We start from the raw sequence: 57,671 nt of genomic DNA on the forward strand, positions 1-57,671 counted from the left end.
AGGTGGGGCTAATATTAGCCCTACCTTTTTATATCTTTATATTATGGTAAACCCGACTGAAATCATTCCTGGTGTGATCTTTTATTCTTATTTTTCACATAAGAGAAAAGAAAAGGTTGCGTTTATGGCTCATAATACCTTAGTGCTCCAGGTTTCAGGTCGCTTTGAAATTGAAACGGCAAGTGAAAAATTTGCCATGGAAAAAGAGCAAATGTTACTGATTCGCAAGAATCAACTGGCCGAACTGACTAAAACACCGCTAAACGGAGAAGATTATCAAACGATCATTATCTGCCTGAAAGATGATTTACTCAGACAGATTGCATTAGAAGAGCAGATCGAAATAGATAAAAAATATGTTGGTGCAAATAATATCTTAATCCCTACAAATGATTTTTTGCGGGGCTTTTTTCAATCCATCATCCCCTATGTGCATCATCCTGACGAAAATATAACCAATGCTTTAGGCATGCTGAAGGTAAAGGAGGCAGTGCAATTACTATTGCATACCATGCCCGAGCTAAAGACTTTCTTATTTGATTTCTCGGAGCCTTATAAAATGGACCTGGAAAAATTTATGCTCAGCAATTTCCACTTTAATATTCCAGTTGAAAAATTCGCACAACTCACCGGCAGAAGCCTAGCAGGCTTTAAACGCGATTTTCAAAAAGTTTTCGATATGCCACCAAGGCATTGGCTACAAGATAAAAGACTTTTGGAGGCAAAACACCTGATAGAAAAGAAGAATAGAAAGCCATCTTCAATCTATCTTGAGTTAGGGTTTGAAAGCTTGTCACATTTTTCAAGATCGTTTAAAAAGAAATTTGGGAAGGCTCCCACCTGGCAACTCTGATAGAAAAAAGAAAAGCGATAACTTTCTTTGATGAAGTTTTAGTTATTGTACCAGCACAACAGGATTGATGATATGAAGATACTTACGTTATGCCCAATATTCTTCTTAACTGCGCTAAATGTGTTTGGTCAGCAACATTTTAAAGCCAATGCGCTAAAAAATGATCTGGACAGTATGGTTTATAATATAGAGGCTGCCCATCCCAATCCTTATTATCGTTATGCCCGGTTAAATTTCCACAATGATGTTGAAAATGCGAAGCAGCAGCTTACAGATGGCATGGATTACACCTCTTTTTACCTTGTTGCTCAAAAACTGATTGCCAAACTTTAGGATGGCCGTATTGACCTGGAAATGCCACTTAAACAATTTGAGAAAGATAAAGCCCAGGCCTTCCCTTTTAAAGTAACGTTGAGCATCAATAAGCCCTATATCTGTTTGCAGGAAAATGTAAAACTTAAATATGGTACCATTAAAAAAATGCGGAGATTATATCAATCAACGGCATAAACGGCAAAAAAATAGTTGATGATATTGTTGCTCTTGTTACAGGTGAAACCGTTGATTTTAGGGCAAGTTATGGCGCAAAATCTTTCAATTTCTATTTTGATGTACTTTATCCTAAAAAAGGCTTTTATGAAATAAACTATAATGATAAGGGCAAAAGGAAAATGTTAAGGTTTTTCCAAAGGATATAGTCCAAACTGATAAACAACAAACATCAACAGCAAAACTCCAAAAAACAATAGCCTCGTTTACATTGACATTTCCAGCTGTAAAAACTGCATTGCTGAAGCTAGATGATTTTCAGGATCTGGAAAAAATCAAGCTTTTTGCAGACAGCGCTTTCTCCGATCTCAAAAATAAAAAAACTTCAAACCTGATTATTGACCTTCGAAATAACCTTGGTGGCGATTCTGATGTTGGAGACTACCTACTGCAATATTTGCTCGATAGGCCTTTCCGCCAGGACGATCGCGTGTTGGAAAAGAGCAGCCAACTGCTTAAAAACCGATTGCTTACCCACAGGAAAGGTAAAATATTATCCGCAGAAGATTCTACACTGCTTTCAAGAGCTGATGGTGTTATTGATACAGTAAAAAATCAGGATGAAGAAATCCTGCAACTCCCTAACCGTTTCGGCGGAAAAGTATTTTTATTGGTAAGTAACCAAACTTTTTCTTCGACTGCAGATTTTGCCCAGGCATTTTCGCATTATAAACGGGGGAAAGTAATTTGCGAAGAAACCGGTGGATTGATTTTGAGCTTTGGCGACATTGTTCCTGCCACCTTGCCCGAAACCAAGCTTCCGCTGGTGGTATCGAGCAAATTATACCTAAATATTGGTGCCAACGAACATGATTGGCATGGCGTATTACCCGATTGCCTGTAACCGCGATGAGGCCTTGCAAAAAGCTTTAGCTTTAATCGGGCACTTTACCAAAAGCAAGCGCTAATTGTAAAGGGCTTTCACTTTTTCTAATCTTCCTCTTCCGTTTAAAATTTTACGCCTGGTAGCTTATTTTAGGCTAAAACTACAGCATTTGTATGCGCTTAAAGCACTTTTAGGCCAAAATCCCAGAAAATAACCAGTTCATCCCATAATTCTACCTATTCAAACCACACTTTTTTCAGTGGTGCTCAGCCTGTGTAAATTTATTTTCAACATGTAACACCTGTGCATGTAATAACAGGTAAAACATTAAAAGGAAGAGTATATGCTGCCAAAAATCATTCATCAGATTGGAAATAATCAGCCCTCGGCATTCATCTCAAGATGCCTCCAATCATGGAGCGCAGTAGATGAAATCGGTTTTGAAAGGGTATTCTGGACTGATGATGATATCCTTTCTTTTCTGGCTTCAGAATATCCTCATGTACTTGCAATGTTTAAAGAGGCAAGAACCATGCAGAGGCTGCAGATATTGCCAGGTATATTATTGTTTACCATTTTGGCGGCCACTATATAGATTGGGATGTAGAACTGCTTGATCTTGATGAATTTGAGACCCTGGCTTCAGAGGTATTTTCTGCTTCGAGGAAAGAACAGTACCTGATGGATATCATTTTGAACATGGTCAACATTTATGAGAACAATTTCCGCGACTGTTTGAGCACGCCTGAATTCTCTGGTCCATACAGGATGCGCGAAGCTTATTATTTCAGGCCCAGCCCAAGTAAACAACAATTGCTGGATGTGAAGGATGTGTTTTTATACGATTATGCCGAAATAAGGGAAATGGCACCCAAAAAAATAAGGAGAGCAATGGTTCACTATTGGATGCACTCCTGGTTTTAATTTTTTTAACGAATAGGCTGATGAGAATTACGGGTTTCAATATTATACTGACGATTTTGTTGCTACTGCTAATAAGTAGTGCGGGTTTTGCCCAACGCATGCTTAATGGCATGGTGGCATCAAAAAAAGATGGTCAGGCGATTCCCGGAGCTGCAGCATTTTTGACGAAAACGGGTGATTCTGCAATCTTAAGAACAGCTATCACCGATAATGATGGTAAATTCAGCGTTTTTATTTACACCACCAATAAGATTTCAGGAAACGCTTCTAAACTCAGCTTGGGTATTGGCCTGGAAAACCTTTCAGAAAGATTACAAAAAGCTTATGGGGAACGTGCCAAACTTAGCTGGACCAAAACAGACCTATCCAGTTTAAAACTTGACATTGATAATGCTGAACAGAGATATGGTTTAGGATGATCAACCGAAATTTTAAAGATCAGTAAACAAAAATGGCTTCTCTGTAATAGAAAAGCCATTTAGTGTGGAGATTTACCTCTCTAAGTGGTCCCGACGATAAAAAAATCACCCCTATAGCATGTTTAAAATGAATTATAGCTAATCATAAAAGGTCATTTTAAGTCAAATTAGTTTCCCTTTTATTTACCCTATTTAGTGAGCGCTTTGTCTCTTCAGGTTCCAGGATCTATTGCAATCGAGCATCCAAAACTTAGTGATAAGATAACAATATCTACTCCCGCTGTTAAGACCTGGGCAAAAATTGCCTCTCTTTACTTCACAGAAAAGAGAAAAACTATTCCGTTAGAAACCGTATTAAATTATTTCGTCGGCTAATGTAGTTGAAATAAAATCATAATTAAGTATTTGATAGACAGTCACTAGATTATAAATCTACAGGAAAGTAATAAATATAATTATTAAAAGATTCTAATTTCCATTATAAATTCTACTTTAGCGAACAAATAAATCTTTACTTAAACTTATGAAAAAAAAATCGACAATTAACCTCATCGTTCTAATTATAGGAGTTCTCTGCATTTTTTATGCCTGCAGAAAAGATGAATCACCAAACGTTATAAATTTCGACGTGAAAAAACGATCTGCGGAATATACGGAAGCAGATAAGAAGATGTATCTGGAAGCAAGGAGCAGAATGGATAAAAATATTGTCCTGAAAGATGGTCAATACTCCCTAAAAACAAATAATGCTATCGAAGTTGGGGTTTCAAATGAAGTTTTTGAATACTTTAAGGAAATAATGATCGGTACAAATAGCACCTTGAAAAATATAATAAAATCTTCTTCGGTAGTATTGGTACAAAAAGACAATTCATTGATTTTTCTTAAAAAAAGTGATAAACCTATACGCCCTACAAATCTTTTAATGATTACACCAGACCAACGCGATCCTAATCTTGTCGGTGGTGAAAATGAATTGAAAACATATTGGTGGGGATGGGATGTTTATTTATCAAATAGATCTCTTGCCAATATTTCAAATGGGGGATATGCGGCAGCTGGTATAGCAACTATAGTACCAGAGCCAATTTTTACTAAAGCAGAGGCAGGAATTGCATGTCTTGTCGGAGCTGGTTTTGGCTTTTTAGCAACTAATTATCCGAATGGAGTAATTATAACTGTCACTAACACCTACGTCGCTGGATGCATCCCAACAAATATTAAATCTCAATAAATAATGAAAAAAATCGACATCTATGATGGCTTAGCGATTTTAGTTATTGCCTCTTCAATTGGGTTAGCATTTTACACAAGAGATCTTAAAATAGTATTAACATCTTCTTTTGGATGTGGCATTGGAATAATTTTACTATTAAGAGGAAGAATTCCAAATCGAATTTTTACTCCTATAGCGATAATTTATACTGCAGTATTTTTTATAATATACATGTACTTAGTTTATTGGATGAAGTAATTGATTTTTAGAAAAAGAGTAGTTGGAAGCCTATAATTATGCCAATCACGATAGAATGAAAAAAATTAGTTTTGTAGATTGTCTGGCGATATTTTTATGTGCTTTTTGGGTAGTGATATTTTTTCATTACCCAAACCCTCTAGCAAGATTTGCAGCATGTGTCAATGTTGGTGCAATGATACTCTTGATGCTAAATAGAAGGATATCAAAAAACATTTTACTAGGTATAACCATAATTTATACTATAGCTGTTGTTTTCATTTACAGTTACTTTATTTATTAGTATGATTTAAACTAGGGTAATTATTTTTTGTGGCTATTCCAGTTTATATATTATACAGATGATAATAAATGAAAAGACATTTTGTTGATGCCGCAATAGTTATTGTAATTGCAGTTTGTGGGTTCATGGCCTTTTATTTATCCGATCAAAAGCCTAAACTATCACTTTGCATTACCAGTGGCGCTTTACTGATTGTATTTCTGAGAGGAAGAATTGCAAACCGTATTTTGACTCCTGTAGCCTCAATCTACTTTTTTACCTCAGTTTTGCTATATGGATATTTTTTCATTTGGAAATAAAAAAAATATCGCGTGGATCGGATACCTAACTTTTTTTTGTTTAATATATTGTTGTTCTGTTTTCTTTACTTCAAATTTATTTATTCAGCCACAAGAGCAGAAATGGAACTTTACTAAAATATTATTTTGCATTTTTTTAATCTTTTACTTCTCTAGGTTTTTGTTTATTAAACCAGTGAAAAAAGATATCCCGAATAATACTGCGATTTTTATTATTATCGCAGTATTTTCTTTTATTCTCGCACTTAAAGGTCTATTCCAGTTCTTTTATTTTGAGCCACGGTTTAGTGGCATAAATATGGTTGGCTGGTATGATAACTCCGCAGGCCTTGCCGCTACGCTATGTGCGGGTATCCCATTTTCTCTTTTTTTTCTTAAAGCAAAAGGAGAGCCGAAATATATTTCAATTTTGTTCATTACGGTAAGCTCGTTGGCCATCATTTTTTCATTTTCGAGGTCAGGCATTCTCAGTCTTAGTGTAGTATTTTTGTTTTACCTTTTTCATTATCACCTTCAAAAAAGAAAAAAAATGTTCTTTTTAACTGGTGTTGTTATCTCAGTAATTTTGATAGCAGGACTATATTTTATAAAAATCAAATCTGCTAACGGTCGAATTTTAATTTGGAAATGCAGCTTTTCGATGATCGCCGATAGACCTGTATTCGGATTTGGTACTGGTGGATTTAATTCTAAATATATGACCTATCAGTCAGAATATTTTAAAAACCATATAGGCAGTAAATATGAGATGTTAGCTGATAGTATTGATCATCCATATAATGAATATATTTTATTTATTGTTAACTATGGTATTGTTGGTTTTTTAGTTCTAATAGGACTTGTTTATTTTATTTGGAAATCCTATTCTAGATATCCTCAACACGAGAGCTTTATTGCTGGCCTATGCTTAATTTCTGTTGCAGTGTTTTCCCTTTTTTCTTACCCATTCGCATATCCTTTTATATGGGTCTTATGTGGTCTAAGTATCTATATCATAGTAGCAAACGCAAAATATTCCATTGTTGTTCCTTTGAAGTATCTTCGTATAGCGTCACTGTTTATTATGATATCTACCATTTTTATTGGATCGGGCATCATATCAAGAACGATTGCAGAAATGGAATGGTCAAAAATTGCACGTAATAGAGCACAGAACAATTACGGTAATATTATTCACCACTATTCCGAATTGTATCCTGTTTTGAAGAACAACCCTCAATTTCTCTATAATTACGCTGCAGTACTAAATCATAATAAAGACTATAAGAGAAGTCTTTTTATTGCAAATAAGTGCAACGAGTTGTTTTCAAATTACGACCTCGAAATGCTGATAGGAGACAATCTCTTTGGATTGAACAAATATCTTATGGCAGAGCATTATTATTTGATAGCCTCCCGTATGTGTCCGTCAAGATTTTTCCCACTTTATCAGCTAAACAAGGTTTATGAAGCAACAGAAAATAAGCCCAAATTATTAAACATTTGTAAGGAAATCATCAATAAACCCGTTAAGGTTGAGTCTGTAACGATATTAATGATGAAAAATGAAATGAAATCAAAATATGAAAGCATACGGCGGTTATAATAACGATAAAGGATAGGAATAAGGTTTTCCTGTCATTTAAAGTCTTTTCTGAATGCGCGCAAGATTTGTATTAAGGAAATTAAAGCAAAACACAGAATTAGTACCAAATTTGCTTTTGATTCTTATGCAAGAATGTTCGACTTAAGTGTTTATTGCTCATTTTATCTTCAAGCATGTAAAATGCATTAATTGGCACATTACTAAAGCTCAAGCTAGAATCCTTTTGACAAAGCTTGCTCCCCAAATCTTTCCAGTGATTATTTTTATCTAGATACTTTAATGTATAGGCTCTATTTTTTTTTACCCATGAATCTGCTCCGATATTAGTTTTTTCCAAAACAATACTTATTTTCTTTTGTAAGTTAGGTTCTGAATAAACTACGTGATCTAAAGAATCTATAATAAAAGGTTTGCCGATCAATTTATAACTACTGCCGTTTGGAACTGCAATATGATATGCCATATCTTTTGCCATTCCATTAAATTTAACGTATTTGCCCTTTGAATAAACCTTGCCATAAAAGATAGGCTTCCACTGGCCATAACTATAGACGCAGATGTAAGCTATAGGAATGGCTTGATGTTTTTCGAATTGATAAACAAAATTTAATGTTGATGTATATTCTGCTGTGACATCCAATAGACGGTCCGATTTTAGAAAGGCTGGTATGAAATAATTCCGATTCTTTATAATGGGTTTTATGGAGTCTGACCATAAATTTGTTCTCTTAAAGCTCATTCTGAAAACCTTAGGGGGAAATTTAAAAGGATCCCATGGCCTCAGTCCGTATTTTACAATGGTGTTGTTTTTTTTAATCGGTCCATAAAAAACCTCTGCGGCATGACTACCACTAGTTTTTCCCCACAACGGAACAAGATCAATTGTAGCAGGTATACCTGCTGACCTTGCTATAAATACAAATAGATGTGAAAGTTCATAGCATTGTCCCTTTCTGACAGCTACCAGTTCCTTATATGAAGGCGACCGTGTAAGCCTCGTAAAGTCACCAGTGTATTTTAGCCAAGACCAAGCTTCTGTTCTTAAACCTGAATATAACTTTTCACTGTCATTATCTCCGTTTGTTTCATGTCTTGTAATGCTGTCTTTATATTTTTGAAAGAAATTTGCCCTCCAATTATCCGGGTTTTCATTTAACACCTTATACGGAAGAAGATAATTTAAAAAAACATCTTTGGGCACATTCTTATTCCAGGGATATTTCTTCCAGTCAGATATCGCTTTGTCTATATTTTCTTCCAATAATTTTGAAGATAAACAGTCAGCATCCTTTGTAATAGAGAAAGAAAAGTTTATTTTTTTATTTTTCAAAATGGATCTTAGAGAACTGTCAGAGGTAATCGTGTCCAATTTAAAATCTTCATTTCCTCCCTTATCATTATAAAAATATGGTTCTTCCGAAGTCACACCCTCAATGTTATTTTTTAGAAAAATTAAACATTGCAATTTTAAACTGTCCTTTTCATTAGCCGAATACTGTTTTATCAATTGATCAAAATCAACATTATCTTTCCTAATATTATCTTTCCTTTTGCAGCATTGAAGAAAAATAATAGTGATTAAAGTCAACCATCTCAATTGACTAGTTTTAAAGATAATTTTCATTTTTAAAAATACTTTAATGTCTGTTTTTAAAGGTGCATGCATTAAATCGAATTCCGAAATCTTCATTAAGTAAATTATCTCTTTGGCATTATAGTAAACAAAATAATCGATTATAGGTGCCAACTATCAATCGTCTTTAAATAAAAAGTTTTTTCTTCACTGCGGATCTGAACCTACAGTAACCGTCCATTGCTTTTCCAACGAGCTGAGTTATATCCGCCTGGGCACTACTCTGACGTTCGTTGAAAGCATTCCAATCATTATCGCTTGGTCAGTCAGGGAACCGATAGCACTGGTCCTGATCAATATCAAACTGAATTGTTTCAGTAATCGTGATTCCTTATGCTTCATAATCGCTAGCATACATTTGTCCTGGTGTTTTCTCGGCGAACAGGTATTTTGCTGCAAATGTCCTTATATCCCCCATTAGGTCAGAGAACTTGATTATCGCATTCTGAATATTTTCATCTAAAAATTCATTCTCTAGAGCATCTGTAAAGATGCGCACTTTATCCCATATTTTATAGTAGTATTAATTCGTTCTCAAACTTGTAGCCAAGAACTCCATGCTTTCAAATAATTGTATCTGGCTTGCCATCCGGTTAAATTTATCAACAACTTTTTGTCATGACTCAGATTCTTATCCTTAAGAAAGCGATCAACTATATTTTCATAATCATCTAAGATGGCACTTATACTCCTTTCTAAAATAGCTACTAGAGCTGGGTATTTCATCGAAAATGCGAGAGGTTGTCCCACATGCTGGGGTGAATTCGTTTGCCGCTCGAGTAAACTAGCTTTTGACCATTGTATCTAATGATCACATTAATTGGTGTTTCTTTTTCTGTGTTAGGCTCTCTCAGGTTTAATTTAATCTCTGCCATATCAATGAGTTAAGCAACCATGACAACGGAAAATCGGTTGTCGTTTTGGTTGTCGGAAACACACTATATAAGAAGATCAGTAAAAACAAAAACGGCCTTCCTGTTGCAGAAAAGCCGTTTAGTGCGGAGATTTACCTCTCCAAGTGGTACCGACGAAGCCAGAACAAGTTTTATTTAAACAACCTCCTGACTAACAATTACTTGTAAAATACAATTACGACTCACTAACGATCCAAAATGACTGTTATTGGGCTCAAATGTTATCACTCAAATTTACGAAATGAATTCGTTTAACACAAGAAAAATCATCTAAACACAACCAGCTACAAAATATCAATAAATTAATAAATGATTTTCGCGAACATTTCAGTAAAAACAACACATACATTTACCCTAACCATCGAATAAGATAAATGGCCTAGAATATCAAAAAGCACAAGTAATCAATTTGAGTTGTATAATGCCACCTTCCATCGAAGAAGTGGCCAAATAGGAATAATCCCCACGCTATTAACCTGTGACAGAATTTTATTCTAAATCAATCAAATAGTATATATTAGAGCTTTAGATAAGAAGTTTTTGTATTGCTAAGAACATTTTCAACCTAAATAGATTCCGATGGAACCCTTATTATCAGGAAAGCCTTGTTAAACCTTGGTATTGCCTTTGGAAAAACTTAGGTTACTTAGAAAAACGTAGTTTTTTAATATGTTTTCACGAGAGTGAAGAAGAACGATTTTAGTTAAGACACAGATAGCTAAAGAATTAAATATATTAATTATATTTATTCCAAAGACCTGACAATCTAAAAAACAGGTTAACAAATCTAAACTCGCCCTCCATATGATTACCAAAACGCTCTCTGCCCATCGGATGGTGCAGCTTATACAATGTCAGTTTCCGACCAGACGATGGAACAACTGTGCCATAATAAAATCCAAAAATCTAAATTTTCAATCTCAAAATATGCTACTACGCAAACCCATTATCCTCGTATTTTTATTTTTTCTCTTTACAACAAGCGTTTTCGCTCAAAAAGATGCACCTGTTGTCGGCTATGCAGCAAAGTTGGTTGAACTTTTAAAGAAAGATTATAATGCTGTAGATCCGGATTTAAAAGACCAGGAACTGGCTGAGAATAGAACTGAGGCGATTGGTATTTTTAAATCTTTTTTAAGGGAGCAGGATAGAGAAAAGCTAATAATCAAAGGGTATGATAGCAGCCTCAGTATAGTTAATACGAGTTTTCAAACCTATACATCTTTAAAGAAGCAATTTACAGCTTATAGCTCGTCTCCACCTGTTTCAAGTAAAGAGACTGACCTGGACGATTATGCATACAACCTTAACATTCTGTCAGGTCAAGTAGAAAGCCAGAAGAACACCTATTATGAAGACAAATCCAGTTTGGACTTAAGCGAGATTGCTGCTTTACGAGATTTGTACAAAGCATTTGGAAACCATTATCTCGGGGACATCATAGATAAATTTCACAGAAAATATAATGCAATTGGATCGAAAAATGTAGATGGATTTTCATCAACTGGAAATAGCCTTTCGGTTCAGAAAAGTGTATTTAGTGTCCCGGGAGAACTCAGCGCCCAAATGTTCCTGACTGCACTTGCAGATATCTTAGCAAAACGGATTCAGGAGGAGCTTAGTTTATACGCAACGCAGCGTGTTCAGAAATGGTTATCAAATCCGGGGCCTTCAGACCCGATAGCTGAGTTTAAGGTTCTGCTTCCACAGACTACAAATTATTTTTTAAACCTTAGTTCAGATGGTTTAATCAACGCTAAACAGCTTAGAGAAAATATTGAAGCAGACCTGAATGACCTATTGAAAAATTCTGAAAACCTGCGGAATACGCCAAGAATGAGGCGGTTTTTAACAAAATACCCCGAAATGGATTTTGCCTTAGAGGGGGTAAAAATTATCTCAAGTATATCCGGAATTAAATCACCGATCGATTATTTCACCATTTTGGAGAATAGCAGTATTCTTCAAAAGTTACCAACATCAAATGAGTTTGCAAAATTTAACCTGGTTAATGCAGTAAACTTAAGCGCCATGCTGGCTAGAAGCCTGATTATCATTCAAGACGGGGAGGCCAGACTTGCAGGAATGGATTTTATTGCTAACTATTCCGCTGATATTGATTTTTATGTGCTTTATGTAGGCTTTTTAAACCAACAAAATCTAAAATATTATAATATTGCTTTTAAAACCACTTCAAGCTCGTTTGTTCTCGAAAATTATCTTAAACAAGTCAGTGGCACAGTCTTGACAGCTATTTCAACAATCGATTCTCATAAAGCGGTGTTTCAGAATGTCCTGAATACTGCTGCAAAGAGTACGGAAAAAGTATACAAGCTTTCTTCAGAAATTAGAAAAATCAATAAATCAGAAAAACCATTAAAGCCGGACACGCTCCATGCTTTTGTTGAGTCGATCATCAGTATGGCGGAAGACTTTCAAAGTTCGGGTGAAATATTAATTGCACAATGGAAAAACTCAGAGAACAAGCCGGTGATTACGAAGGGAGCTGCGCCATTAATTAAGTATTTTCAGATTGCACGTAGTGCGAATGATATTGCCAGGGACCTACAGAAAAAGAAATTCTCGGTTGCTGTTTTAAAGGCCCTGGAGTTTTCCCTATTCCTACAATCAGATCAAAATGCTGAGTACATAACAAATGTAAATAATTTTCTTTTAGACTTAAAAATAACCCCGAACATTTTGGCCTGGAATAAAGTGCTTAAAATCATTAGTGAAAAAGATAACATAAATGGACTATCAAGAGAAAATAAAGAAGCATTCCAAAACATATATACAGATCTGATCCGTCTTGATATATATGCAAAAAATGAGAACGAAAAACAGACCACATTGGACTTTATCGAGGAAATGAAAATGTTATGTGGCAAGGCAATCAGCTCGACGGATTACACAATCAGCTCCACCATTAAAGATTTTAGCAGTAATGAGGCTTTTGCCAGCTTAACCTTGAGCTACTATACCAACAACCGTATTTCCGAAGGCATAGAAAAAGTTAGAAATGCCCTAAAAGATTACACTGTTAAAAGTGGCTCAACTGAAGTTCCTATTTTCTCTGAAGCAGATATTAATGGATTCATAGATGCATTGAAAGCTTATCAAAAAGCCTATTTTGAAAATTATTTCGTTTCAGGAAAAGAAAGTGAGTCTAGAGCGTTGAGCGAAAAACGAGATCTGCTCCTTCAAAGAGTTGGAATTTTAGGTATAGCATTCAGTGATAATATATTAGCGCTAAATAATCCGGAGCTCGTAAAAATTATGCGTTTTATCATTGAGATCAGCACTGCCGAGAACGAGGAGGGCGTCGAATTGGCTTTAAATAATGTGATCAATAAAACAGGCAGTTATGTTGAAAAACGAAAATCAAGTTTTAATGTATCAATAAATGCTTATCCTGGAATACTTCCAGCTTACGAGCTATCCTGGAAGGAGTTTACTACGGCTAAGGCATTCAGTGTAGGGTTTACCGCTCCGGTAGGGCTGAGTTTCAGCTGGGGAAGCAAGAGTGGAAATACAGATGGATTTTTTATTCCGCTAATAGATATCGGTGCTTTAACCAGAGTGCGCTTAGATGGCTCAAAGAAAGATAAAGCATTGCCCGAGCTAAGTTTTAAAAATGTTTTTGCTCCAGGTTTATATTATAGCCATGGATTTAAAAATAGCCCTTTTGCTGTAAATATCGGAGTTCAATATGGACCTGACCTGAAAGAAATTTCTTATGACGCAGCAGGTGTTGCAGTTACCAAGTCATACGAATCTATGAGAGTTGGACTTGGCCTGGTCTTAGATATACCTTTGTATGGACTCTCTAATAAGCCCCGGAAATGAGGTGCGTTATAATATTTTTTTATCTCATCTTATTTTTAGCGCTTCACAACCTGGCTTATGCTCAGGATAAAAAAGTATTGGAAGATAAAAGGAGTTTGACTGAAAAACAATTAAAAACAAATCTTGAATATTATATTGACAAAAAAAGTAAAGTTGAAGCAAAAATAATAGACAATTATTTATATAAGCCGCTTTCACCTCAACCTTTGCAGGAAGCGGCGGCACTAATTCTACAAGAAAATGCACAAAAGGAGCAGCTAGCAGCCGAGGCTAAGGCTCTTGGGGTCGGGATTTCAGAGACGGAAAGCAAAAAAAATCGCCTATATGGCCCAAGCCCCTTTGACAGCCGAATAGAACTGCGTCAACTTAACCCGTTGATTCCTCAGCAGAATAATATACTCACCAATTCTGCATCGGTCGGACTCTTAGTCCGAAAAGAGGCTCTGCAAAGTATTAGTGATTCTATATTCGAAATTTCAACGATCACATTAAAAAAGAAATACAATCTCTGTTCATCAGAACCCTTTGGTGATCAACCCGTGGCGGGAGAGGCAACGGTATTCATCCTCAATGACTCGACAGTGATGACAGCCGCCCATGTGCTAACAGAGGCTATAGATAAATATGCCATCATTTTCGGATTCGAGATAAAGAACAAGCAGGGTGTTTTCAGTAGTTTTATCAACGCGTCAAATGTGTATTTTCCCGGTGAGCGTCAAACTATTGACAGAGAATTAGATGTTACCCTGCTCTCTCTTCAGCGAAAAACAGATCGAAAACCATTGGTACTTGCAACATCTGAGAAATATAATAATGCAGCCGAGGTTTATATGATTGGATACCCTTCGGGCCTCCCGGCAAAAGTGGCACTAAATGCGGAAATCCAGAAAGATTCAGGCATCTATTTTTACACCTCGTTAGATGCCTTCCAGGGAAATAGTGGGGCACCGGTCTTTAGTCAGCAAACAAACGAGGTGATTGGTATTCTAGTTTCAGGAAATATTGATTTTAGGGCAAAAGGCAATTGTTATATTAGTACACTGTGTAAATACCCATACTGTCTTGGGGAGAAGGTCTTAAAGTCCAACGTGATTTATCAGAACTTCAAGGATAAAATTCAGCGATGATTATGGCTGATCTTGACATCATTGGATTGTATCAACATCAGTTTATTACGCTAACAGTTGTAGCAAAAGAGATCAATATCAACACGTAGGAATATGCAAAGAACTCTGTATTTTTGAGAAAAAACGCTATGGTACCAAAACCGATTAAACAAAGCTTAAAGTATAATACTTTATTACTTCCAAAAGAGCATAGACTTGCGACACAGAATTTAAATTTCGAACTATGGAATGATCTGGGTATCATCAACAGGAACTTTCCAAATGTACAGATCAATGTTGACCACATCATAAAGGATTTTGGAAACTATTATGGTATTGATCTTAAGTTAACCTGTATGAACAAGGATGTCCAAAAAATGCTTGACATGACGTATGAAAGGAACATGCAAATGCCAAGATTTGAAAAACACGAGCACTTCGATGCAATGATATCCATCTCCTAAGATCATGCTGAGTTATGAAGAGGTTTGCACAGAACTTATCAGCAAAAGGGTGGTGCCATATGCCGATATATTTGATTTTAAGGACACTCCTTTGGAAGACCTTTTTGAGATGTTCTTCACTTTTTGTCAAACGAACCTCAGTGAACATTGCGCAGAGTTTGACATACAGCCGGCAAGGTTTGTCTATACCAATGATTTTGATGTGAATGCACGTGCGGGGTACGTAGATGGATATTATATTATCAAGGTCAATATGGGCACTATTATTGAAACCTTTAAAAGCTTTTTTGCCAATAAGAATATATTCAAGCAGCACAAACAGACGAATGAAAAATATGGCAGCCTTGAAAAACTGATAGAATTTCCCTTAGGAGTAGTGATGTATCAGGCAGCTATTCAGTTTACTTACTACCATGAACGCGCTCATTTAATACAAAAGCCTTTTCAGGAGTTCACTTCCTTAGAAGAACACAACCAGACTGGGCCAAGCAGCCATTATTCTGCCTTCAAGCATGCACTTGAATTCGATGCAGATGTACATGCTGCTAATCTAGTTCCAGTACATATCATAGATTTTTGGAAGAAATTGGCGAAACAAGATCAAACATCAGAAAACTTGAGCAAACTCCTGTCTATTGGTGTTTCGGGAATCCTAAACTATTTTATGTTTATGGAGAAAAATAATCAGAACCTCTATTACCGAGAATCTTCGCATCCTCATCCCCTGATCAGATCTGTGTACATTACAGATGTAATCATCCATGTTGCTGAAATCAATGTGGATTTTAAATTAGATTCGTCCGCGATTTTAAGGGAAGCATTCAACATAACAGAAAGCTTCTGTGAACATAACGGATTCCCGAACTTCGCTGCAAAATTTAAGTCTATGTTCCAGCAAAATTTTGATGGGATTAAGGAATATATTGATAATATGGCAAGTGAGGCAGATCATGTTTCCCAGTTGGTAAGAAATAGGTTTCCCGATAGTATTTAGGCCGAAGACCAGTCTGATAGTAGAGCGATTTTCGTCATTTAAAGCCACAGCATATTCGTGATTAAGATATCATAAGAAAATCTTATTTTTCGGCATGAATTACATATCTAAATTAAAGGCTCTTTTAAAAGAAAACAAAGTAGTCCCGGTTGTAGGGGCAGGGGTTTCATTTGCGACAGCTGGTCTTCCAAACTGGAAAGGTCTAATAGAAAGTGGATTGGAATACGCTAATAATCACAGAGCAGATGTAAAAATGATCCAGGAAGCAACCGACTTGCTTAGTAAAAATGAATTAATCAAGGCTGCAAGTATAGTAAAAAAACTATTAAATGGCCCAGGACATCCTTTTTCAAATTGGTTAAATGATACATTGGGCCGTCCTAAGGTGCAATCATTTGAATTAGTTGAAAGCATTCAAAATCTCTGTCAACCTATTATAGCTACAACAAATTATGATGATTTATTAAGAAATACAGGTAATATCCAGACAGATCTAGCTTTAGACTGGACACAGCATGGGGAAATTCAATCCTGTTTATCAAATTTTAAGCCTTTCATTTTTCACTTACATGGCATTTATAGCCGCCCTGACACGACAATCTTTGCTGCGGATGACTATGAAAATCTAAATACCCATGTTGGTTATAAAACAATCATGCAGAACTTGTGGATGAATAAAACCTTTCTTTTTATTGGCTGCAGTCGGGACGGTGTTATGGATGAGGATTTTACCACCCTGTTGAAGATGATGAAAGAATGGTTTCCTTCAAGTAGCTCTGAACATTATATATTAATGCGAAACTCCGAAATTGGATCCCCAGCTCACTGGGAACTAATGAAAGAGTGCAATGTTCATCTCATTCCCTTTGGTCAAGAGCATAATGAATTAGCGGGTTTCTTGAATGGGATAAATCCAAATGCAGAAGTAATTCTAGAACGCTTCGCGATCAAGAAAGACAACACTACACAGGCGCTCATGAAGATATTCAAGTCACAGCCTGATGCTGAGATAAGCCCAAAACTGGAAGATTTTCTTAAGAAGAATCTCGGAGCTACTGAATTTTGGAATCAAAACAACAATTTAAGTATAGTAAATGCAGCTTTACTCGCCTACAATGAACAGATTCTTGACAAGCAACAGAAATTCAGAAACCAACAAGCAATTGTACGGGCATTTGTCCGCGTCGCTGAGTTAGATCAAAAAATTAAGTTGTGGGAAGCATATAATGAGGATACAACAAAATTAAATAACCTTGATTTTATCAACATGGGAATCTTAGCTTTTGACCAGCTTAAGAGTTTCGGGCCAGAAGTTATCCAAGATATCAAATTGCGACATCCAAATGCGATCCACCAGAATTATTATAGTGGAGACTTGCTCCGTTTTTATCAAGAAGCGGTCACTTGGAAAAAAGCGGCACGTTCTTTAGAGGAATTTAGAGGGGATCAATATTTCTTTGAAAATTTGCGCCGGATTATGAGCTCCTTAAAAGGGGTTTTGAGTTTATCTCCTGAAACGTTATATGGCGAAAAACAACCGGCTATGTTAACCGGACAGCTTCCGGTGAAATATCTGTTATTCCAATCCGAAAAGGAGTTAAGTATCAGGGAAGCTTTTGCTCCGTATCAGATCGTTGCCAAACTGCCATGGGACGAAAATCTTTCTTTTTTTGGTGCTGATCTTATTTTATATAAAAGAGATTGGATTGTTATTGGTTTTAACGCCCGACACTGTTTTTATTGGAATCCGCTGAAAGATACTTTATCTACCAATTTTCATAGCACTGAAAAAGATGAGGAAATATTTGATATGCATATTATCAATCAGGGAGAAGATGTTGTCTTGAGAATCTTCACTAAGAAAACGGCATTCACTATAGTAAATTTCTCTGAAAAAGCAGAATCTAAGCTTCAATCTAGATACCTAGAATACATACGCCTAAAATCCAGTGAAAAAACTTATTGCCGTAAGTCGGTCTCTTTTGGAATGAAAGATGACTGTGTCTTTGAATATTCTCCAATGGGAGATTACGTCCCAAAAATATCGGCGATACAATTATGGGAGCAAATCCGCGAAATAGAAGGGGTACATAACCCAGAGGAAGATTCAATTGGAAACTTTGCATATCCCTATATTCAAGATCTAACAATACACGCAACTGACTGGACAGAAAAGGATATATTGGTGCTAAGGTGCCGGATAAGTGAGCAAAATGGATCTGATTCAATTGTTCTTCTTTTTGTAGACCCTGACGTTGGCTTCGATAAACCGTTACTTAAAATTTTATTTCCAAACAAAAACTGTTTCTCATTTGATACATTCGCTGAAGGTGGAAAAGTAGATCTGTTGGTTGGCTACCTAGATTACAATGAAGTTGATAATCTTATACAATTTTTTGAAAACATAAATGATCAAAAGATAATAACCGCAGTTAATCAGCCGGGCATCATTCCTCAAGAACGAATTGTACGTACCCAGGTCAGGGATATGTTTAGAGTAAATTTTGCGACCAAGCGCCGTGGTTTTGTAATTGAAGAGGGGCGCGTCCTCCATGATATCATATTGCCAACTCTTGCTGATACAGCAACAGAAATCCAAGAAAAACTTAGTGCAATATTATATCATCAAGATTAACGTTTATGCTTAACCATCTTTCCACGACTTTAAAAGCATTTAATTATAATTAAGGCACTATAACCCATTGCACCAAGTTTTGCCAACTTAATTATTTATCGTTATATTGGAATTAAATTCTAAGTTGTAAAATATGGAAAAAGAAATAAAGCCTGGTGATGTAGTAACCCTAAAGTCTGGTGGAGCTGCAATGACTGTTAATGCTATTAACAATGGTAAACTTAGCTGTGTATGGACGCTTGATGATGGTAAATTGGAAACTGCTACATTAAGTGTGGAAGCAGTTAAATTAAAACCAGCTACCGTACGTGTACCAATCGTCTAAATATTTTTAGTAATAGTTTAACAACAAAGGCTTTTAAAATAGAAGCCTTTGTTGTTTCATATACATATCAAAAACAAATAATGCCAAGAAGTCGACATTAGAAGAAAGACATGTAAAGAATTTATAGAAGACTTATATTCTTTTGATTAAAACATTAAGCTCCTTATAATGATAGGTTATTCACTTTCTATTTGATAAATGGTTTATAAGCCTGTTTCGCATCTGCTACCAAGATTACAAAATACTGGTTAAATTCACAGTGGTAATCGTAAGCGCTTAATTGCCCTTTCTCATCATAACTAGCCCGTACAAAAGCCTTCAACACCAGTTTCTTATTATCCTCAGAGAATTCAAAGGAATTTTCCGTTACAATGCCTCCTTTTTCAGTCGGAGTAATGCCGGTTTTAATGGTGATCTCATTCAGTCCGTCAACATGGTTAAATTCCCTGTATAAGATGTTCCTTGCATCTTTGGAAAAGCGTGCTAATTCTTTGGGTGCATCTTCCGTCAGCTTGATATTAACATTTATTATATCAATGGCGGTTTCTACGCCTGTAGCAATGGAATCAAAAGTGCCCACGACCTTAAGCCCGGAAATCTTTGAAAGCTGCTTTTCGTTGAGATTCAGGTTTTCCTTACAGCACAGTAATGCGTTGTTAACAAAGCGGGCAGTTTCCAACGCTAATCGGTTATATTCGTAAAACTCTCTGAAGCCTTCTAATTCCTTATCCTGAACCAATTTGATTTCGTCCAGAGTCTCAGGCATTACATTAAAAGCACCTAGCAATTCCCTGTATGTATCCACATGGGCGCCATTTTGATGGTTTCTTCCACAATTCAGCGCCTTACGCATGAAATCTTCATATTCTCTATCTTGATAGCATATTATTTTTTCGGCAAAAATAACTTGTTTTTTCGTTCGTTATGCGAATTGCAAAAAAACTTTTAGTATAGCATTTCTTCTGCACTAAAACTTCTAGCAATAGTAAAACAAGCTGTTTTCAGTAAAATGCCCATTCTCATTGGGCGAAACCAACAGACCGGTTCGCGGGGACCACGCACGGATCTCTCCCCACAACTTTTTAACATTCTGAAAAAATTTCACAAGGTTATTGGTTTATTTATCATATTGCATTTTAACGCAATCTCAGATGTTTAGTATAAGCAAATTTATAAGCCACGAACTCGAAAACCGAATTTTACTGATTATTCGAAATCCCCTAATTATATCTTAGAGCATTATGAGGCTGAAAAACAGAACATAGCTTCCTATAACGGACGTCAGCTACTCGAAATGCTGGCAGAATTTTCGCGAACATTTCAGTAACAACAACACATACATTTACCCTAATTCTATTACAATTATTAATTATACTTACCCTAATTCTGTGACAGAAAAGCAATTAATTAACCCTAATTCTGTGACGAAATATTCAATAATTAACCCTAATTTTGTAACAACAAGTAGTTTTGAAATTAAGTTTGTCAAATGTTCGATAGGATAATATTTACAGAGTTAGAAAAATGGCTTACTAAATCAAATCGTAAGCCACTAGTGATACGAGGTGCTAGACAGGTAGGTAAGACGACCGTTGTTGGGCAATTTTCAAAAAAATTTAAGCAGTATATCTATCTCAATCTGGAGCTTGCTGCTGACAGAAAGCCTTTTGAAGAGTTCACAACGATCGAATTACTTGTTCAGTCTTTGTTTTTTATTAAAAACCAGTCACTTACCAAAAGAAACGATACACTTTTGTTTATTGATGAAATACAGGAAGTGCCTGAGGCCTTAAACATTCTACGTTATTTTTATGAAGACCAACCAGGGATTGCGGTAATAGCCGCGGGCAGTATGCTCGAAACTTTATTTGATAAAAACATTAGCTTTCCCGTCGGAAGAGTGGAATATATGGTTTTAAGACCTGTTTCTTTTCCAGAGTTTTTGAGTGCTATGGATGAACGGGAAGCGATAAATTATTTACAACAGGTACCCGCACCAACCTTTACACATGATAAACTCATGCAGCTATTTCATACCTATGCACTTATAGGGGGAATGCCGGAAGTTATTGCAGCGTATAGTAAAAACAAAGATCTACTGGAGTTGTCAGCAATCTTCGATTCGTTGATTACGGCATATATGGATGATGTTGAGAAATATGCCGGTACAAATGCACAGGCCTTACATATAGGTCATGCGATAAGGGCATCATTTGGACAGGCCGGTCAGCGTATTAAATTTGAAGGTTTCGGAAATTCGCCCTACCGGTCCAGGGATATGGGAGAAGCATTAAGAACGCTGGAAAAGGCCCTGTTAATTGAGCTCATTTACCCGTCAAGTGATGTAAAACTGCCTTTGCTGCCAGACTATCGGAAATCTCCAAGGCTTCAGGTGCTGGATACTGGAATGCTTAATTATTTTGCTGGTATTCAGACGGAGATTTTAGGAACCGATGATTTAAATAAAGTTTATCAAGGGACCTTAATTGAGCACTTGGTTGGTCAAGAGTTATTAGCCACACAATTTAAATCCTTAAGTGCACTCCATTTTTGGGTACGGGAGAAGACTACTTCAAGTGCGGAGGTGGACTACGTTGTACCTTTTGAGGGGCAACTAATTCCGGTAGAAGTGAAATCAGGAGCTGAAGGTAAATTAAAATCTTTGCATATGTTTATGGATCTGTCCCCACATAATATGGCCATCCGATTTTATGCAGGCTCGCTGCACATTACTGATGCCGTTACCCCCGGTGGCAAGAAATACAAACTATTGAATCTCCCTTATTATCTGGTATCTCAAATCGAGAATTACCTAACTTGGTTCAAAACACAAATCTAGATTAGCAAGTTTACACGAATTTTTCAAAGATTAAAATTGACTAAATTTTAGGCTTAATCTCTAAAACATTCGGAAAGGCTTGTAATCAGGAAAGACAATCTTGAAGAACAATTATCTGATTAACTCGGGACAATAGTTCATACACTAAATACAAGTATTTCCTGCCCCATAATCAAGCAGATCTTTAAAATCTAGTCTAGAATATCGAGTAATTTAGCTGAATCAAACTTTGTATGCTCTCCTGATCTTACGTAACCAAGCTGGTTGGTAAGCATTATTGTTTCACCGATTTTAAAAGGTGAGGTGTTTTGGTGATGGTGACCATATATCCAATAAAGAGGATTATATTTTTCTATCATCTCAGTTAATTCTACAGCAAATGCTTCATTCAGTATACTTCCCAAAAACCTGGAAGGATAGTTCATTAAAGTTGGTACATGATGAGTAACTACAATCTTTTGCTGTCCATTTTCATTTGATATTTCTCTCTGAATAAAGTCTAAACTTTCCTGATGTAGTCTATTGTAATCAGTTGGCCTGAAAACTTGCCCGTTATTCCGGATCACGTAAAAATCAGACATCCCATCAAATATCTGTCTCTCATTTGGAGGACTAATGTGAGACCACATTGTTGAAAAGATTAAATCGTAATCTGTAGCCTTGATCGTAATGTTGTTGACCAATTCAACATTATTTTTGATCTGCTCTTGATGGGGGCCAGCACATCTGGCGATATCACCGTAATAGTATTCATGATTACCTGGGATCCAATATACCTGCTCAAAATTATCTGAAACATAATTGAAGAAATCCATGCGTTTTTCAAGCTGGCTAAAAGTTACAATATCGCCAGCCAAAATCAATACATCAGCCTTAGGTTGAATTGGGAATTTATTCAGATAATCATAATTTTCAGGGAATTCTAAATGTAAATCAGATGCGTATTGAAAGGTCATGTTTATTAAATGTTTTACAATTGAAAATAGGCCATCTATAATCTTACTAATAACTATAGAAATAATTTATAGCTAAATGTAGCAATTGGAGAGTTTGCCATTATACCAAAACAAATGACATCATCTTTTTGTTTAGATAAAGACATCAATTAACTGAAAATCAATAATTTATGGAAAAGTCCGACGAGAATCGAACTCATATCTAAAGTTTAGGAAACTTCTATTCTATCCGTTGAACTACGGGACCATTTTATTTGAGCAGCGCAAATATAACAAAAGTTTTCACGCAAGTGAAGTCATTTTAAAAAGCATTTTTCTAAAAAAATTATCCTAAAAACCTGTAAAAATCATAATCAATTTCCCCTTAACTACCAGAAATAAATGTTGTTAGATTGAGCGTCTCCTTTTCAATCAATAATTTATCCCCATAAAAAACTGTACTACTCACCATAATAAATCTTTTTAATAGCTTCACCTTTGTCTTATCAAATTTATTAAAATCATGAAATTAGCAAATAACAAAATACTGATCACAGGTGGTGCAACCGGCATAGGCCTAGGCCTAGCTGAAAGGTTTATACAAGAAAATAATACAGTGATTATCTGTGGCCGACGTGAATCGGCATTGCAGGAAGCAGCAGAAAAATTACCTTCAGTGATTACCAAAGTATGCGATCTATCGGATCAAGAAGGCAGAATTGAATTATACAATTGGATTGCAGAGAACCACAGTGATTTAAATGTACTAATAAACAATGCTGGTATACAAAACTGGATGAACATTGGTGATGATGACTTTTACGAAGAAGCAAGTAACGAAATCACCACCAATGTTTTGGCTCCGCTTCATTTAACCAAACTGTTCACTAAGCTGAATTCCTTAAACACGATCATTAACGTAACCTCGGGTTTGGCGTTTGTACCCTTTTCTCAAATACCGGTTTACTGTGGAACGAAAGCTTTTATGCGCTCTTTTACACTCTCTTTGCGCCATAGTCTTAAAGATTCGAAAATAGAAGTAATTGAAATGATTCCACCTGCCCTGAACACTGACTTAGGTGGAAAAGGTATTCACAATGCACATCCAGCAGTAAGCGATTTTGTTGAATCGGTATTTGAGCAGATGAAGGAAGGAAAAACCGAATTAACCTTCGGTACAAGTGGAGACAGGGCTAAAGCCAATAACGATGCTATAAGCGAGTATTTTAACCGAATGAATCCATAAGGTTTTTTTAGCAAAAAAAGCCATTTGAAACTAATCAAATGGCTTGACATTTTATTGAGTGATCGGATTATCTGATTACACTACCTTCTTGAAACTTTTCTGCAGGAGCCACAAAAGTAAGTTTTCCTTCAGCATTTTCAGCCATTAGGATCATACCCTGTGATAAAATTCCTTTGATTTCTCTCGGAGCAAGGTTTACGATCATACTTACCTGTTTGCCAACAATATCTTCCGGTTTATAATATTCGGCGATGCCAGAAACTACTGTCCTTTCGTCAATACCTGTATTTACGGTTAATTTTAACAGTTTTTTTGTTTTCTCTACCTTTTCGGCAGCAACAATAGTCGCTACACGGATATCCATGGCAGAAAAATCATCAAACTGGATATTTTCTTTTGCCGGAACAGCCACAGCCGTACTCGCAGCGTTACTGGCCTTGCTTTGATTTAATTTTTCAATTTGGAAATCAATTTCGGCATCTTCTATTTTTTCGAATAAAAGAACAGCCTCACCAATCTCATGACCGCGTTTTAATAAGCTCACTGTACCTGCGTTTTCCCAGTCATGACCACCATTTTTTAGCATTTTCATTAATTTTTCTGCTGTAAATGGCAAGAAAGGTTCGATCAAAATCTGAATATTAGCAGCTATTTGAAGTGCAATGTGCAATATCGTCCGAACGCGGTCTTCATCGGTTTTGATAAGTTTCCATGGTTCGGTTTCTGCCAGGTACTTATTACCTAAACGAGCAACATTCATCACTTCTGATAACGCCTCTCTAAAACGGTAATTTTCTATTGAAGCAGAAATTCTAGCTGGATAGCCTGCCAGTTCATCAATAACTGCCTGGTCAACTTCGGTAATTTCCATGCAAGTAGGCACTGAACCACCAAAATATTTATGAGTAAGTACCATTACGCGGTTCACAAAGTTGCCCAAGATGGCCACCAGCTCGTTATTATTTCTTGCCTGAAAATCTTTCCAGGTAAAATCGTTATCCTTGGTTTCTGGTGCGGTAGCAGTTAATACGTAACGTAATACGTCTTGTTTGCCTTCAAATTCCCTTAAATATTCATTGAGCCAAACTGCCCAGTTTTTGGAAGTCGATATTTTTTGACCTTCAAGGTTTAAAAACTCATTTGCCGGAACATTATCAGCCAAAGTATATTCGCCATGCGCCATTAACATGGCTGGAAAAATAATGCAATGGAAAACGATATTATCTTTCCCAATAAAGTGAACCAATTTGGTTTCATCACTTTTCCAGTATTCTTCCCAACCACATTTATCGTTTTCGTAGCTACTGATGTAATATTCTTCTGCTTTCGGATTCCAAACGTCTAATTTTGCATAGTTACAAAGCTCTTTCGTAGCAGAAATGTAACCGATTGGTGCATCAAACCATACATAAAGCACTTTACCTTCTGCATCGCGAAGTGGAACGCGTACACCCCAGTCTAAATCCCTAGTCATCGCCCTTGGCTGCAAACCGGCATTTAACCAGCTTTGACATTGTCCGTAAACATTCGGGCGCCATTCTTTATGACTTTCAATATAAGTCCTTAAACGATCCTCGTATTTATCAAGTGGTAAAAACCAGTTTTTAGTTTCTTTCAAAATTGGTTTATCGCCCGAAAGGGTAGATTTTGGATTAATTAAATCGGTAGCATTCAGCGTAGAGCCACAGTTTTCGCACTGATCGCCATAAGCATTTTCATTGCCACATTTAGGGCAGGTACCGGTGATGTAACGATCAGCCAAAAATTGTTTCGCTGTCGCATCATAATATTGTTCGGTAATTTCTTCAGTAAAAACACCTTTATCATAAAGCGTTTCAAAGAAATCAGCTGCTGTTTGATGATGGGTTTGTGAAGAGGTACGGTGATAGATATCAAAAGAAACGCCAAATTCCTTAAAAGAATCGCCAATAATTTTATGGTATTTATCTACCACTTCCTGAGGAGTAATTCCTTCTCTCTTGGCCTTTAAAGTAATTGGAACGCCATTTTCGTCAGATCCGCAAATGAATTTTACATCACGTTTATTTGATCTTAGGTAACGGGCATAAATATCTGCAGGAATGTAAACACCCGCAAGGTGCCCAATATGAACCGGTCCATTGGTATATGGAAGGGCTGCAGTTACGGTATATCTTTTTATTTTACTATTATCCAAAACAATTTTTATTAATTTGGCAAAGATAAGTGTTTTGAAGATGATTAAGCAGCCCCCGTATTTAAAAAAAGGAGATAAAATTGCCCTCGTTTGTCCGGCAAAAAAATTACCGAAACCTATAGACCATGCCATTGAAATATTAAAAAGCTGGGATTTGGAAGTTATTATCGGTGAGAGCGTGTATGCCAGCCACCACCAGTTTGCAGGAAGCGACCATTTAAGGACAAAAGATATCCAACGTTTTTTGGACGATCCTTCTATAAAAGCTATTATTGCTGGCAGGGGAGGTTACGGTGCTATCCGAATTATTGATGATCTTGATTTTACCGAATTCGACAAAAATCCTAAATGGTTTGTGGGTTTCAGCGACATTACCGTATTGCTTTCGCACCTCATTGCACAGCACCATACACAATGTCTGCACGCACAAATGCCATATACTTTTGATGAATCAACTAAAGAGGCTTTAACCTCTTTAAAAAAGGCTTTATTTGGCGAAAAACAGGAGTACAATTATCAAAGTACATTTAAAAACAGGTCAGGAGAAGCTTTTGGAATTTTAATTGGAGGCAACCTCACTTTGCTGGCTATGATGCAGGGTTCGGTTTCGGAGATGGATTTTACAGACAAAATTCTTTTCCTGGAAGATGTTGGTGAACACGAATACAGTATCGACCGCATGTTACGAATGCTAAAAAGAGCAGGAAAACTCTCAAAACTAAAAGCATTGGTTGTTGGGGCTTTTAATGAAATAGCAGATGAAAAAATTTCTTTCGGACAAACGGCTGATGAAGTAATTTGGGATGTTGTTAGGGAATATGATTACCCGGTTTGCTTTAATTTCCCGACAGGACACATCGATAATAACCTCTGCATGGCATTAGGCGCTGAGGTAGCATTAAATGTAGAAACAAATAACGTTCAATTTAAATATTTATAAATGGCAATTTTAGATAATTTAGGAAAATACCGTAATACCGGACTATTGCTTTTGCGCTTAGGCATAGGTGTAATGTTTATTATCCATGGTTTTCCAAAGCTAGCCGGTGGACCAAACGGCTGGACCGATTTAGGCGGAAGTATGAAAGTAATAGGTATAAATTTTCTACCGATATTTTGGGGATTTATGGCGGCTGCCACTGAAACCTTTGGCGGTTTTCTCTTAATTGTAGGCTTGTTCTTCAGGCCTGCCTTAATTTTATTAATTTTTACAATGGTGATAGCCGCGTTAGTGCATTTCGGCAAGGGCGATGGCTTAGGCGGAGCAAGCCATGCGATTGAATTGGGTATTGTATTTTTTGGATTGATTTTTATTGGACCCGGAAAGTACAGTGTGGATAAGAAATAAGTTTAATTATTCGTTCAATTATAAGAAAGGCCTGGAAAATTCCCAGGCCTTTTTTTTTACATTTTTTTAAATATTAATAAGAAGGATTTTGTTGTCCGGCCAGCACTGGGTTTGCTTGTGTTTCTACAGTTGGAATAGGCCAGATAAACCTAAAACTTGTAACTGCACCATCATAAGGAATAGCTGCAACAGATCTTGCTCCAGTGTAACCAGCAGCAGCGTTATATGCTGAAAAGGCAACAGTAGAGCTTGTTTTTGCAGGAATTCCATTTGGTCCATAAAGATTTTCTTTTGCAAGGCGATGAATATCCATCCAACGTTTACCTTCACCCAAAAATTCGATTCTACGCTCATTAATAATAGCCTGTATTAGGCTTGCATCTGTTAAGAAATTTGCGGCAGTGTATCTATCAGCTAATGCAACAGATCTATTTCTAACTGCATTTAACAAAGCTAAGGCCTGAGTTGCATTTCCCGATCTTGCATAGGCTTCAGAAACATTTAATAAAACTTCTGCATATCTGATAATTGGGTTTGCATCTGTCCAGGTTGCCGGATCTTTATATTTGGTAGTAAAATAATATTTAGCAGCCACACCAGTTACCGCATCAGTAGTGGCCAATAAAGTTCTGCGCAAATCTGTTGCTTTCCAGGATGGATCATTCCAAATAATTGGCGAGATAACTGCGAGTGCTCTTCCCGGTGCTTTTGAATACATTGTACTCAACGATCCATTGGTTCCTGCGTTACGAATAGTTGAATTTTCTATTGAGAAGATCGACTCAGTATTACCATAATTGGCACCAACACTTGCAAACGGTCCGTCAGGAGTAGCAGTCAATGCATAAGCACCAAGTGCTGCAGGTGCCGTGAATGTTGGCCCTGTAGCTGCAGTTCCTAATTTCGCTCCTTCTGTAATTACACCTGCATAATCGCCCATATGTAATTTAACACGGGTTTTTAGGGCAACAGCTGCTCCTTTTGTACCTCTTGTTATTTTTAAAGATGCTGTTGTTTGGGTAGGAAGATTAGTTTCAGCAAAATCAAGATCAGATAAAATTAAATCATATCCTTGTTTCACGGTACTACGTCCTTCATTTTTATACTGATCTACTAATTCTGGGGTATTAATTCCTACTGTTCTTAATACTACGCCCTGGTGGGTAGCCCCAGCAGTATGATTGTAAGGACGCGCAAAATGAATAAGTAATTCATGATAACTTAAGGCCCTAACAAAACGGCATTCTGCTTCTCCACCCGTAGCCACATCTGCGGTGATGGTACCCGCTGCAGCGGCTTCTTTTAATTTTGCAATTACAATATTTGCACGATTAATGGTAGCATACAAGCTGGTCCACAGTGCAGTATTGTTTGCTGTTGTAGCATCATAGCTATTTTCGTAAGTAACAAGAAAGAATGACGGAATAGCCATCATGTCTTCTCCTCTCATGTCGCCTTGAATGGTATTTGCTGCACCAAAAGGATAGCCACGATTTGAATTATCGGTATAAGGACTAGATTGGGCAGCGCTATACACACCAGTGATGGCTAAGGCTGCACGTTGAGGGTTCGAATAAGCATCATTTTCGGCAAAGGTATTATCAGGTACAATATCAGTATATTTTTTGCAGGATCCTGCGAATAACATCAAGCCCATTAAGGGAAGTACCCAAGCTTTTTTATTGTTAAAATATCTATTTTTCATCTTTAAAATCTTTATCAGTTAAAATCTCACGTTTGCTCCAAATGTAAACGTACGTTGTTGCGGGTTGCCATTAAAATCGGTACCGTATCCAGTTGTTGCAGATGCAGCGGTATTTGTTTCAGGATCAAGCCCTTTGTAACCTGTAAGTACGAATAAGTTTTGTGCAGAGGCATAAAATCTGATACCACTTACTTTTAATTTTTTAACAATGTTTGCCGGAACTTTATAACCCAATGCTACGTTATCTAAACGGAAGAATTTACCATCTTCAAGAAAACGCGTAGTGGCGTCACCATCTCTGTTGATAAATGTAGACCTACCAAAGTATTGTCTTGGCGTTACGCCATCACCTGGGTTTGCAACACTTTGCCATCTACCTAAAATCTCGGTGCCGTTATTTACAAAGTTTTGATTTAATTGATCAACACGTGTTCTATTGTAGATTTTATTTCCGCCTTGAAATCTGAAGAATACATTCAGATCAAAATCTTTATAAGTTAAAGTATTATTAAAGCCTCCAAACCATTTTGGTAATGAACTACCTAATACTTTCTTATCTGTTGATGCCGACAACACTGCTGTTGCTCCTGTTGCACTAGGGTTTGCAGGATCATAAACGTTGTAAGTTTGGTTAGTTACATTACCCTGAATAATCTGACCGTTACCTTTAACGTAAAGCGGGTTACCATTTGCCGCATTAACACCGGCATACTCATAACCATAAAATGAATTTAACGATTCACCAACGCGGATAATGTTATAGGTACTAATCTGATCCTGACCTTCTCTCAATGATTCAACAATATTTTTTTGAGTGGTTAAAGTTAGGTTTACATTATAGGTAAAATCCTGGCTTTTAACCACATCGCCACCTATTGAGAATTCAAAGCCTGAGTTAACAATGTTACCAACATTTTGTGTAATCGTATTAGTCGGAACTCCCAATGAAGGAGCTGTTGGCGCATTTTGAACCAGCGCATTGGTATTTTGTCTGAAATAATCAGCAGTAAAATTAACCCTACTGTTAAATAAACTAAGTTCCAATCCGAAATCAGTTTTCTTTTGCGATTCCCATTGTAGATTATAGTTACCAATGTTACTAAAGCCGATACCTGGCTGCGCGCCATAAACCGCAGCATTATATTGACCAAGGTATTTGAAATTACCAATATTTACGTTACCTACTTCAGCAAATGACCCACGGATACGGAAATCGGACACAAAAGCTAAAGCTGTAGAATTTTTAAAGAATGGCTCTTCAGAAACGCGATAGGCTGCTGATACACCTGGGAAATAACCAATACGGTTTGCTTCAGGAAGATTAGAGTTCTTATCAGAACGGATAGATCCTCCAATGTAATACCTATTTTTATAGTTGTAGTTAACACGTGCAAGATAAGATTCTAATGCTGTTCTAGCTAAACCACCTGCAGCTGTTGGTGTTACAAAAGTTCCGCTAACAATATTTTGATTCCAATAAATATCTGTTAAATTAGAAATGGCTGCCTGATAAAAAGATGATCTATCGTTCTGAAATTCCTGAACTAACGTTACACTTAAATTATGGCTATCCGCAATTGATTTATTATACGATAACACATTTTGAAGATCTAACCTAATACTTGGGCTATAGGCTTGAGTCATGCTGCCATTACTGCTCACACCATCGCCGGCACGAGGGTCAGTATAACTAAAATCATCTACATTCTGATTATCGATACCAACTTGGGTTTTGAATTTTAACCCGTCGTAAATATTAACTTCTGCATATGCTGTAGCCAGTAACCGATAAGTCTGAGATCTTCTGATGTTATTATCTAATACGAACCGTTGGTTACCAATATTATCAGAAATAGTAATCAAGTTAGCGCCACGGCCTAAAGCAGTTTTATTAGGCGCGATATTATACCCGGTTACATTAGTTGCATCATAAACAGGTACGTTAGGCAACATACGTAAACCACCAAAAATATTTCCTGATAAAGTATTGCTACCTGTTTGCGGCCCTCTATTATCCTGATAGGTAAATCCAGAGGTTAATCCAAAGCTTAGCACCTTATTAACTTTTTGATCAAAATTAGCCTTTAATGAATATCTGGTTAGTGAGTTTGAAATAATTACCCCCTCTTGATTGCTATAACCCAATGAGAAATAATATTTTGCCTTTTCATTACCACCTGATGCAGAAACGTTATGATTTTGCTGACTTGCTGTTCTGAATAAATAATCTTGCCAATCTGTATCTACAAAACCTCCGTTACCATCTGATAACGGGAAAGCTTGTGGAGCCACACCTTGAGCCGCATAACGCTCATTTGCAATTTCAATGAATTGCTCTGCGTTAAGTTGATCGTATCTTTTAGAAACTTTACCAACGGCATAATAGCCATCATAAGTGAAGTTGGCCTGGCCTGCTTTACCTTTTTTAGTGGTAATTAAAATTACACCACCAGCTGCTCTCGAACCATAAATCGCTGTTGAAGCTCCATCTTTTAAAACCTCGAAAGATTCAATATCTCCAGGGTTGATATCGGCTAAAGCATTTGAAGAAGTAAATCCACCAACATCACCAGAGAAAATTGGAACACCATCAACTACGTATAAAGGACCTTGTCCAGAGGTAATGGTGTTGGTTCCACGAATACGGATTTGGGCAGGTTGTCCCAGCAAGCCATTTGCTGTGATCACCTGTACACCAGGTGCTTTACCAGCCAAAGCTTTATCAAATGAAGGAATAGAACGATTAGCAAATTCATCAGGAGAAACACTCGACTGAGATCCGGTAACATCTTTTCTGTTCACAGTACCATAACCAACCACAACAACATCCGATAGCGAACGGGAATCACTTATAAGCACAACATTAAGTGTATTAGAACTGGTAACCACTCTCGACTGAGAGGCATAACCAATAAAAGAGAATTCGATTGAGGTACCTGGATTGGCCCTGATGGAAAACTTACCGTCTGCACCGGTTGTGGTTCCACCTGTTGCGCCTTTAATTTTAACACTTACGCCAGGAAGCGGCAATCCGTCTTCCTTGCCCGTAACCGTTCCAGTGATTGTTCTTTCTTGCGCTATTGCTGAGGAAGCAATAAATAGCAATATGAACAAACTTTGTAGAAGTTTTTTCATAAAAAAAATAGTTTAGTTTAGTTAATAATAGTACAATATAGAGTTTAGTATTTTGTAATACAAATTTTACAATAAAAATTATACAGATTTTATTGCGGGATAATAAAAGGTTAAAAAATGAAAGATGATGACTTGTTTTTAAGTTAAATTTTCAATTGCGCTTATGGTGGTTCTAACTCGCATTTTTAATTTTAACAATTGGTTCTGGGAATTCTTGTGAGGCCTAATGGCGCTCGTGGTTGTTCATTTGTACAATCGCTTCTTTTGCAATAGACAATGAGAACAAACTTTGTGTAAGTTGTTTCATAAATAATTAGTTTAGTTTCGGTTTAATAACCCAATATAACACTTAGAAAAACGTCAAGCAAATTTTACAAAATAAAAATTGAATTATATTTAGGGGGATATTGAAAAAGAAAGAGAAAAATTCATCTAAATATGTCGAAAAAGCCCTAAAAAAAGCAAAAACACGACAAAGTATCATTTAAATCACGATAAAATCTATTAAAAAAAATACAATTACATTAAAATGGGGTTAGAAAAAAAATGAGTAAGAAGAGTGACCTAATCTGGTTAATGTATATTTTTTTTACAGAAACTACTTTAATCTAAACAAATTAACAAAAACCATCTCCATGAATTAAGGAAAATAAAATACATAATAACAAACCAGCATCAGGTTATATGATGGAAACAATTAAGATTATTCATAAATTTATACAAATAATCCTATTAACATGAAAAAACTCATTCAACGAACAATTGTGTTCTCTTCAATTCTCACATCATCATATCTAACCGGATATGCACAGATTGGCACTGAAATTACCCTGGCGAATAACGATGTTAACTATTCTGGAAAAATAAGCACTGATAAAACAAATCAGGATTGGTTAGCTCCAAGCTGGAACAAGGGTGCGGTTAAGCTAAGTAATGATTCTATATATAGGAACTTAGATTTAATTTATGATATCGCGAATAACAGGCCCATATTTAAATCCGAAAGCGATAAACCACAGATGTTTAAACTAGGCGTAAAAGAATTTTCTATTAATGTTCCCAGTGAAACGGGAAGATCAACTGTAAAAAGATTTAAAAACGGATTCCCGTCAATAGATGGAGGAAACGCATCTACATTTTATGAAGTGCTTTCAGAAGGGGATGCAACTCTTTTAAAAAAGATTCAAATTAAAGTGATTGATGAAAGGCCTGCAGGTTCTATCTATAGCGTAAAACAAAAACAAAAATTTTATACCTACTTTATCTTTTTGGAGAGTGATAAAAAGATTATTGAAGTAAAGAAAGACAAGAAACAACTGCTGTCAACTTTAGATCAATCGAAAAAACAAAAGTTAAATGACTTTATAGGAGAGCACAAGCTTAACCTTAAAAAAGATGATGAGTTATCGAAGTTGTTTGATTACTATAATACGTTATAATCTAATTGAACAACATCTAAAATAAAGAAATACGCATTATTTCCTGAAAATAATCAATCGTAATTAAAACCAGAATAAAAACATGCCCCCAAACAGCATTCAAGCTCTTTGGGGGCATTTTATTTTAATCTAGTTTACTAAATTATCTACTCTTTTTATATTTAATCACTAAAGAAACCTCCCTAGGAGCTGCAGTTTGATTCCAATCAAAGTTCAATGTGAACGTTTTGGTTGCCGGATCATATTTGTTAACCTTACCTGCAATGTTTTTAAGCGTTGTATTTCCTAATGCCTTCATTGTAACCAAATTTGTTGCTGGATCAACTACCGCCCTCAAATTATCGATACCACCTATGTTCGACGTACCACCGGCCCATTTTAAGTTAGTAATTTCAACAGTAGTAGCATCAATTGTACTTAAAGTTACATCTGGATTAGTTGAAATATTGCCATTTAAAGCATCCCCAACTGTTGGAACACCTGGAGCCGAATATCTTTGTACTAAACTACCAGCATTCATTGCATAAATACCATCCCAACTATTTTTAGCAGATAGTGTTACTAAAGTCGTATTATAATTTCCACTAATTACATATTCGGGTTTGTTAACACCTACAATCCTAAATGCCAATACATATGGTAATGCTGGATTTAGATCTTGAGGATTAAGCGTTAGCCTAAGATAAGCAGATCTAGAACCTTTTGGTATTGTAACATTTAGTCCACTTGGCAAAGTATATTTATCAGATGGGAATGTTGCAATTTTACTCTTCGTAGGATCATCATTATTTGCTTTAACCTTAGCATCGGTTTGATCCATGCTCAAAGTTACCACAACATCTTCTGCTGCCGGCTCACTTTGTGCTAAACTAACCTGTACAAGATCTAATGTGGTAGCTTTGTTTTCCAGAAGCAAAGCGAATGGCTTGGCAGCGGTTGGTAGCTGAGCAACCTTAGCAGCATCAACATTGATCATGCCATATGTTTGATCACTTACAAGATCATCTTTAAGGCAAGATGACAATCCCATGGTCAATAATGCCAGAGATAATATGATTGAATATTTTTTCATTTCAGTTTGATTAATTATTTATCCCAAAAAATCTTTGAAGTTTGAGCATTAATTGTTCCTTGTGCAGCTACATTCGCACCATTGGTATTGTACTCAGATTGAGGGTATAATAAACGTGATGGTACAATATTGCTCCCACGACTAGGAGACAATGAAAGTGGCAGATCTGCTGGAACACTAAGCCTTCTATAATCAACATAAGCTTCAAAATTGTTGATACCGGCTAATGCTAGATACTTTTGCATATCAATTAATCTAATCTTATCTGTTGCCGTAGCCCAATTTACAATAGGAGCCGCTTGAGCCAAATAAGCTGTTGCTGTGTTTGTAGCATCTGTAACACCTAACCAAACAAAGGATTCTGTAACGGCAGCCCTATATGCGCTTTGGCCATCACCAGTTATCCAACCTCTCTGAATAGCCTCTGCTTGTAAGAAAAGACTTTCTACAGAAGTAAATACCCATTGATCCTGAGTAGGACTTTTAGCTAAACCTGGTCCTGCAACATCAGAAGAGTTAATTGCTTTTGGATCACTATTCGGAATACTTTCACCATAATTATATCCATAATAGGTATTATTATTTAATGGAGTTGCCGCTTTGCTGAATACATATTGATAACGGATATCGTCATTATTTCTAAATTTACCCAAAATATAGTTATTAGCTCTGTTATAATCATCCACTATAGCACCCAATTCTGTAGTTTTATAAGCCGCCCAGTATGGATTCTGTTGATTTGCAGCAACAGCATATCCCGGATTTACACCTGCGCTCGCACCTGCTGTAATAAAACCGCTACCATCTGCTGTAATTTTAGCAATTTCCGTACTAACCGCAGCCGCACTTAAATACTCTGACTGGTGTATTATCAACTTTAAACGTTGGGTATTAATTAGCTTTCTCCATTTGGTTACATCGCCCTTAAACATAATATCCGCTGCTTTTATTTCAGCACTTGTGCTTGTAATGGCTGCAAATGTTTTTGCTGCCTCATCAAGTTTAACCAATAAGTTTGCATAAATATCTTCTCCTTTATCATACGTAGGAAGAATATTACCTTGAAAATCAAAAGCTTTCGAATAAGGAACATTACCAAATTGATCAACTAGGTACATAAAACCGATTGATTTTATCACCTTAGCTGCTCCAACATAAAAGGGCTGACCTAAAGTAGTTCCTTTTTTTTCCATTAAATCGGCATCAAATAAGATATCGTACCAACCAGTATTGGTATTGGTCCATTGAGTAGCCCCAAAGGTAGTGGTTATCGCATACGATTCTTGTTCTGTACTTGGCCCATAAGTACCAGAACGCGCCCAATAACCCATCCATAAAGCCGCGTAGTTATAAGAAGTTGCCATCTTTGCTGCAGTACGTGAAAGTGCTGATGGCAATAATAACTGTGGTGTAATTGACCCCTCTACCGGAGAATTGGGATTTTGATTGATATCAAAGAAACTTTTTTTACAACCAGCCATTACCAGTAACGACAGGATGGAAGCATATATAATCTTTTTCATTTTTCTTATCTCTTTATTTACTCTATTAAAAAGTTATCGTGATGTTACCACCAAAAGTACGAGTAGGAGGATTAATACTTGAATCGCTGATACCATTACGGTTACTAGTTGCGGTTCCTGAAGATCCAACACCAAATGATGTATTTGAATCAGTATAAGTAAAATCCGGATCTGTATAAATATTCGATTTTGGCAACCATAGCGCTAGATTTCTGCCTGTAAGCGCTACTGACAAACCTTTAATTACATTCTGATTTCCTAAGATTTTAACAGGAATGTCATAACCAATTGAAACTTCACGTAATCTCCATGATGCAGCACTGGTTAAAAAGTTTGTACCAACGGTTCTGTAAACACCTGTATAGAAGTTTTCGTTATTATTAATCGTCACGTTGGTATTTGGAGAGTAACTTCCATCAGTATTTCTTATAGATGAATTTGGGAACACAAATGGCTGACGGTTATTGCTAGCTGTTTCGTAACCTACACCAGTCCAAGCCATTGCCTGACCTATATCGTGGTAAGCGTAATGTCCACCTTTATATTCAAACAAAGCTGAAACATTTAAACCTTTCCAGCTAACAGATGGATTTAAACCTAAAATCCATTTTGGCATGGTCTGTCCGAAAATTTGAGTAACTGGGTTTTGTGTTGGTAAACCAGTGGTACCATCTACAACCACTCTTCCTTGCGGATCCCTCACATAATCAGTAGCCTTAATTACAAAAGCAGGATAACCATTAACAACATAATTTGATGCATTAGTATAACCACCAATTAATACTTCGGGTAAGCCTTCGTAAACTTTAGTGATTTCTGTTGTATTGTAAGTAGCATTCGCTCTGAAATTAACCCTAACCTCACCTAGGTCTACTAATGGAGTAAGTTTCAAATCTAACTCAACACCTTTGTTATCAAATGAAGCAGCATTTACATACGCATTTGTGTAACCGGTTGATGCAGATACGTTGATCGGAATAATCTGATCAGTCATTTTCTGGTTAAAGTAAGTTGCCTCTACTCCAATTCTTCCGTTTAAGAAACCAAGCTCAGCACCAGCCTCAAAACTTTTGATAAACTCAGGTTTCAACAACGGGTCATAAGTTGTATTATTCGCGGTATACCCTGGCAAAGTACCATAAGGGAAGCCTGCTGTCTGACCAAAAGTTGCCGCCAATAAGTATGGAGCAATATCAGCATTAGCCGTTTTGTTGTAAGCAGCTCTTAGTTTTAAATAAGAGAGAACTTTATTATTTTTTAAGGCTTCAATGGCATCGGTTAATACAACAGCTCCACTTACACCTGGATAGAAGAACGAGTTGTTTTGCAATGACAAAACTGAAGTTTGGTCATTACGTCCGGTAAATTCAATATTTGCCCAACCTTTATAGCTTAAGCCAGCACTACCATAAAAACCTAACAATCTTGATTTTTGATATGGAGAAGATCCGGTTAACAAACCTACACGGTTTGCAACGTTAAATAACTCAGGAACAACTAAACTTGATGCACCAATTCTAGTGTCACGCGCCTCATCCTGACGAAGGTAAGTACCTACAACAGCTGTTAATTTAAAATCGCTTCCTAGTTGCTTGTTAACAGATGCAAATGCTTCTGAAGATAAACGTGTATTTTGGAAAGATCTTTCTTCAATCGCACCTGGAATTAATTTGAATGATCTTCCTAATCCATATGCATCAGGAACTTCACCTTTTGAGCTTCTTCTCTCATTAATCGTTTGTGAAGTGATTGCAGCACGATAAGTAATGTTTAACCAATCTGTTGCTTTGAAGTTCAAATCAAGATTCGAGATTAAATCTGCTCTTTTTCCTTCTTTTCTCCAGTTATCGATAGCAAAATATGGGTTTAAACCATAATCAGTAAAATAATTGTTATAGGTAGCGTATTTATTACCTGTAAAATCTTTGTATGATGTTAACGGAACAAATGCCGGAGTATTGAAGATCAAGTTCATTAATCCACCATTCAATCCTACGTTATTATTTGAATTATAGGTAGACATCGCTGCATCATCGAAAACATTATAGTTTTGTTGGCTATAATTTGTTTTAAATGCTACTTTGAATTTTCCATACTCTTTAGATACGTTAAGACGAACACCGGTTCTTCTGTTTTTATCGTCAGGAACGATACCTTTAATGTTAGCATCCTGAAAACTCAAATAAAATTCTTTAGTTGCAAATGAAACATCATTTTGCATGGTAACACCAGTATCAAAAAACTTTTTGCGCTCATCTGTAGGGCTATAAGTTACGCGTTGAATACTGCCATCTGGTAAAGTGTGTCCAACATCTACTGTAGAACCGTCAAAGGCAGGTCCCCAAGACCAGTTTTCGTAAGGAATATATTCACCAGCACCACCTAAACCAAATTTTTCCTGAAATTTAGGAAAAAAGGAAATCTGAGTAAACTGTGTAGAGTTACTTAATGTAATAACAGGTTTCTCATCTTTTGATCCTTGTTTAGTAGTCACAACAATTACACCGTTTCTAGCATCTGGTCCATAAAGCGCTGCACCAGCAGAACCTTTCAAAACGTTTACAGACTCAATATCATTTGGGTTGATTGTAGAAAGGTAATTGATATCAGACTGAACACCGTCTAATAACAATAACGGATTATTATTACCTGTTAATGAACGGATACCACGAAGGTTGATTTTTACGTTTTCGAAAACCCCACTATTCGTTGAAGTAACATTCATACCAGAAACTTTACCTTGTAAACCGTTAACTGCGTTAACCGCTTTAGCTTGAGTAATCTCTTTGCTGGTAACAGTTGTTGCAGCGTATCCAAGGTCTTTCTTTTGTCTTGTAATACCCAAAGCTGTTACAACTACCTCAGTTAAAACTTTTGAATCAGATGTTAATGTTACATTAATTGAGGCAGCCCCACCAATTGCTTTACTTTGATTAGTATAACCAATGTAAGAAAAGTCTAATGTTGTTGCTCCTGATGCAACTTTGATGGAATACTTTCCATTTGCATCTGTTACGGTACCTGTTTGTGTACCTTTTACTCTTACACTTACACCTGGGATCGGCAATCTGTCGTCTGATGATGTAACTGTACCAGTGATTGTTCTTTCTTGTGCCATTGCTGTTACAGCAACGAACATAAGTATGAACAAACTTTGTAGAAGTTTTTTCATAATTTGAAAATAGGTTAGTTAATGATTATTTTAAACGCTAAATATAGTGGAGATGACCAACATTTTAACAAACTTTAACAAAGCAAAGAAATATAATGACTTTTAATTGACAAACTACCTGTAATTAAAACGGTTTAAGTGTTGCTTTTTCACACACCGAGGCTACTTAATTGCCCACATTTTACCATAATGTTTACAAAAAGAAAGATAATACCATTAATTTAATATTAAAGAAGCTTAGAACGGAAGATGATTTAATAAAAAAATTGTGCCAAAATTTTCGACAACTGCAAAATATAATTAAAAGTTAAACCGATGTTTCAGGGGTAAGTTTAATAACTGTCGAGAGTTTTGAGCCTTAATTTTGCCATTGGGAATGAAGAATGGGCTTTTCAGAGGTGTGGAGAAATCTATATATTAGTACCAAACAAGAGACATTGCTTCGGCTCGCACATATTCAGCCTAGCAATAACGGAATACCTACACGACTTGCTATTAACTCTTTAGCAATCAGATTAAAAATTCAGGTTAGTATAATGGAACTCCAAAAATGCTGATCTAAAAAAGCACGTAAATGAAAAAACCCCCATAAGCACCGATAAATCGGGTACCAATAGGGAGGCGTAATTAAAAAATGTTTTAAAATTTATCCCAAAATAATTTGGTGGTTACCACATCGCCACCAATTGCTGCAGCAGCTGTATAATTGGCACCATTTAGTTGTTGTTCATTAGTTGGATAGTTTAGCCTAACAGGAAAACCTGATTTTGCACCAACAGGAGGTGTAATTTTCGGATAATCAAATCTTCTCAGCGCTGTCCAGCTATTAAAGGTCTATTATAGTGTATTATTTTCCTCACCTGACCCAAAGCCGCAACCACCACTTCATACAGCGCTATGGCATCGGGTGTTAAAACCACATTAACGGTATTAGCTGTAATGGTTTTAGTTTGCTTTGCATAGCCGATGTACGAGAATTCTAACGCGGTTGCTGCAGAAGAAGCTTTGATGGAAAATTTACCTTCAGCATCTGTAAAGATACCTCCCGGGGCACCAATAGTTTTCACGCTTACTCCGGGTATAGCTTGTTTGTCATCCCCAGATGTAACTGTACCAGTAATTGTTCGCTCCTGGGCCATAACACTGTATGCAAACAGCACAAGAATGAACAAACTTTGTATAAGTTTTTTCATTTTATATAAATTAGTTAAAAGATTAATTAAATGCGTTGCGCACTTCTGAGGATGTGATCTTTATGGAGTATGATCTCCAAAGTTTATTTTAATTCAAGGGTGAATCGTTACGAACGATACATTATTTTCTTACGTTCAAAAATTTATTGAAAATTTTTACCGCTTAAGAAATTCAATTAAAAAAGAAAACGGCCTTACAATTTAGTTTGCAAGGCCGTTTATTTTCTGGAGATTGAGTTTAGTAACTACAGAATAAGATATTGCCATAAAGTGTTTTTCCACCTTCCCAGAAATTCCTGAACAGAGGATCGTTGGCCAGGTAAACCACCTGTCCGCGGCCAAAATCCTGCACACCAATCAGCAATCCGGTTTTAAGTTCCTCACGAGCTTTTTTACCCACTACACCAGCCATTAAACTTTTATCGTTGATTAAACCCACATTCCAGCCTTTAGTAAAAGGTTCATAAATCTTGCGGTCTGTTTTTAAGCTGTAATAAAATTTACCTAAACCATAGGAGAATGGGTGGGTGGCATCGAGGTTAATTTTATAAATTGCACCAGGAATGGTGGTTTCAAAATCATCTCTGTCTTTATCTTTAAAAAGCAATTTATTTACCTCGGGTTTTTCGTCTTTTTTTACAACAGCTTCTTTCTTTTTAATATCGAATCCTTTTTTCTCGAACACGCTTTCAATGGCATCTTCCATCAAAATCAATTTACCGCCTTTATTTAGCCAGGAGGTTAAACCATCTCCAATAAAGGGACTATAACTTCCATCGGGCAGGATAAGTGTATTGATCTTGTTGATGTCTAAATTGTTAATATCTTTAGCGTTGATGATACTAGGCGAAAGGTTTAAATCATGCTCCAGGTAAAACCAGGCCTCGCCGAAAGCTAAAGATGAAACTTCCATTCCTGATACAACAGCAATTTTCGGCTGTTTTAGTAAAGGATAAACGTTAGAACCAAAATCTTTTCCTTTTTCTACAAAACCACTGCTCACCGCCTGAATTGGTTTATCGAGCATTTTGGCAATAAAGGCAACTTTATCTTTTACACCTTTAATCGACCGTTCATTTTCAGCACGCAAAACAATTAATGTTCCGGCAGGGTAATCTTTACCACCAACCGAAAAAGGCTGGTCGGACTGCCTTACTTTTATATTTTCTTTTTGCAAGGCAATTAAAACATGGGCATCTTCTGTTGTTCCCCAGCTAAATAACCAGGCCAAAGGTTTATCCACCTCATTACCCGTCAATTTAGGCTCATCTAATGAAGTAAATTTTCCTTTTATACTTTCTTTACTGGCATAACTTTTTAATCCATATACATACGGCAAAGCCCAGGCCGTAATATCATAGGTATTAGAATCGGTTACAAAGGTTTGCGGCTCTAACAAAACATTAGCTAAAACCGCCCTAGATTGTTGAACATTCACAATTAAATCGTTACGGCCAATGGTAAAGTTTTCTTCTTTTTGGGTATCATAATCGTAAGCCCTGCCGGTTTTATCGCCACCATAAGCAAATTCGATTTTATTTTTGGTTAAGAGTTCTGCCAGTTTTTTTAAACGCGACAGATTGGTTGGTTTGATGATATAACTTTTGTAAATGCCCGGGGTATTGGCCAGTTCCTGCTGGAAATATTTTTTATACTCTTCTAAAAGTTTATTATGACTAATTGAAGTTACCTCTAATGTCGACATACCTGTGGTAAAGTGGTGTGCAATACGGTCTTTTAGGGTTAAGGTATCGCCATCGTTGGTTACCACAGAAAGCCCTGCTCTGATTCCGCCCTGCTCATAAGTCATACCGATTGAGCCGTTATATAAAGGATAGGTATCTCCATAAGAAGGATAAAGCAGATCGAAACGCTCTTTAGTAAAATATTGCCAGCCTTCGGCATCAAAATATTTAGCATTGTTTTTACCTACCACCACCTGAAAACTTTTTTGCCATGGCGTAATGTCCTGATGCACGGGTTCAGCGGCAGGTGCAAAATAATAGGGTTCGTTATAACCCTGCTCATGGAAATCAACATGTACTTGTGGCATCCATTGGTTATAAAGGGCCAGCCTTTGCACGCTTTCTATTTGTGTTTGCCAGGCCCAATCGCGGTTTAAATCAAAATAGTAATGATTTGGTCTGCCACCTGGCCAGGGCTCGATATGCTCTCTTGAAGATGGATCGGAATTGGGCGTTTTACCCACCACACTATTAAAATAATTTACATAACGGTCTCTTCCATCAGGATTTAAACAAGGATCTATAACTACAACGGTATTTTTTAGCCATTCAGTAGCGGGTTTATTGGTGCCCGATGCTAAGGTATAAAGCATTTTCATCGAAGTTTCAGTAGAATTTGCCTCATTGCCATGCACATTATAACTCAGCCAAAGTATGGTTGGCTGTTTGGTTAAATCTACACTGGTATTTGTTCCTGTTGTTAAAGCCAGGTTATTATTTCTAATCTGTTCAAGCTTGCTTATATTTTCTTCAGAAGAAATCACGGCCACCATCAGCGGCCTGCCTTCGTTCGTTTTTCCATATTCTATCAGTTTTATATTTTTAGGGGCAGCCGCAGCTGTTTGCCTAAAATACTCGGCTACTTTATGGTGCGGAGTAAAGTGCGAGCCAAGGGCATAGCCTAAAAAATCATCAGGAGATTTTAATTGGGCCTGTACGAAAAAAATAGAACCAAGGGAGATTAGGCAGAACGTTAACAGTCTCTTCATGTTAAAATAATTTTACCTAATGTACTAATTTTGTTTTTTGTTGTTGCTAAAGCTTAATTTTACATCACATTTTTTACGATCAGCATGATTACAACCGAAAAATTATACAATTACTACTTAGGAAATCCTGTTATTTCTACCGATACAAGAAATATTATACCGGGTTGTATCTTTTTTGCCCTTAAAGGAGATCTTTTTAATGCCAACGAATTTGCTGTTCAGGCGATCGAAAAAGGAGCCGCTTATGCTGTAATCGACGAAGAAAAATATGCCTTGCATGATAATTGTTTATTGGTAAGGGATGTATTAAACACTTTACAGGATCTGGCCCGTCATCATCGCAAACAATTAAATATCCCGGTTATTGGTTTAACAGGCAGTAATGGAAAAACCACCAGCAAAGAATTAGTAAATGCTGTTTTGGCGGAACGTTATAAAACTTTTGCCACTTCTGGCAACCTGAATAACCACATTGGTGTGCCACTTTCGATCCTGTCCATTGCCGCAGATGTTCAGATTGCAGTAATTGAAATGGGCGCCAACCACCAAAAGGAAATAGAATTGCTGTGCACCATTGCACAACCTACACATGGCATTATTACCAATGTAGGTATGGCACATTTAGATGGTTTTGGGGGCTTTGAAGGCGTAAAAAAGGGTAAAGCAGAGTTGTTTGCTTATTTAAAAGCAACAAATGGTTATACTTTTATTAACCGAGACAATGCAAATTTGCTGGAAATGAGTGCAGTTGCGGGATTAAATAAACTGATTTATTACGGCACCGAAAACGGTAACACCATTAAAGGGGCTTTAAAAAGTAGCGATCCGTTTATTGAGGTAGAGTGGACCAATCACGATGTCTCCTCATCGGTAAAAACAAATTTAACCGGCAGCTATAATTTCGAGAACATTCTTGCGGCCATTTGTATAGGTGATTTTTTTGATATGGCTCCCGAAGAAATTAATACTGGCTTATCAAACTATCAACCCAAAAATAACCGCTCGCAATTAACCAAAACAGAAAACAATACCGTAATCTGCGATTTTTACAATGCCAATCCAAGCAGTATGACGGCCGCACTGAAGAATATTTCAGTATTATCAGCGGATAAAAAAACGGCTATTTTAGGCGATATGTTCGAGTTGGGTCCTGAATCGCTTGGCCAGCACGAATTAATTGCAAAACAGGCAGCAAAAAGCGGATTAGATCAAATCATTTTTATTGGAAAAGACTTTTACCAATACAAAAACGATATAAAGGGTATATTTTTCGAAACGCCAACCGAAGCGGCAACATATCTGGATAAAAACCCGGTTAAAAACCACCTGGTATTATTGAAAGGATCGAGAGGGATGAAACTGGAAAGTTTGTTGCAATATTTATAGTTTAAATTTCTTAGGCCAAATACATTTAACTTTATAAAGGGTAACCTTAATTAACCACAGATAAAAAGAATGCACACAGATAAAATACGTGTTTATCTGTGTGCATCTGTGGTTAAAGCATTAGAATTGAAGGCATTCCCTTAAAATGTACAGGCAATTTTACCATAAACATACCTGCCATTAAAACCAAACTGGCTTACAGCTCTTGGGTACAGAAACCTGCCATTAGAAGTATTATCTAAACCTCCTGAATAATTGCTCGCGGCATTACCACTGAGGTTATTTTGGTTATCACGCGGATCGATGTATAATTTATCGGGATACACATCAAAAATATTATTGGCGCCAACCGTAACCGACCATGTTTTACTTGCTGCATAACTTACCGAGAAATCAGTTACCCATTTCGGGGCAAAAGTTTGATCCAGCTGGGTGGGCAAACCATTAGCAGCAATATTCGGATCGATGGCATTTAAATAGGTAACCTCTCCAAAACGTACTGTTCTGGCCACGAACGACAATTTATTTAGGTTATAAGTTGCAGTAATGTTCAACTTATTTTTAGGCACAGAACTTTCGAAACGCGAACGTTCTAACCGATCGAATAATTTTGCTTTTAAGGTTGGGTCACTTTCAATTTTATCAGAACCCTGAATACTTCTCACTACCGTTTTATTTACGTTACCGGCAACACTTAAAATTAAGCTGCTTTTTGCACCTAAATTAAATCTGTTTGTTAAAACTACATCAATCCCGGCTGTATTTGTAGTAATGGCATTGGTAAAAAACTGTACACTATTAATCTGTGCGGTAGGATCTACCGTATTTAAAATCTGGTTCACCACGCCTGTTGGCACTAAAACATTACCAGAACGTTCGCGGGCATATTGGCTGGAGAAAACAATCCGATCACTGATATCGATATTATATGCATCAATGGTGAAAGTAAAGGTTTTAGCAATTTTACCCGCCAAACCTAAACTACCAGATTTAGAGATTTCTGGTTTTAAAGCGCCAACCCCAAACTGTGCAACAATTGGGTTTGCATTATTTACGGTTAAAACCTGGGTTGCGTTTGTGCCCACAAATTGTGTACTCTCATTATTAAAATATTGCTGATGTAAAGATGGCGCCCTAAACCCTGTGGCATAAGCCCCACGGATAGAAACATCGCCAAAAAGTTTCACCTTGCCCGTAAATTTGTAAGAAAAGTTCGAACCAAAATCGCTGTAATTCTCGTATCGACCTGCAGCTTCTAAGGTTACCCTTGGTCCAAATTCGGCTTCGAAATCTGCATAAGCACCTACGTTGTGTCTCGATTTATCCAACGCATTGCTCGGTTTAAAGCCCGGAAAAACCTGTGCGCCTGAAGCGGTAGGAGACGTTCCTATCAGTCGGCCACCGTTAGAATAAGACAATAATTCACCTTCTTTGATTTGATAATTATCTATCCTGAACTCAGCTCCAAACGCGGTATTTAATGAAGTTAAAAACCCACCATCAAAAAGGTGTTTTTTGCTTAAATCAAGATTGCTGGTATTTTGCCTAAACAACAATTCGCCGGCATAAAATGAAGTTGGGCTTGTTCCTGTGGGCAAAGAGGCATTTACTGTATTATTGATATTAAATGCTATTGTATTTTCTCCACTGGTATTGCTGATGTCCAAATCCCAATCATGCAAGAGTTTTGCCCTCATGCCAACCGAGAATGAATAATCATTGATCTTGGTATCAATAAAAGGCAAAAAGCCGTTAGGGTAAATGGATAAATCTATCTGGCTAGTTTGCGTTGGCAAACGATAAAAACCTGCTGCGCTACCTGTTTTATGAGTAAAGCCTGCGGCATAATATAATTGGGTAGTTTTACCAAAATTAAACTGCCCGTTTAAAAAACCGCCACCATTTTTAGCGTCAGAGTTACCCACACGCATGTTGTTCCTATCCAAACCATTTGCCGCAGCCCTTGCGTCATCTGCAGCTTTTAAACTGGCAAAACGAGCCTGAAAAGCGGCTTCTGTTTCAGCCGGACCTTTAGTTGGGTTTGCCGAATACATTAACGGACGGGTATCCAAGCCACCGCGGTTGGTATAACCACGTTGCAGGTATTGCGCAGCAAAATTGATAAAACCTTTATCATTTTTAAATGCCCATCCTTTACTAAAATCAACCTGAAAAGTTCTGCCGTCGCTAAAATCGCGGCCAAGGGCATTGGAAGATGATTGCCCAAAAGAGGTGGAAAAACTATAAGGTGTTACCTTTTTTAACACAATATTGATCACTCCTGCAATGGCATCCGAACCATATTGTGCCGCAGCACCATCACGCAATACTTCAATTCGCTCAATTGCGGAAACCGGAATGGAGTTTAAATCTGTTCCAACAGAACCACGCCCAAACGTACCGTTAATGTTTACTAATGCTGTGGTGTGCCTGCGTTTTCCATTTACCAGTACCAAAACCTGATCGGGTCCCAGGCCCCTTAAAGATGCCGGATCGATATGATCGGTTCCGTCAGAAACCGTTTGCCGGTTAGAACTAAAAGATGGTGCCACAAAATTTAAAATCTGTGTTAAATCGGTTTGGGCAAACACCTTGACGTCTTTTGTAGAAATCAAATCGACGGGGACGACACTTTCAATATTCGTTCTCGGTGTGGATCTTGATCCTATTACCACCACATCACTTAACAGTTCTTTTGCATCCTGCAGCGCAAAATCCATCGTTTTAATAGTGTTATCAATCTGAACAGCTACTTCGGCTATTTGATAACCAGTAAACGAAATCCGGATTTTGTAGGCTCCTGCGGCCGGGAATTTTAAAGCGTAAAGTCCATTTCCATCAGATGATGTACCAATTTTAGCACCAACCACCTGAACAGTAGCCCCCGGGATAGCCATGCCCGTTGAATCAGTGACCTTACCTTTTAAGCCCTGGGCAAATAGCTGGGTTGAAATTAAAAGAAGAAGAATAGGGAGGGAGTTTTTGAGTAATATTCTTATCATAGTTCATAGGTTTATAAACAATAATAACAAAATTATTACACATCTCCATACAATAACTATCTGATACAGAATAAAATACTAAATAAGCTGCTTTTTCTGTAGATAATTAAAGACAAACAAAGGAAAAATTGCGAAAATTAAATTTCAGACAAGAAAACAACTAATTATTGGGCTAAGCCAACCAAAACACCCACATCACTTACTTCCAGAAGCGGATTATCGCGCATATTCTGTTCAATTTCGATCTCAAACTTGCCATTTCGGGGAAAATGATAGTTGGTGAGCATGGGTAAAGTGTAACTAAATACATTGCCGGAGCCACTTCCCAACCATTCTCCATCATTTTTAGCCAATTTATACTGATAACGTCTGGTTACCATCTTTTTGCCATCTTTAAAATGGGCAAGAATAAAAATATTGGCATATTTATAATCGGCAGTATGCCTTAACTTAAAATAGATATTATAAGCCTTACTATTATCTTTAATTTCAAACGGTGTTGTAATATGGTTACGGTAAGTCCACCTGCGATTGGCAATTTCAACGTTACTGTCAATTACGCTTGAGGTACAACCAACAAAAAGCAAGGTCATTAATAAAAAGCCGAGTAAAAATACTGGCTTTCTATTCAGCAGCAGGTTTATTTTCTGAGCCATTATTATTGTTTCGGCGGTTATTGTTTTTCCTACGGTTATTTCTGTTCTTGTTTTTGCTCTGTTCCGGTTTTGCGCCTTCTGCCTCAACACTTCCTTCAACTTTAGCTACAACAGGTTTTGGGGCTTGCGGTTGTTGTTTAGGTTTATTATTCTGAGGTTTTGGTCCGGTAACATGTTGTGGTTTTGGCACTACCTGTTGCGGTTTCTGAACTGCATTTTGTTGCGGTTTTGGCCCTTGGGGTTGTGTTTTTAATCCCTGTTGAGGTTTCTGACTACCTTGCTGGGGTTTATGATTTGGCCCTGCGTTTTTCTCTCCTACAGGTACTCTTTCTCTTCTATTTTGGTTATTGCTGCGGTTGCCTTTCTGGTTCTTGTTCTGGTTGCCTTTACCACGCGAGCGTTCATCCAAACGGGTTAAACTATCCTGACCAACCACATTTTCATAATCGAAAGATTTTTCTACTATAACAGGAGCAGCAATCTGTACAGCCTCTTCTTTAAGGTTTGGCGCTTTTTTGCCAGCCTTATTCATCGCCATGATCTCTTTAACACGGGCAGCTTTAACCGGAATCCAGTTTTCGTCACCCTGGTAACTGAACCACATAATTTTTTTGAAAATATCGGTTTTCTGGTGACGGGCATAACCGGCTTCAGTATCCAGGTTTTCAATCCGATCCGGAATATCTTTTAAAGCATCCAGATAGGTATCCAGCTCGTAGTTTAAGCAGCATTTTAATTTGCCACACTGGCCTGCGAGCTTTAAGGTATTTAATGATAAATTTTGATAACGTGCCGCTGCTGTAGAAACCGTTTTAAAATTGGTTAACCAGGTAGAACAGCATAATTCGCGACCGCAAGAGCCAATTCCGCCCAAACGACCAGCTTCCTGGCGCATCCCGATCTGGCGCATTTCGATCCGGATACGGAAACTCTCGGCCATTTTTTTAATCAGCTCGCGGAAATCCACACGACCATCAGCGGTATAAAAGAAAGTGGCTTTGGTTTTATCTGCCTGGTAATCCACATCGCTGATTTTCATCTGCAAACGGAGATCAAGTGCCAGTTTACGGGCTTTATGCATGGTTTCCCATTCCATCCCTTTGGCTGCATTCCATTTTTCTACATCAGCTTCTGTAGCCTTACGATAGATTTTTTTGGTTACCTGATCAAGCGCGGTTTTCCGGCGTTTCATCTGGATCCGAACCAGTTCACCCGTAAGCGAAACATGTCCTACATCAAAACCACCAGTTGGTCCTTCAACGGCAACAAGCTCTCCAATTTCGAGGTAAATGTTGTCGTTATTGAGGAAAAACTCCTTGCGTGAGCCTTTAAATTTAATTTCTGTAACCTGAAAAGGTTTATAATTAGAAGGCATATCCAAATTAGACAGCCAATCATGAACTTCCATCGTTTGGCAACCACCGGTGCCACATGAGCCATTACTTTTGCATCCGTTAGGGGTGCAACCACCACCTGTAGAACAACTTCCACATCCCATATTAATTGTATATATATTGAGTCCCCGCAGGGAGCGTTTTAAACTTGATAATTTTTACCAATTGTAAAGATACATCTAAAAACAGAATTTTCGGGTTTGCGTTTCTTTCAATGTGGTAATGTGCCCTCTCCAGCTCGCCAATTATGGCCTCTGCCATAGGTAGGGTAAGTACGTGTGTGCTGAGTTTTTTAGCCGTTTCGAAGGTAAGGGGCGGCAATTTCACCAATTCTTCGGCGCCACTTATAATCAAACAGCATTCGCGTAAATAATTTACACCATACTTTAAAAAATTCTTCTGGTTTTCTCTTCCCCACTTCGCCGCCTCATCGGTAAACTCGATCAGATCAGGAACTTTGTTGCCAAAACCCATCCTTAACCAGGCGGTAAAGGTGCCCGAACTGTCGCTCTGGGTATCGGCAGCCAAAGCTTTTGCTTCAATTAAATTTCCATCAGCCAAAAAGGAATAATCAATGGCCTGGTTTTCGTTTAACTCACTGCTATTTAATAAAAATCCGGTCACTTCGTCTGATGACAATTTCGGAATTTTAACAATCTGCGTTCTTGATAAAATAGTCGTTAAAATCTGGTCCTGACTTTGCGCAATTAAAATAAACAGGGTATTTGCAGGTGGTTCTTCTATTAATTTTAATAAAGCGTTCCCGGCTTTATCCAAATATTCAGGCAGCCACATAATTAAAACCTTAGTTTCGGCCTCGAAGGCTTTATAACTTAGTTTTTTAATGATGTCGTGGCACTCTGCAATGTTAATATTGGCTTGTTTATTGGCTGCATCGAGTTTTGATCGCCAGATATCTATATCAAAATAAGGATCGTGCATTAACATTCCACGCCATTCTTCCAACACATCTACAGCAGTTTTTACACTCGCAGAAGCAAAAAAAGGATAAGAAAAATGCAGATCGGGATGGATCAACCGTTCGTATTTTCTGCAGCTCGAACATGCGCCACAGCTATCATTTTCGCCTTTATTAAGGCAATTAATGTATTGTGCATAGGCAATGGCCAGCGGCACCGCACCCGAGCCAGCAGGCGACAAAAAAAGCTGCGCATGGCTAATGCGGTTTTCTTTAACCGTTTGCACCAATTGTTGCTTCACTCTTTCCTGTCCTATGATTTCTTTAAACTGCATTTGGTGCAAAATAAGAAATAGATATGATATTCACACATTCGTGACCATGATCTTACGTTTTGGGTACAAAAACTTGTGAGGTTTAGATGTATCGTTATTTTTTTAAAATGAAAGGTTCCGTTTTAATGGCGGTTGCAGCCCTGCTATCTCTCCAAGTCCTCACTCATGCTTCGCTCCGGGCTTTCCGCTCTATCAGGTTTATTTAACAAAGCGGGTGGTTTTTAGGAAAGAAAAAATTAAAATAGTCTGCCCAGCAGCCCCACCCAAGCTGTAGCAGCCTATATTAACTAAACCTGATGGAAGCGGTCCCGATTTTTCATCGGGATAAAGCGTACAGCAAGACTATCCTTACCCAGGCACTACAGGTTTTGCTTTCCAAAAAATGCAAAAAAACCGATTATTAAGTTTTCGGCGCATATATTATAAGTAAACCTTGCAGGTTTATACCGATTATTTCAAAAAGCTTACCTTTGGGCTTTTATTTTTTTAAACGGTGATAAACGCTTTACGCCAAACACCCAGCGCTTAACTTATGGCACGGATCCTTGCATTTGATTACGGAACAAAACGCATCGGTATGGCGGTAACCGATCCTTTGCAAATTATTGCAACAGGCCTGGATACGGTGCATCCGAAAGATGTGATCGAATACGTTAAAAAATATATGCTTACCGAGCAGATAGAGGCTTTTGTACTGGGCGATCCTAAACAAATGGATGGTTCTCCATCTGATTCGGCACAACATGTAAAAGGTTTTGCCACGCTGTTAAAAAAATCCTTTCCGGATATCCCCAGGCACTGGGTTGATGAACGTTTTACCTCTAAAATGGCGCACCAGGCCATTATGCAAAGTGGCCTAAAAAAAATGGACAGAAGGGATAAAGACCGGGTGGATACCATCGCGGCAACCATCATTTTACAATATTTTATGGAAAGTAACCGTTTATAACCAACAAATGAGCCTGATAAACGACGATTTACAAGATTTATTAATTGCCTACTGCGAACCTGAAAGCGAATTGCTGCAACAGATAGACCGCGAAACCAACCTTAAAGTTTTAATGCCAAGGATGCTTTCTGGTCATTACCAGGGCAGGGTTTTAAGCATGCTCAGCAAAATGGTTTCTCCCAAAAGGATTTTAGAAATTGGCACTTTTACCGGTTATGCTACTTTATGCCTGGCAGAGGGTTTAACCAAAGACGGTCAGCTTTTTACCTTAGATATTAATGAAGAACTTGAGGATATGGTGCGGAATAACTTCGCCAAATCAGTATATAACGATCAGATCAATTACATCCTGGGTGATGCAACCACAACAATAGCGGGTTTAGACGAAGTGTTCGACATCGTTTTTATTGATGCAGACAAGAAAAACAACGGTACTTACTACGATCTGATTTTCGACCGTGTACGCCCGGGCGGGATCATCATTGTGGATAATGTACTATGGAGTGGAAAAGTACTCCAGGAGAAACAAGACAAAGACACCAGAAATATCACTAGTTTTAATGATAAAATAGCTGCAGATGAACGGGTTGAGAAATTAATTTTACCTGTTAGGGATGGCTTGTTTGTGATTAGGAAAATATAAAAATCGTCTTTGCGGGGAACGAAGCAATCTTAAAGCACCGGGTTGACCAGCGATCGTTGTAGGATTGCTTCGTTCCCCGCAATGACGAAAATATAAAAACCATGACAATGAAGATTTTTACTTTTTGCCTGTTCCTACTATCGGGAATTATTGCCAAAGCACAAGATACCGACGATTATATAGCAGAGCATGTAGAATACGCACAAGGCCTGATGCGGGATCATAAAATTCCGGCAAGTGTTATTTTAGCTGTTGCGATACACGAATCGGCAGCAGGAAACAGCAAAATTGCACAGCACCTTAATAACCACTTTGGTGTAAAAGGTCCTAATAATAATGCAGAAATCCGCTCTTCTTACCGCGATTATTTAAATGCGGATGAATCTTACAGCCATTTTGTAGAGATTATGGAAACGCGTGAGCCTTTCAACAATCTTTTCGCAAAATATGATCAATACGATTATAAGGGCTGGGCTTATGGCATCCGCCGTTGCGGCTATGCACGCAGCAGAAGCTGGGCGAGCCAGGTAATAGGCCTGATCAAAAAATATGAGCTATACCAGTACGACGAGAGGCCCGAAGGATATGAAGAACCAGTTTATGCTGTACCTGTACGCCATCGCAGCAGAAGCAGAAAAACGACGAAAACTTATACCGTAAAATCTGGCGATAACTTAAGTATCATTGCAAAGAAAAAAGGTACAACAGTTAAAAAACTAATGCAGAAAAACGGCATTAAAAAAGCAAATTTAAAACCCGGACAGAAGATTAAGTTTTGAGTTGGGAGTCATCAGTCTAAAGTCTTGAGTTCAAAGTCGAATTTCACAATTAACCCATTTCAGTTTACAATTTTCAGTTCACAGTTAACCGATTTAAACAATTAACCATATAGCTACCAATGCGTTCATTCAACCATTTTATTTTATTAGCGGCAATCCTTGTTTTTTTAAGCTCTTGCGGTTCACGGAAATTTTCTAAAAACAACAAGCAGATCGAAAAGGCCGCCAATAAAGCCAATAACAATTCGTACAAAAGTTATAATACCTTAAGTTATATCGACGAATTTAAAGGTGTAGCAATAGAGGAAATGAACTCAGCCGGTATCCCCGCGAGTATTACTTTGGCACAGGGGATTCTAGAATCGGGTAGCGGGAACAGCGATTTAGCTAAATATGCCAACAACCACTTCGGTATTAAATGTACATCTGAATGGAAAGGAAAAAACTATTTCCGTGATGATGACCAGAAAAACGATTGTTTCAGGGTGTATAAGGATGCCCGTGAATCGTTTAGGGACCATTCTGAATTTTTAAAACGTAAACGTTACAGTTTCCTGTTCCAATTAGATAAAAACGACTATAAAAGCTGGGCGCAGGGACTAAAAACAGCAGGTTATGCGACCAATCCAAAATACCCTGATTTATTGATCAATACTATTGAGAAATACCAGCTTTACCAGTATGATCAATCGGAAAGCGAAAAACAGAAAATTGCCCGAGAAGACAGGGTTTTTTCAGAAATCAACCAGAATATCCCGCAGGAAAAAGCTAAATTTACCCCGGTTGAAACCCCTCCTCCGGGTGCAAAGCCAATTCTTGCAGATGGCACCTATACCGTTATAAAGGGCGATACGTTGTACAATATCTCTAAACGTTTTAATTTAACCGTAGATGAATTAAAAATGCTGAACGGAATAACTACAGATGGAATTAAATTGGGCCAGGTACTTAAGGTTAAATAATGTTAAGGACAAACATTGCCTGCCAGATATTTGTAGTTTTGTAAACTAATGAAACTTTTTTTCACCCTTATTCTCTTTATAGGCTTCTCTACGCTGCTTTTTGCACAAACAAAACCTGTGCAGGGGATTGTTATTGACAAAGAAACGAAACAGCGCCTGGCCAAGGTATATATTTACAACATCCGCACCGGCGATGGTTTATACAACAATACAAAAGGAGAATTTAGCACTTTCGCTAATCCAGGCGATACTTTAGTGGCCGCACTATCGGGCTATGGGGTAGATACCATGGTGTTTAAAGGGCAAACGGCGATGTATTTTCAGCTTAAAACCCTGGGGATCAGGCTGCGTGATGTAGTCATCCAGCAAAAGCGGTTAACACCGCAGCAGCTTTACGAAAAAAACGTGCAGGAATACCGCTATCAAACCATGAAAGGCAGCAGTAAAGATTTGTTAAACCTGGGCAATGGGGGAGTAGGATTGGGTATCGATGCCATTTATAACCTCTTGAGCAGGCAGGGAAGAAATGCCCGCCACCTGCAAAAAATCCTGGAGAAAGATTACCGCGAAGATTTGATTGATTACCGGTTTAACGCCAACCTGGTACGGCAGGTTTTGGGCATACAGGGTGATGAGCTGACTGATTTTATGCAGCAGTATCGACCAACTTATCAATTTGTACTCGATGCGACAGATTATTCTTTTAATCAGTTTATCAGAAATGCCTATAAAAGCTACCGGTTAAATCCGAAAGCGCTTCAATTGCCTCCATTACCCAAAATAACCATCGATAAGCTGTGAGGACGCCAATTATCATCGTTAAAAAACTTCCGGCCGCTGGCATGGCTATATTTCCTTTTATCCTGTTAAAATCAGAAAGGCTTAAAAACGATCAGGAAATTATAAACCACGAGAAAATTCATTTACGCCAGCAGTTAGAATTGCTTGTTTTTCCTTTCTATCTCCTGTATTTTCTAAACTACCTGATTAACCTTTTTAAATATCAAAACCACCACCTGGCTTACCGGAACATCATTTTCGAGCAGGAAGCCTATGATCATGAAAACGATCTGAATTATTTAAAAAACGGCAATTGGTATGGCTGGATCAAATCGATCTGACAGGCCTGTTTTTGTTTCAAATTCAATTGTCAATCTGACAATCATTTCGTTAAATGCTTTTTATCTCTAAAATTTTTCTTTTTCTTTGTAATAATGAAGAACTGTTTAGCTGCCATCATCCTGATTCTAAGTTTCTGCTCTACTCAATTACATGCACAGGAAATTGATACCATTCCCATCAATACAAAAGACCTGAATATAAAATTGAAACGCAGTCCGTTGCCAAGCAGACAGGGCCCGTTAAATTTTGAGCCGGTAAAAATTAAACCTCTGGTGGTTAACGCAAAAATTAATTACTGGAAAACCAAAACCAGTATCGGTATTAATGTAAACCAGGCACAGTTTAGCAATAACTGGAAAGGTGGTGGTACCAACTCTGTAGCCGTTGGCGGTTTGGTAAACTGGAAAGCAGAATATAACAAAAACAGTTATAGCTATGTAAGTGAGTTGGTTTTGCAATACGGTAAGATCAAAAATAAAGATCAGCTGCAAAAGAAAACCAACGACCGTATTTTTTGGGATAACAAGGCTTCTTTTCAATTATCTAAAAGCTGGTTCTTTTTTGGGTCGGTAAGTTTCGAATCCCAGTTTGATAAAGGTTTCAGGTATTACAGAGATGGAAACGGCGACGAGCAGGCGGTTTTAATTTCGAAATTTATGGCTCCGGGTTACTTAACAGAATCGATCGGTTTTGAGTATAAACCTGTTAAATATTTCTCTACCCGTATTGGTACAGGTACTGCCCGCCAAACTTTTGTACTCGATACCGCGGTATACGATAGTAAAAACGAAGTTTACGCGGTAGAAAAAGGCAAAAAATTTAAAAACGAACTGGCTTTCCAGATTGTAAGTGCTTTTGATAAAGACATTTTCACCAATACAAACTTAAAAGCCAGGTACGCCATGTTTATCCCGTACAAGGATTTTAAGGCAAGTAAAATCGATCACAGGTTAGATATTGCTTTAACGGCAAAAATCAACCGGTTTATGAATACCAGTTTAACTGGGGTGCTTTTATTTGATGATGATACCGGTACAAATAAAATCCAGGCCAACCAAACGCTGGCACTGGGTTTTGGGTTCACCTTCCCGAGGTAGCGTAATTATCCGCCACCAATTTTTCCAATTTCCCAATAAGGCATGGTAATAATCTGTTTAAAGCTTACGCCTCTATGTTTGAGGTATTTTTTAAACTCCTGTACCGATTTGGCCCTGCCTGTTAAATAAAATGTGGCATTTTGCCACATTTCCCAGCATATGGGGTGCATGTTTTCCATCCAGTTAATGGCATTTTTTGCAGGGGCATTAACATCGGCTGGTACAGTATCAATTAATAACGTAAGCTGATCGACAGAACTGAGGTTTTCTTCCTGAAGCTCCAAAATGCCAAAGTATTCCACATTCTCATCAATTACTTTTTTTCCAAGTGATTCGTAAAGGCCTAAACTGGTTTCGTCGCCAAAAAAGAAATGCTGATTCGCTTCTTCATTGTATTTTACTTTTGCACGATCTACAATAAGCCTCAAAAGATCTCCTTTTTGGATATTTACGGCTAAACTATGGCCAGGCCCCTGTCTGTTCAGGTAAAAAATCACCTCACAGGTTTCGTGTGCTTCGTCGAAAGCTGATAAAGTATAATGCCTGTATTCGTTGGCATTAACCCTCAAAAGCACTTCATTTCCGGGTATAAATCTGGCATCAAAAAAATCGCCTTTAAAGGTAACAGACTTTAAGTTGCTGCTTAACATTTTGATTTCTACAACTTCTACTTGATATATTTTATTGCTGATCACTTTTTCCATTGTGTTGGCCAGCCATGAAGGTATTTTAGGCATCGTATTCTTTTGTTTAGTAACTTTGAGCAAAAGTAGTTGTCTAA

At 37.4% G+C, this 57,671-nt stretch carries 47 protein-coding genes and 1 tRNA gene; 29 read left to right on the forward strand and 19 right to left on the reverse strand.

What is annotated here, in order from left to right:
• The 10 genes from R2R28_RS19895 to R2R28_RS19940 all read left to right on the forward strand — a co-directional run.
• The coding region (locus tag R2R28_RS19895) for an AraC family transcriptional regulator (protein ID WP_316827414.1) at window positions 1-853 on the forward strand (853 nt) is incomplete at its 5' end.
• A gap of 72 nt (window positions 854-925) precedes the next feature.
• Window positions 926-1,186, forward strand: a complete 261-nt coding sequence (locus R2R28_RS19900; protein ID WP_316827415.1) for a hypothetical protein — start codon at window positions 926-928, stop codon at window positions 1,184-1,186.
• A gap of 21 nt (window positions 1,187-1,207) precedes the next feature.
• Complete coding sequence (locus R2R28_RS19905; protein ID WP_316827416.1) at window positions 1,208-1,363, forward strand: hypothetical protein; 156 nt, start codon at window positions 1,208-1,210, stop codon at window positions 1,361-1,363.
• A gap of 277 nt (window positions 1,364-1,640) precedes the next feature.
• On the forward strand, window positions 1,641-2,246 hold the full coding sequence (locus R2R28_RS19910; RefSeq protein ID WP_316827417.1) for a S41 family peptidase: 606 nt from the start codon (window positions 1,641-1,643) through the stop codon (window positions 2,244-2,246).
• A gap of 325 nt (window positions 2,247-2,571) precedes the next feature.
• On the forward strand, window positions 2,572-2,823 hold the full coding sequence (locus R2R28_RS19915; RefSeq protein WP_316827418.1) for a hypothetical protein: 252 nt from the start codon (window positions 2,572-2,574) through the stop codon (window positions 2,821-2,823).
• Entirely contained in the window at window positions 2,793-3,152 is a 360-nt protein-coding gene (locus tag R2R28_RS19920) for a hypothetical protein (protein WP_410479188.1), read from the forward strand. The genes R2R28_RS19915 and R2R28_RS19920 overlap by 31 nt, the downstream gene beginning before the upstream one ends.
• 20 nt (window positions 3,153-3,172) lie before the next feature.
• A complete protein-coding gene (locus R2R28_RS19925; RefSeq protein WP_316827420.1) occupies window positions 3,173-3,571 on the forward strand; it encodes a hypothetical protein in 399 nt (132 codons plus the stop codon).
• 523 nt (window positions 3,572-4,094) lie between these two features.
• Window positions 4,095-4,805, forward strand: coding sequence for a hypothetical protein (locus R2R28_RS19930; RefSeq protein ID WP_316827421.1), 711 nt, complete (start codon window positions 4,095-4,097; stop codon window positions 4,803-4,805).
• Between the two features lie 3 nt (window positions 4,806-4,808).
• Window positions 4,809-5,045: a hypothetical protein gene (locus R2R28_RS19935; RefSeq protein ID WP_316827422.1), complete on the forward strand. Its 237-nt coding sequence runs from the start codon at window positions 4,809-4,811 to the stop codon at window positions 5,043-5,045.
• A 757-nt stretch (window positions 5,046-5,802) separates the two neighbouring features.
• Window positions 5,803-7,212, forward strand: a complete 1,410-nt coding sequence (locus tag R2R28_RS19940) for an O-antigen ligase family protein (protein ID WP_316827423.1) — start codon at window positions 5,803-5,805, stop codon at window positions 7,210-7,212.
• Window positions 7,213-7,309: 97 nt separating this feature from the next.
• On the opposite strand, the gene R2R28_RS19945 is transcribed toward R2R28_RS19940, so the two are convergent.
• Together R2R28_RS19945 and R2R28_RS29210 are read right to left on the reverse strand one after the other, a co-directional pair.
• Window positions 7,310-8,902, reverse strand: coding sequence for a transglutaminase-like domain-containing protein (locus tag R2R28_RS19945; RefSeq protein WP_316827424.1), 1,593 nt, complete (start codon window positions 8,900-8,902; stop codon window positions 7,310-7,312).
• Window positions 8,903-9,567: 665 nt separating this feature from the next.
• Window positions 9,568-9,720: a hypothetical protein gene (locus R2R28_RS29210; RefSeq protein WP_410479187.1), complete on the reverse strand. Its 153-nt coding sequence runs from the start codon at window positions 9,718-9,720 to the stop codon at window positions 9,568-9,570.
• 843 nt (window positions 9,721-10,563) lie between these two features.
• On the opposite strand from R2R28_RS29210, the gene R2R28_RS19950 reads away from it, so the two are divergent.
• From R2R28_RS19950 to R2R28_RS19975, 6 genes are all read left to right on the forward strand, one after another.
• Window positions 10,564-13,605, forward strand: coding sequence for a hypothetical protein (locus R2R28_RS19950; RefSeq protein ID WP_316827425.1), 3,042 nt, complete (start codon window positions 10,564-10,566; stop codon window positions 13,603-13,605).
• The gene (locus tag R2R28_RS19955) at window positions 13,602-14,732 is read left to right on the forward strand and encodes a serine protease (protein ID WP_316827426.1); all 1,131 of its coding nucleotides are present in this window, start codon (window positions 13,602-13,604) and stop codon (window positions 14,730-14,732) included. Before R2R28_RS19950 ends, R2R28_RS19955 begins: the two co-directional genes overlap by 4 nt.
• A gap of 128 nt (window positions 14,733-14,860) precedes the next feature.
• Entirely contained in the window at window positions 14,861-15,175 is a 315-nt protein-coding gene (locus R2R28_RS19960; RefSeq protein ID WP_316827427.1) for a hypothetical protein, read from the forward strand.
• A 4-nt stretch (window positions 15,176-15,179) separates the two neighbouring features.
• A complete protein-coding gene (locus tag R2R28_RS19965) occupies window positions 15,180-16,169 on the forward strand; it encodes a hypothetical protein (RefSeq protein ID WP_316827428.1) in 990 nt (329 codons plus the stop codon).
• Window positions 16,170-16,263: 94 nt separating this feature from the next.
• Window positions 16,264-18,804 carry an SIR2 family protein gene (locus tag R2R28_RS19970; protein WP_316827429.1) on the forward strand — a complete coding sequence of 847 codons (2,541 nt, stop codon included), beginning with the start codon at window positions 16,264-16,266 and terminating at the stop codon, window positions 18,802-18,804.
• Between the two features lie 133 nt (window positions 18,805-18,937).
• Entirely contained in the window at window positions 18,938-19,129 is a 192-nt protein-coding gene (locus tag R2R28_RS19975; protein WP_316827430.1) for a DUF2158 domain-containing protein, read from the forward strand.
• A gap of 187 nt (window positions 19,130-19,316) precedes the next feature.
• Here R2R28_RS19975 and R2R28_RS19980 read toward each other — a convergent pair whose 3' ends face one another.
• Window positions 19,317-19,934, reverse strand: coding sequence for a hypothetical protein (locus R2R28_RS19980; RefSeq protein WP_316827431.1), 618 nt, complete (start codon window positions 19,932-19,934; stop codon window positions 19,317-19,319).
• 684 nt (window positions 19,935-20,618) lie between these two features.
• On the opposite strand from R2R28_RS19980, the gene R2R28_RS19985 reads away from it, so the two are divergent.
• Window positions 20,619-21,968 (forward strand): ATP-binding protein, encoded by a 1,350-nt coding sequence (locus tag R2R28_RS19985; RefSeq protein ID WP_316827432.1) that lies wholly within the window; start codon window positions 20,619-20,621, stop codon window positions 21,966-21,968.
• A gap of 191 nt (window positions 21,969-22,159) precedes the next feature.
• On the opposite strand, the gene R2R28_RS19990 is transcribed toward R2R28_RS19985, so the two are convergent.
• Both R2R28_RS19990 and R2R28_RS19995 read right to left on the reverse strand, forming a co-directional pair.
• The gene (locus R2R28_RS19990; RefSeq protein ID WP_316827433.1) at window positions 22,160-22,924 is read right to left on the reverse strand and encodes a metallophosphoesterase; all 765 of its coding nucleotides are present in this window, start codon (window positions 22,922-22,924) and stop codon (window positions 22,160-22,162) included.
• 171 nt (window positions 22,925-23,095) lie between these two features.
• Window positions 23,096-23,175 (reverse strand) — tRNA-Arg (locus R2R28_RS19995).
• Window positions 23,176-23,426: 251 nt separating this feature from the next.
• Between R2R28_RS19995 and R2R28_RS20000 the strand changes: the two genes are divergently transcribed.
• Complete coding sequence (locus R2R28_RS20000; protein ID WP_316827434.1) at window positions 23,427-24,149, forward strand: SDR family oxidoreductase; 723 nt, start codon at window positions 23,427-23,429, stop codon at window positions 24,147-24,149.
• A 67-nt stretch (window positions 24,150-24,216) separates the two neighbouring features.
• Here R2R28_RS20000 and metG read toward each other — a convergent pair whose 3' ends face one another.
• Entirely contained in the window at window positions 24,217-26,325 is a 2,109-nt protein-coding gene (gene metG, locus R2R28_RS20005; protein WP_316827435.1) for a methionine--tRNA ligase, read from the reverse strand.
• A 40-nt stretch (window positions 26,326-26,365) separates the two neighbouring features.
• On the opposite strand from metG, the gene R2R28_RS20010 reads away from it, so the two are divergent.
• Both R2R28_RS20010 and R2R28_RS20015 read left to right on the forward strand, forming a co-directional pair.
• The gene (locus R2R28_RS20010) at window positions 26,366-27,265 is read left to right on the forward strand and encodes an LD-carboxypeptidase (protein ID WP_316827436.1); all 900 of its coding nucleotides are present in this window, start codon (window positions 26,366-26,368) and stop codon (window positions 27,263-27,265) included.
• A complete protein-coding gene (locus R2R28_RS20015; RefSeq protein ID WP_316827437.1) occupies window positions 27,266-27,673 on the forward strand; it encodes a DoxX family protein in 408 nt (135 codons plus the stop codon).
• A 73-nt stretch (window positions 27,674-27,746) separates the two neighbouring features.
• On the opposite strand, the gene R2R28_RS20020 is transcribed toward R2R28_RS20015, so the two are convergent.
• Both R2R28_RS20020 and R2R28_RS20025 read right to left on the reverse strand, forming a co-directional pair.
• Complete coding sequence (locus R2R28_RS20020; RefSeq protein WP_316827438.1) at window positions 27,747-29,378, reverse strand: RagB/SusD family nutrient uptake outer membrane protein; 1,632 nt, start codon at window positions 29,376-29,378, stop codon at window positions 27,747-27,749.
• 18 nt (window positions 29,379-29,396) lie between these two features.
• A complete protein-coding gene (locus R2R28_RS20025) occupies window positions 29,397-32,513 on the reverse strand; it encodes a TonB-dependent receptor (protein WP_316827439.1) in 3,117 nt (1,038 codons plus the stop codon).
• Between the two features lie 737 nt (window positions 32,514-33,250).
• Here R2R28_RS20025 and R2R28_RS20030 point away from each other — a divergent pair.
• Window positions 33,251-33,952 (forward strand): hypothetical protein, encoded by a 702-nt coding sequence (locus R2R28_RS20030; RefSeq protein WP_316827440.1) that lies wholly within the window; start codon window positions 33,251-33,253, stop codon window positions 33,950-33,952.
• Between the two features lie 142 nt (window positions 33,953-34,094).
• On the opposite strand, the gene R2R28_RS20035 is transcribed toward R2R28_RS20030, so the two are convergent.
• The 6 genes from R2R28_RS20035 to R2R28_RS20055 form a co-directional block, all read right to left on the reverse strand.
• On the reverse strand, window positions 34,095-35,024 hold the full coding sequence (locus R2R28_RS20035; protein ID WP_316827441.1) for a DUF1735 domain-containing protein: 930 nt from the start codon (window positions 35,022-35,024) through the stop codon (window positions 34,095-34,097).
• Window positions 35,025-35,038: 14 nt separating this feature from the next.
• Window positions 35,039-36,547, reverse strand: a complete 1,509-nt coding sequence (locus R2R28_RS20040) for a SusD/RagB family nutrient-binding outer membrane lipoprotein (RefSeq protein ID WP_316827442.1) — start codon at window positions 36,545-36,547, stop codon at window positions 35,039-35,041.
• Window positions 36,548-36,572: 25 nt separating this feature from the next.
• Window positions 36,573-39,719, reverse strand: coding sequence for a SusC/RagA family TonB-linked outer membrane protein (locus tag R2R28_RS20045; protein WP_316827443.1), 3,147 nt, complete (start codon window positions 39,717-39,719; stop codon window positions 36,573-36,575).
• 639 nt (window positions 39,720-40,358) lie between these two features.
• Entirely contained in the window at window positions 40,359-40,532 is a 174-nt protein-coding gene (locus R2R28_RS29215; protein WP_410479189.1) for a hypothetical protein, read from the reverse strand.
• Window positions 40,529-40,912: a carboxypeptidase-like regulatory domain-containing protein gene (locus tag R2R28_RS20050; RefSeq protein WP_316827444.1), complete on the reverse strand. Its 384-nt coding sequence runs from the start codon at window positions 40,910-40,912 to the stop codon at window positions 40,529-40,531. The genes R2R28_RS29215 and R2R28_RS20050 overlap by 4 nt, the downstream gene beginning before the upstream one ends.
• Before the next feature lie 238 nt (window positions 40,913-41,150).
• Entirely contained in the window at window positions 41,151-43,646 is a 2,496-nt protein-coding gene (locus R2R28_RS20055) for a M14 family metallopeptidase (RefSeq protein ID WP_316827445.1), read from the reverse strand.
• Window positions 43,647-43,730: 84 nt separating this feature from the next.
• Between R2R28_RS20055 and R2R28_RS20060 the strand changes: the two genes are divergently transcribed.
• Complete coding sequence (locus R2R28_RS20060; protein WP_316827446.1) at window positions 43,731-45,032, forward strand: UDP-N-acetylmuramoyl-tripeptide--D-alanyl-D-alanine ligase; 1,302 nt, start codon at window positions 43,731-43,733, stop codon at window positions 45,030-45,032.
• A 140-nt stretch (window positions 45,033-45,172) separates the two neighbouring features.
• Here the strand turns inward: R2R28_RS20060 and R2R28_RS20065 are convergent, their stop codons facing one another.
• The 4 genes from R2R28_RS20065 to R2R28_RS20080 form a co-directional block, all read right to left on the reverse strand.
• Window positions 45,173-48,034, reverse strand: a complete 2,862-nt coding sequence (locus tag R2R28_RS20065; protein WP_316827447.1) for a TonB-dependent receptor — start codon at window positions 48,032-48,034, stop codon at window positions 45,173-45,175.
• Between the two features lie 164 nt (window positions 48,035-48,198).
• Window positions 48,199-48,690: a gliding motility lipoprotein GldH gene (locus tag R2R28_RS20070; RefSeq protein ID WP_316827448.1), complete on the reverse strand. Its 492-nt coding sequence runs from the start codon at window positions 48,688-48,690 to the stop codon at window positions 48,199-48,201.
• Complete coding sequence (gene ricT, locus R2R28_RS20075) at window positions 48,659-50,188, reverse strand: regulatory iron-sulfur-containing complex subunit RicT (protein WP_316827449.1); 1,530 nt, start codon at window positions 50,186-50,188, stop codon at window positions 48,659-48,661. The genes R2R28_RS20070 and ricT overlap by 32 nt, the downstream gene beginning before the upstream one ends.
• Before the next feature lies 1 nt (window position 50,189).
• The gene (locus tag R2R28_RS20080) at window positions 50,190-51,338 is read right to left on the reverse strand and encodes a hypothetical protein (RefSeq protein WP_316827450.1); all 1,149 of its coding nucleotides are present in this window, start codon (window positions 51,336-51,338) and stop codon (window positions 50,190-50,192) included.
• Between the two features lie 532 nt (window positions 51,339-51,870).
• On the opposite strand from R2R28_RS20080, the gene ruvX reads away from it, so the two are divergent.
• From ruvX to R2R28_RS20115, 7 genes are all read left to right on the forward strand, one after another.
• Complete coding sequence (ruvX, locus tag R2R28_RS20085) at window positions 51,871-52,287, forward strand: Holliday junction resolvase RuvX (protein WP_316827451.1); 417 nt, start codon at window positions 51,871-51,873, stop codon at window positions 52,285-52,287.
• 7 nt (window positions 52,288-52,294) lie between these two features.
• Window positions 52,295-52,930 (forward strand): O-methyltransferase, encoded by a 636-nt coding sequence (locus R2R28_RS20090; RefSeq protein WP_316827452.1) that lies wholly within the window; start codon window positions 52,295-52,297, stop codon window positions 52,928-52,930.
• Between the two features lie 107 nt (window positions 52,931-53,037).
• Complete coding sequence (locus tag R2R28_RS20095) at window positions 53,038-53,709, forward strand: glucosaminidase domain-containing protein (protein WP_316827453.1); 672 nt, start codon at window positions 53,038-53,040, stop codon at window positions 53,707-53,709.
• A 119-nt stretch (window positions 53,710-53,828) separates the two neighbouring features.
• Window positions 53,829-54,671, forward strand: a complete 843-nt coding sequence (locus R2R28_RS20100) for a glucosaminidase domain-containing protein (protein ID WP_316827454.1) — start codon at window positions 53,829-53,831, stop codon at window positions 54,669-54,671.
• A 48-nt stretch (window positions 54,672-54,719) separates the two neighbouring features.
• Window positions 54,720-55,472: a hypothetical protein gene (locus R2R28_RS20105; RefSeq protein ID WP_316827455.1), complete on the forward strand. Its 753-nt coding sequence runs from the start codon at window positions 54,720-54,722 to the stop codon at window positions 55,470-55,472.
• On the forward strand, window positions 55,469-55,792 hold the full coding sequence (locus tag R2R28_RS20110; RefSeq protein WP_316827456.1) for a hypothetical protein: 324 nt from the start codon (window positions 55,469-55,471) through the stop codon (window positions 55,790-55,792). Before R2R28_RS20105 ends, R2R28_RS20110 begins: the two co-directional genes overlap by 4 nt.
• A 93-nt stretch (window positions 55,793-55,885) precedes the next feature.
• Window positions 55,886-56,890, forward strand: a complete 1,005-nt coding sequence (locus R2R28_RS20115; RefSeq protein WP_316827457.1) for a DUF3078 domain-containing protein — start codon at window positions 55,886-55,888, stop codon at window positions 56,888-56,890.
• 5 nt (window positions 56,891-56,895) lie between these two features.
• Here the strand turns inward: R2R28_RS20115 and R2R28_RS20120 are convergent, their stop codons facing one another.
• Complete coding sequence (locus tag R2R28_RS20120; RefSeq protein WP_316827458.1) at window positions 56,896-57,627, reverse strand: hypothetical protein; 732 nt, start codon at window positions 57,625-57,627, stop codon at window positions 56,896-56,898.
• Window positions 57,628-57,671 lie beyond the last annotated feature (44 nt).

This window comes from Pedobacter miscanthi, from assembly GCF_032678605.1.
Taxonomy (GTDB): domain Bacteria; phylum Bacteroidota; class Bacteroidia; order Sphingobacteriales; family Sphingobacteriaceae; genus Pedobacter; species Pedobacter miscanthi_A.

Excerpts from the sequence above, each read along its gene's own strand:
- R2R28_RS20115 (WP_316827457.1), top strand. The coding sequence starts at position 55,886 with ATGAAGAACTGTTTAGCTGCCATCATCCTGATTCTAAGTTTCTGCTCT.
- ruvX (WP_316827451.1), top strand. The coding sequence starts at position 51,871 with ATGGCACGGATCCTTGCATTTGATTACGGAACAAAACGCATCGGTATG.
- R2R28_RS19905 (WP_316827416.1), top strand. The coding sequence starts at position 1,208 with ATGCCACTTAAACAATTTGAGAAAGATAAAGCCCAGGCCTTCCCTTTT.
- ricT (WP_316827449.1), bottom strand. The coding sequence starts at position 50,188 with ATGGGATGTGGAAGTTGTTCTACAGGTGGTGGTTGCACCCCTAACGGA.
- R2R28_RS19900 (WP_316827415.1), top strand. The coding sequence starts at position 926 with ATGAAGATACTTACGTTATGCCCAATATTCTTCTTAACTGCGCTAAAT.
- R2R28_RS19965 (WP_316827428.1), top strand. The coding sequence starts at position 15,180 with ATGCTGAGTTATGAAGAGGTTTGCACAGAACTTATCAGCAAAAGGGTG.
- R2R28_RS20105 (WP_316827455.1), top strand. The coding sequence starts at position 54,720 with ATGAAACTTTTTTTCACCCTTATTCTCTTTATAGGCTTCTCTACGCTG.
- R2R28_RS20040 (WP_316827442.1), bottom strand. The coding sequence starts at position 36,547 with ATGAAAAAGATTATATATGCTTCCATCCTGTCGTTACTGGTAATGGCT.
- R2R28_RS20060 (WP_316827446.1), top strand. The coding sequence starts at position 43,731 with ATGATTACAACCGAAAAATTATACAATTACTACTTAGGAAATCCTGTT.
- R2R28_RS20010 (WP_316827436.1), top strand. The coding sequence starts at position 26,366 with ATGATTAAGCAGCCCCCGTATTTAAAAAAAGGAGATAAAATTGCCCTC.
- R2R28_RS20120 (WP_316827458.1), bottom strand. The coding sequence starts at position 57,627 with ATGCCTAAAATACCTTCATGGCTGGCCAACACAATGGAAAAAGTGATC.
- R2R28_RS20070 (WP_316827448.1), bottom strand. The coding sequence starts at position 48,690 with ATGGCTCAGAAAATAAACCTGCTGCTGAATAGAAAGCCAGTATTTTTA.
- R2R28_RS19985 (WP_316827432.1), top strand. The coding sequence starts at position 20,619 with ATGTTCGATAGGATAATATTTACAGAGTTAGAAAAATGGCTTACTAAA.
- R2R28_RS19955 (WP_316827426.1), top strand. The coding sequence starts at position 13,602 with ATGAGGTGCGTTATAATATTTTTTTATCTCATCTTATTTTTAGCGCTT.
- R2R28_RS20090 (WP_316827452.1), top strand. The coding sequence starts at position 52,295 with ATGAGCCTGATAAACGACGATTTACAAGATTTATTAATTGCCTACTGC.
- R2R28_RS20100 (WP_316827454.1), top strand. The coding sequence starts at position 53,829 with ATGCGTTCATTCAACCATTTTATTTTATTAGCGGCAATCCTTGTTTTT.
- R2R28_RS19945 (WP_316827424.1), bottom strand. The coding sequence starts at position 8,902 with ATGAAGATTTCGGAATTCGATTTAATGCATGCACCTTTAAAAACAGAC.
- R2R28_RS19970 (WP_316827429.1), top strand. The coding sequence starts at position 16,264 with ATGAATTACATATCTAAATTAAAGGCTCTTTTAAAAGAAAACAAAGTA.
- R2R28_RS19950 (WP_316827425.1), top strand. The coding sequence starts at position 10,564 with ATGATTACCAAAACGCTCTCTGCCCATCGGATGGTGCAGCTTATACAA.
- R2R28_RS19930 (WP_316827421.1), top strand. The coding sequence starts at position 4,095 with ATGAAAAAAAAATCGACAATTAACCTCATCGTTCTAATTATAGGAGTT.
- R2R28_RS29210 (WP_410479187.1), bottom strand. The coding sequence starts at position 9,720 with ATGGCAGAGATTAAATTAAACCTGAGAGAGCCTAACACAGAAAAAGAA.
- R2R28_RS20045 (WP_316827443.1), bottom strand. The coding sequence starts at position 39,719 with ATGAAAAAACTTCTACAAAGTTTGTTCATACTTATGTTCGTTGCTGTA.
- R2R28_RS19960 (WP_316827427.1), top strand. The coding sequence starts at position 14,861 with ATGGTACCAAAACCGATTAAACAAAGCTTAAAGTATAATACTTTATTA.
- R2R28_RS20080 (WP_316827450.1), bottom strand. The coding sequence starts at position 51,338 with ATGCAGTTTAAAGAAATCATAGGACAGGAAAGAGTGAAGCAACAATTG.
- R2R28_RS19935 (WP_316827422.1), top strand. The coding sequence starts at position 4,809 with ATGAAAAAAATCGACATCTATGATGGCTTAGCGATTTTAGTTATTGCC.
- R2R28_RS20065 (WP_316827447.1), bottom strand. The coding sequence starts at position 48,034 with ATGATAAGAATATTACTCAAAAACTCCCTCCCTATTCTTCTTCTTTTA.
- R2R28_RS20025 (WP_316827439.1), bottom strand. The coding sequence starts at position 32,513 with ATGAAAAAACTTCTACAAAGTTTGTTCATATTGCTATTTATTGCTTCC.
- R2R28_RS19925 (WP_316827420.1), top strand. The coding sequence starts at position 3,173 with ATGAGAATTACGGGTTTCAATATTATACTGACGATTTTGTTGCTACTG.
- R2R28_RS19990 (WP_316827433.1), bottom strand. The coding sequence starts at position 22,924 with ATGACCTTTCAATACGCATCTGATTTACATTTAGAATTCCCTGAAAAT.
- R2R28_RS20015 (WP_316827437.1), top strand. The coding sequence starts at position 27,266 with ATGGCAATTTTAGATAATTTAGGAAAATACCGTAATACCGGACTATTG.
- R2R28_RS19975 (WP_316827430.1), top strand. The coding sequence starts at position 18,938 with ATGGAAAAAGAAATAAAGCCTGGTGATGTAGTAACCCTAAAGTCTGGT.
- R2R28_RS20030 (WP_316827440.1), top strand. The coding sequence starts at position 33,251 with ATGAAAAAACTCATTCAACGAACAATTGTGTTCTCTTCAATTCTCACA.
- R2R28_RS20050 (WP_316827444.1), bottom strand. The coding sequence starts at position 40,912 with ATGAAAAAACTTATACAAAGTTTGTTCATTCTTGTGCTGTTTGCATAC.
- R2R28_RS19915 (WP_316827418.1), top strand. The coding sequence starts at position 2,572 with ATGCTGCCAAAAATCATTCATCAGATTGGAAATAATCAGCCCTCGGCA.
- R2R28_RS20000 (WP_316827434.1), top strand. The coding sequence starts at position 23,427 with ATGAAATTAGCAAATAACAAAATACTGATCACAGGTGGTGCAACCGGC.
- R2R28_RS20020 (WP_316827438.1), bottom strand. The coding sequence starts at position 29,378 with ATGAAAAATAGATATTTTAACAATAAAAAAGCTTGGGTACTTCCCTTA.
- R2R28_RS20055 (WP_316827445.1), bottom strand. The coding sequence starts at position 43,646 with ATGAAGAGACTGTTAACGTTCTGCCTAATCTCCCTTGGTTCTATTTTT.
- R2R28_RS20095 (WP_316827453.1), top strand. The coding sequence starts at position 53,038 with ATGAAGATTTTTACTTTTTGCCTGTTCCTACTATCGGGAATTATTGCC.
- R2R28_RS20035 (WP_316827441.1), bottom strand. The coding sequence starts at position 35,024 with ATGAAAAAATATTCAATCATATTATCTCTGGCATTATTGACCATGGGA.